Annotated in this window: 53 protein-coding genes (2 of these 53 only partly in view); 30 read left to right on the top strand and 23 right to left on the bottom strand. The window is 71.5% G+C overall.

Translation table 11 applies throughout. The annotated features are described in order from the left end of the window. Together AB0I03_RS04965 and AB0I03_RS04960 are read left to right on the top strand one after the other, a co-directional pair. Positions 1-1545, top strand: the 3' portion of a protein-coding gene (locus AB0I03_RS04965; protein ID WP_360406554.1) for a sodium:proton antiporter. The gene continues 42 nt to the left of window position 1, outside the view; 1545 of the gene's 1587 nt are visible here — the last part of the coding sequence; the start codon falls outside the window, past its left edge; the stop codon is at positions 1543-1545. A 137-nt stretch (positions 1546-1682) separates the two neighbouring features. Further along, complete coding sequence (locus AB0I03_RS04960) at positions 1683-2426, top strand: hypothetical protein (protein WP_360406551.1); 744 nt, start codon at positions 1683-1685, stop codon at positions 2424-2426. A 118-nt stretch (positions 2427-2544) separates the two neighbouring features. Here the strand turns inward: AB0I03_RS04960 and AB0I03_RS04955 are convergent, their stop codons facing one another. From AB0I03_RS04955 to AB0I03_RS04945, 3 genes are all read right to left on the bottom strand, one after another. Further along, positions 2545-3495, bottom strand: coding sequence for a DUF4232 domain-containing protein (locus tag AB0I03_RS04955; protein WP_360406548.1), 951 nt, complete (start codon positions 3493-3495; stop codon positions 2545-2547). Positions 3496-3546: 51 nt separating this feature from the next. Then, complete coding sequence (locus tag AB0I03_RS04950) at positions 3547-4719, bottom strand: PP2C family protein-serine/threonine phosphatase (RefSeq protein ID WP_360406545.1); 1173 nt, start codon at positions 4717-4719, stop codon at positions 3547-3549. A 114-nt stretch (positions 4720-4833) separates the two neighbouring features. Next, complete coding sequence (locus tag AB0I03_RS04945; RefSeq protein ID WP_360406542.1) at positions 4834-5334, bottom strand: DUF1269 domain-containing protein; 501 nt, start codon at positions 5332-5334, stop codon at positions 4834-4836. Positions 5335-5560: 226 nt separating this feature from the next. Here AB0I03_RS04945 and AB0I03_RS04940 point away from each other — a divergent pair, with 226 nt between their 5' ends. The 6 genes from AB0I03_RS04940 (at position 5561) to AB0I03_RS04915 (ending at position 11595) form a co-directional block, all read left to right on the top strand. Next, positions 5561-6529 (top strand): sulfite exporter TauE/SafE family protein, encoded by a 969-nt coding sequence (locus AB0I03_RS04940; protein WP_360406539.1) that lies wholly within the window; start codon positions 5561-5563, stop codon positions 6527-6529. Between the two features lie 171 nt (positions 6530-6700). Beyond that, entirely contained in the window at positions 6701-8572 is a 1872-nt protein-coding gene (locus AB0I03_RS04935; protein ID WP_360406536.1) for a hypothetical protein, read from the top strand. 62 nt (positions 8573-8634) lie between these two features. After that, positions 8635-8823 (top strand): hypothetical protein, encoded by a 189-nt coding sequence (locus AB0I03_RS04930; RefSeq protein ID WP_360406533.1) that lies wholly within the window; start codon positions 8635-8637, stop codon positions 8821-8823. Between the two features lie 104 nt (positions 8824-8927). Continuing rightward, positions 8928-9566 carry a class I SAM-dependent methyltransferase gene (locus AB0I03_RS04925; RefSeq protein WP_360406530.1) on the top strand — a complete coding sequence of 213 codons (639 nt, stop codon included), beginning with the start codon at positions 8928-8930 and terminating at the stop codon, positions 9564-9566. 284 nt (positions 9567-9850) lie between these two features. Continuing rightward, positions 9851-10999 carry a class I SAM-dependent methyltransferase gene (locus AB0I03_RS04920; protein WP_360406527.1) on the top strand — a complete coding sequence of 383 codons (1149 nt, stop codon included), beginning with the start codon at positions 9851-9853 and terminating at the stop codon, positions 10997-10999. A gap of 32 nt (positions 11000-11031) precedes the next feature. Then, a complete protein-coding gene (locus tag AB0I03_RS04915) occupies positions 11032-11595 on the top strand; it encodes a 3'-5' exonuclease (RefSeq protein ID WP_360406524.1) in 564 nt (187 codons plus the stop codon). Between the two features lie 6 nt (positions 11596-11601). Here the strand turns inward: AB0I03_RS04915 and AB0I03_RS04910 are convergent, their stop codons facing one another. Both AB0I03_RS04910 and AB0I03_RS04905 read right to left on the bottom strand, forming a co-directional pair. Continuing rightward, entirely contained in the window at positions 11602-12477 is an 876-nt protein-coding gene (locus tag AB0I03_RS04910) for a hypothetical protein (RefSeq protein WP_360406521.1), read from the bottom strand. A 67-nt stretch (positions 12478-12544) separates the two neighbouring features. Continuing rightward, complete coding sequence (locus AB0I03_RS04905) at positions 12545-13051, bottom strand: O-acetyl-ADP-ribose deacetylase (protein WP_360406518.1); 507 nt, start codon at positions 13049-13051, stop codon at positions 12545-12547. A 196-nt stretch (positions 13052-13247) separates the two neighbouring features. On the opposite strand from AB0I03_RS04905, the gene AB0I03_RS04900 reads away from it, so the two are divergent. From AB0I03_RS04900 to AB0I03_RS04845, 12 genes are all read left to right on the top strand, one after another. Beyond that, positions 13248-14009 (top strand): DeoR/GlpR family DNA-binding transcription regulator, encoded by a 762-nt coding sequence (locus tag AB0I03_RS04900; protein ID WP_360406516.1) that lies wholly within the window; start codon positions 13248-13250, stop codon positions 14007-14009. Next, positions 14006-14992, top strand: coding sequence for a 1-phosphofructokinase family hexose kinase (locus AB0I03_RS04895; RefSeq protein ID WP_360406514.1), 987 nt, complete (start codon positions 14006-14008; stop codon positions 14990-14992). Before AB0I03_RS04900 ends, AB0I03_RS04895 begins: the two co-directional genes overlap by 4 nt. Before the next feature lie 22 nt (positions 14993-15014). Further along, complete coding sequence (locus tag AB0I03_RS04890; protein WP_360406511.1) at positions 15015-15464, top strand: PTS sugar transporter subunit IIA; 450 nt, start codon at positions 15015-15017, stop codon at positions 15462-15464. Between the two features lie 43 nt (positions 15465-15507). Then, positions 15508-16983: a fructose-specific PTS transporter subunit EIIC gene (locus AB0I03_RS04885; protein WP_360406508.1), complete on the top strand. Its 1476-nt coding sequence runs from the start codon at positions 15508-15510 to the stop codon at positions 16981-16983. Positions 16984-17000: 17 nt separating this feature from the next. Then, positions 17001-17270, top strand: a complete 270-nt coding sequence (locus tag AB0I03_RS04880) for an HPr family phosphocarrier protein (protein WP_360406505.1) — start codon at positions 17001-17003, stop codon at positions 17268-17270. 9 nt (positions 17271-17279) lie between these two features. Continuing rightward, on the top strand, positions 17280-18935 hold the full coding sequence (ptsP, locus tag AB0I03_RS04875; RefSeq protein WP_360406502.1) for a phosphoenolpyruvate--protein phosphotransferase: 1656 nt from the start codon (positions 17280-17282) through the stop codon (positions 18933-18935). 287 nt (positions 18936-19222) lie between these two features. Next, positions 19223-20428, top strand: coding sequence for an ROK family transcriptional regulator (locus AB0I03_RS04870; RefSeq protein WP_360406499.1), 1206 nt, complete (start codon positions 19223-19225; stop codon positions 20426-20428). A 319-nt stretch (positions 20429-20747) separates the two neighbouring features. Then, positions 20748-22043, top strand: a complete 1296-nt coding sequence (locus AB0I03_RS04865) for an extracellular solute-binding protein (RefSeq protein ID WP_360406496.1) — start codon at positions 20748-20750, stop codon at positions 22041-22043. A 9-nt stretch (positions 22044-22052) separates the two neighbouring features. Beyond that, positions 22053-23030: a sugar ABC transporter permease gene (locus tag AB0I03_RS04860; RefSeq protein WP_360406493.1), complete on the top strand. Its 978-nt coding sequence runs from the start codon at positions 22053-22055 to the stop codon at positions 23028-23030. 5 nt (positions 23031-23035) lie between these two features. Then, positions 23036-23911, top strand: a complete 876-nt coding sequence (locus AB0I03_RS04855; protein WP_360406490.1) for a carbohydrate ABC transporter permease — start codon at positions 23036-23038, stop codon at positions 23909-23911. Positions 23912-24063: 152 nt separating this feature from the next. Beyond that, positions 24064-24450 (top strand): DUF4234 domain-containing protein, encoded by a 387-nt coding sequence (locus tag AB0I03_RS04850; RefSeq protein ID WP_360406487.1) that lies wholly within the window; start codon positions 24064-24066, stop codon positions 24448-24450. A 143-nt stretch (positions 24451-24593) separates the two neighbouring features. After that, positions 24594-25109, top strand: coding sequence for an adenine phosphoribosyltransferase (locus AB0I03_RS04845; RefSeq protein WP_360406484.1), 516 nt, complete (start codon positions 24594-24596; stop codon positions 25107-25109). 294 nt (positions 25110-25403) lie between these two features. On the opposite strand, the gene AB0I03_RS04840 is transcribed toward AB0I03_RS04845, so the two are convergent. Further along, entirely contained in the window at positions 25404-26003 is a 600-nt protein-coding gene (locus tag AB0I03_RS04840) for a bifunctional 4-hydroxy-2-oxoglutarate aldolase/2-dehydro-3-deoxy-phosphogluconate aldolase (RefSeq protein ID WP_360406481.1), read from the bottom strand. Next, on the bottom strand, positions 26000-26914 hold the full coding sequence (locus AB0I03_RS04835) for a sugar kinase (RefSeq protein ID WP_360406479.1): 915 nt from the start codon (positions 26912-26914) through the stop codon (positions 26000-26002). Before AB0I03_RS04835 ends, AB0I03_RS04840 begins: the two co-directional genes overlap by 4 nt. Before the next feature lie 203 nt (positions 26915-27117). Between AB0I03_RS04835 and AB0I03_RS04830 the strand changes: the two genes are divergently transcribed. The 3 genes from AB0I03_RS04830 (at position 27118) to AB0I03_RS04820 (ending at position 30472) form a co-directional block, all read left to right on the top strand. Continuing rightward, positions 27118-27528: a hypothetical protein gene (locus AB0I03_RS04830; RefSeq protein WP_360406476.1), complete on the top strand. Its 411-nt coding sequence runs from the start codon at positions 27118-27120 to the stop codon at positions 27526-27528. 470 nt (positions 27529-27998) lie between these two features. Beyond that, positions 27999-29903 (top strand): DEAD/DEAH box helicase, encoded by a 1905-nt coding sequence (locus tag AB0I03_RS04825; protein ID WP_360406473.1) that lies wholly within the window; start codon positions 27999-28001, stop codon positions 29901-29903. Next, positions 29900-30472, top strand: coding sequence for a hypothetical protein (locus AB0I03_RS04820; RefSeq protein ID WP_360406470.1), 573 nt, complete (start codon positions 29900-29902; stop codon positions 30470-30472). Before AB0I03_RS04825 ends, AB0I03_RS04820 begins: the two co-directional genes overlap by 4 nt. A 70-nt stretch (positions 30473-30542) precedes the next feature. Here AB0I03_RS04820 and AB0I03_RS04815 read toward each other — a convergent pair whose 3' ends face one another. Beyond that, the gene (locus AB0I03_RS04815; protein ID WP_360406467.1) at positions 30543-31394 is read right to left on the bottom strand and encodes a hypothetical protein; all 852 of its coding nucleotides are present in this window, start codon (positions 31392-31394) and stop codon (positions 30543-30545) included. A gap of 131 nt (positions 31395-31525) precedes the next feature. Further along, on the bottom strand, positions 31526-32176 hold the full coding sequence (locus tag AB0I03_RS04810) for an HAD-IA family hydrolase (RefSeq protein ID WP_360406464.1): 651 nt from the start codon (positions 32174-32176) through the stop codon (positions 31526-31528). 155 nt (positions 32177-32331) lie between these two features. Here AB0I03_RS04810 and AB0I03_RS04805 point away from each other — a divergent pair, with 155 nt between their 5' ends. Both AB0I03_RS04805 and AB0I03_RS04800 read left to right on the top strand, forming a co-directional pair. After that, positions 32332-32865: a GNAT family N-acetyltransferase gene (locus AB0I03_RS04805; protein WP_360406461.1), complete on the top strand. Its 534-nt coding sequence runs from the start codon at positions 32332-32334 to the stop codon at positions 32863-32865. Positions 32866-32896: 31 nt separating this feature from the next. Continuing rightward, complete coding sequence (locus tag AB0I03_RS04800) at positions 32897-33664, top strand: class I SAM-dependent methyltransferase (RefSeq protein WP_360406458.1); 768 nt, start codon at positions 32897-32899, stop codon at positions 33662-33664. A gap of 195 nt (positions 33665-33859) precedes the next feature. On the opposite strand, the gene AB0I03_RS04795 is transcribed toward AB0I03_RS04800, so the two are convergent. From AB0I03_RS04795 to AB0I03_RS04775, 5 genes are all read right to left on the bottom strand, one after another. Then, on the bottom strand, positions 33860-34534 hold the full coding sequence (locus AB0I03_RS04795; protein WP_360406456.1) for a response regulator transcription factor: 675 nt from the start codon (positions 34532-34534) through the stop codon (positions 33860-33862). After that, the gene (locus tag AB0I03_RS04790) at positions 34531-35742 is read right to left on the bottom strand and encodes a sensor histidine kinase (RefSeq protein ID WP_360406453.1); all 1212 of its coding nucleotides are present in this window, start codon (positions 35740-35742) and stop codon (positions 34531-34533) included. Before AB0I03_RS04790 ends, AB0I03_RS04795 begins: the two co-directional genes overlap by 4 nt. A 10-nt stretch (positions 35743-35752) precedes the next feature. Beyond that, the gene (locus AB0I03_RS04785) at positions 35753-36574 is read right to left on the bottom strand and encodes an ABC transporter permease subunit (RefSeq protein WP_360406450.1); all 822 of its coding nucleotides are present in this window, start codon (positions 36572-36574) and stop codon (positions 35753-35755) included. Beyond that, positions 36571-37491 carry an ABC transporter ATP-binding protein gene (locus tag AB0I03_RS04780; protein WP_360406447.1) on the bottom strand — a complete coding sequence of 307 codons (921 nt, stop codon included), beginning with the start codon at positions 37489-37491 and terminating at the stop codon, positions 36571-36573. Before AB0I03_RS04780 ends, AB0I03_RS04785 begins: the two co-directional genes overlap by 4 nt. A gap of 243 nt (positions 37492-37734) precedes the next feature. After that, complete coding sequence (locus AB0I03_RS04775; RefSeq protein ID WP_360406444.1) at positions 37735-39522, bottom strand: bifunctional 3'-5' exonuclease/DNA polymerase; 1788 nt, start codon at positions 39520-39522, stop codon at positions 37735-37737. Between the two features lie 278 nt (positions 39523-39800). Between AB0I03_RS04775 and AB0I03_RS04770 the strand changes: the two genes are divergently transcribed. Then, entirely contained in the window at positions 39801-39944 is a 144-nt protein-coding gene (locus AB0I03_RS04770; protein ID WP_270110005.1) for a GPGG-motif small membrane protein, read from the top strand. Between the two features lie 120 nt (positions 39945-40064). Here the strand turns inward: AB0I03_RS04770 and AB0I03_RS04765 are convergent, their stop codons facing one another. The 6 genes from AB0I03_RS04765 to AB0I03_RS04740 form a co-directional block, all read right to left on the bottom strand. Further along, complete coding sequence (locus tag AB0I03_RS04765) at positions 40065-41108, bottom strand: LacI family DNA-binding transcriptional regulator (RefSeq protein WP_360406441.1); 1044 nt, start codon at positions 41106-41108, stop codon at positions 40065-40067. Positions 41109-41127: 19 nt separating this feature from the next. Beyond that, positions 41128-41958, bottom strand: a complete 831-nt coding sequence (locus tag AB0I03_RS04760) for a carbohydrate ABC transporter permease (RefSeq protein ID WP_360408086.1) — start codon at positions 41956-41958, stop codon at positions 41128-41130. Positions 41959-42059: 101 nt separating this feature from the next. Further along, positions 42060-43055, bottom strand: a complete 996-nt coding sequence (locus AB0I03_RS04755; RefSeq protein WP_360406438.1) for a sugar ABC transporter permease — start codon at positions 43053-43055, stop codon at positions 42060-42062. Positions 43056-43124: 69 nt separating this feature from the next. Continuing rightward, positions 43125-44390 (bottom strand): extracellular solute-binding protein, encoded by a 1266-nt coding sequence (locus AB0I03_RS04750; RefSeq protein ID WP_360406435.1) that lies wholly within the window; start codon positions 44388-44390, stop codon positions 43125-43127. Between the two features lie 299 nt (positions 44391-44689). Beyond that, complete coding sequence (locus AB0I03_RS04745) at positions 44690-46117, bottom strand: glycoside hydrolase family 16 protein (RefSeq protein ID WP_360406432.1); 1428 nt, start codon at positions 46115-46117, stop codon at positions 44690-44692. A 224-nt stretch (positions 46118-46341) separates the two neighbouring features. Beyond that, a complete protein-coding gene (locus tag AB0I03_RS04740) occupies positions 46342-46791 on the bottom strand; it encodes a hypothetical protein (RefSeq protein ID WP_360406429.1) in 450 nt (149 codons plus the stop codon). 105 nt (positions 46792-46896) lie between these two features. On the opposite strand from AB0I03_RS04740, the gene AB0I03_RS04735 reads away from it, so the two are divergent. Further along, positions 46897-47631 carry a M50 family metallopeptidase gene (locus AB0I03_RS04735; protein WP_360406426.1) on the top strand — a complete coding sequence of 245 codons (735 nt, stop codon included), beginning with the start codon at positions 46897-46899 and terminating at the stop codon, positions 47629-47631. 30 nt (positions 47632-47661) lie between these two features. Here AB0I03_RS04735 and hrpB read toward each other — a convergent pair whose 3' ends face one another. From hrpB to msrB, 3 genes are all read right to left on the bottom strand, one after another. Next, complete coding sequence (hrpB, locus tag AB0I03_RS04730) at positions 47662-50328, bottom strand: ATP-dependent helicase HrpB (RefSeq protein WP_360406423.1); 2667 nt, start codon at positions 50326-50328, stop codon at positions 47662-47664. Between the two features lie 248 nt (positions 50329-50576). Beyond that, positions 50577-52193, bottom strand: coding sequence for a serine/threonine protein kinase (locus tag AB0I03_RS04725; protein WP_360406420.1), 1617 nt, complete (start codon positions 52191-52193; stop codon positions 50577-50579). A gap of 177 nt (positions 52194-52370) precedes the next feature. Beyond that, the gene (gene msrB, locus AB0I03_RS04720) at positions 52371-52781 is read right to left on the bottom strand and encodes a peptide-methionine (R)-S-oxide reductase MsrB (RefSeq protein WP_360406417.1); all 411 of its coding nucleotides are present in this window, start codon (positions 52779-52781) and stop codon (positions 52371-52373) included. 123 nt (positions 52782-52904) lie between these two features. Here msrB and AB0I03_RS04715 point away from each other — a divergent pair, with 123 nt between their 5' ends. The 3 genes from AB0I03_RS04715 to AB0I03_RS04705 all read left to right on the top strand — a co-directional run. Then, positions 52905-53933, top strand: coding sequence for a beta-propeller fold lactonase family protein (locus AB0I03_RS04715; protein WP_360406414.1), 1029 nt, complete (start codon positions 52905-52907; stop codon positions 53931-53933). 89 nt (positions 53934-54022) lie between these two features. Next, positions 54023-54664, top strand: coding sequence for a TetR family transcriptional regulator (locus AB0I03_RS04710; RefSeq protein WP_360406411.1), 642 nt, complete (start codon positions 54023-54025; stop codon positions 54662-54664). A 218-nt stretch (positions 54665-54882) separates the two neighbouring features. Then, positions 54883-56895 carry the 5' portion of an MMPL family transporter gene (locus tag AB0I03_RS04705; RefSeq protein ID WP_360406408.1) on the top strand. The gene runs 231 nt beyond the window's last position, so 2013 of the gene's 2244 nt are visible here — the first part of the coding sequence; it begins with the start codon at positions 54883-54885; the stop codon falls past the right edge of the window.

Below are 56895 nucleotides of genomic sequence, written 5' to 3'. Positions count from 1 at the left end.
CTCCTCCTGACGGCCGCCGCCGAATGGATGCGCGTCCCCGCCCCGGTCCTCATCTGCCTCTACGGGCTCGCCCTCGGCCTCGTCCCCGGCGTGCCCGCGCTCGACCTCGACCCCGAGCACCTGCTGCCGGTCCTGCTGCCGCCGATCCTGTGGGCCGCCGCCCGCAAATCCTCATGGCGGCACTTCGCCGCGAACTGGCGGCCCATCCTCTTCCTCGCGGTCCTCCTCGTGTTCATCACGACCGCGGCGGTCGCGGCACTGGCCGCCGCCATCAGTCCGGTCCTGCCGGTCGGCGCGGCCGTCGTCCTCGGCGCGATCTGCGCCCCGCCGGACGCCGCGGCCGTCACCGCCGTCGCCGACCGGCTCGGCCTGCCCCGCCGCCTCGTCGTCATCCTTGAAGGCGAAGGCCTGTTCAACGACGTCACCGCCCTCACCCTCTACAACGTCGCCGTCATCGGCGTCGTCACCGGCTCAGTGTCGGCACTGTGGACGGCCGGCCTGTTCGCCTACTCGGCGGTCGCCGCCGCCGTGATCGGCCTCGGCGTCGGCTGGTGCCTCGTCAAGCTCGGCTCCCTCGTGGACGACAGCCGGGTCCGCACCGCCCTCGGCCTCACCGCCCCCTACATCGCCTACCTGCTCGCCGACGCCGTGAAGGCCTCCGGCGTCCTGGCCGTCATCTGCGCCGCGTTCTACCTGGTCGCCCGGTCCAACGACCCGGAGGACTTCGAAGGCCGGCTCGTCCAGGGCTCGGTGTGGGAGGTCCTGGAGACCGGCCTCATCGCCCTCACCTTCGGCCTGGTCGGCATGGAGCTCATCGACATCATCGATGCCATCGGCCCCGGCGTGGCCGACCTGCTGTGGAAGGCCCTGGCCGTGGCGGGAGCGGTGATCGCCGTCCGCGCCCTCTGGCTCGCGATGGCGATCATCCTGGGCCGCAAGGGGATCGGCTGGACGAGCCTGGGGAACCAGCCGCGCTTGGCGGTGGTCACCGCCTGGGCCGGGATGCGCGGGGTCGTGACGGTGGTGACCGCGCTGGCGATCCCGCAGTACACCGCGGACGGTTCGCCGTTCCCCGGCCGCGAGCAGATCCAGTTCCTGTCCGTGGTGGTCGTGCTCGCCACGCTGGTCGCGCAGGGACTGACCCTGCCGGGCCTGATCGCGTTCCTCGGCGTGCGCGCCGACGAGGAGAAGGAGAGCGCCGCGCTGCGGTCGCTCATGCGGGAGGCGGGCGAGGCGGCCTCGGAGCGGCTGCGGGAGCTGCGCCGCGAGACCGATGTGGACGACGAGGTCGCGGCGGCGATGGAGCGGCGCTTCGACCACCGGGCCGCGCAGGTCACCGCGATGGTCGAGGATCGCGAGGACCCCGAGACCGAGCGGCTCGCCGAGCGCTTCGACACGTTGCAGCGCATCGAAGGCGAAATGCTGTCCGCCGCCACCGCGCGGGTCCTGCAACTGCGGTCCTCGCCCGGGCACGACCCGGCCCTGGTCGACCGCGTCCTCGCCGCGCTCGACCACCGGGCGGTGAGCCGCCGCCGGCCGGAATGAGCGCCGCGATCGTCGCGGTGGTGCCATGTGGCATGTGATATGTCACGTGGCACCTGGGGTGCGGTGGGGAAGTGCGAGTGGGCTGCCCGGTATGTCGCGGCCGGGTGCGGCGCTCTCGCGCCCTTAAGGTGGCGCTTGTGGAGAGACGAGAAGCGAGCGCGGGGGCGGCCGGGGTCCGCTGGGCCGCGGCCCTGGCGGTAGTGGCACTGGCAGTGACCGGTTGCGGGGCGAACCGGACCGCCCAGACCAGCGAGATGGCGCCGGCGATTTCGGGGGTCGACGTGAACGCCGGGACCGTGGCCATGCGCGACATGCAGGTCGAATTCGGCGAGCGGGGCTTCTACCCGGCCGGCGGGCAGGCCCCGCTGCGGATCTGGATCGACAACCAGGGCGACGAGCCGGTGGTCCTGGAGGCGGTGACGAGCCCGGACGCCGAGGCCGTCGTCCTGGCGGTCGACGTCGCCGAGGCGCCTGCCGAAGACGAGCCGACGCCCGGCCCGGACGAGTCGGCGACGCCCGATGCCGATGCGTCCGCGACGCCTTCAGCCGATGCCACTGCGACGCCGGAGGGCGAGGACGCCTCGCCGACCGCCGACGGCTCCGCGTCTCCCGAGGGCGAGGCGGCCGCTCCGGCACTGGAGGGCGAGCGCGACTTCACGATCGAGATCGCCCCCGACTCGTTCGTGCGCCTGGCTCCCACCAGGGGATCCTTCCTGCTCCTGGACGGGCTGAAGGAGAAGCTGACCATGGGGCAGACCGTCGAGGTCACGTTCGTCTTCTCGAACGGCGAGGCGGTCACCGTGGACCTGCCGGTCGGCGTCCCGGAGACGGCCCCGTCCCGCTCGTACTTCGAACCGCACCCTGAAGAAGGCGGCCACTAGCGCTCCTCGAAGCGAATGAACGGCGGCGGCGCTGATGCGCCGCCGCCGTTGTCGTGCAAGCGAACCGGAGGCGAGTCGCCGGAATCCCCGCCGGGTCAGGGAGCTCTCTGCGCGGCCGCTAGTCCGACAGGCGCCAGGCGGTGACCTCGATCTCCCGCGTGGTCCCCAGGTCGATCGAGGCCTCGGGGGTGACGGTCTCCAGCGGTGAGCCTGCCGCGTAGCCGACGTTGATCTCGGTCGCGTTCACCACGTCGCCGGCCTCGACCAGGTTGCGCCACAGCATGCCCGCGCTCACCGACTCGCCGGGGGCGAGGGTGATGGCCGTGGGCCCGGGGTCCTGGAGCGTGTCCGAGCCCTGCCGGACCGCGACCTCGACGCCGGGGATCTCGATGACCGGGTAGCCGTTGATCGCGATGTCCTCGGTGCCGCAGTTGACGAGTTCGATGCCGCTGGTGCGCAAGCCCATCGCGGCGCTGCCCTGCGTGACGGTGACGTGGAAGCCGCCTTCGGGGCACTGGGGCTCCTCGGGCCGGTCGGTGGCCGGCTCCACCGGTTCGACCTCGGCCGCCGGCACGCCGGTGAGCTGCCAGGCGCCGAGGTCGAGCACGTGCTCGGCGTCGAGCTCGATCGGTTCGGCGAGGTCCAACTCGTACCCGGCGTACACCGGCAGGGCGTTGATGAGGAAGCGGTCCACCTCGAGCACTTCGCCGGTGTGCGTCGGCGCCTCCCAGGAGAGCGGCGCGATCGCGCCCTGCCCCGGGTCGACGGTGACGGATTCGGGGGCATTGTGGTCGCGCGGCGCGACGACGTTCCCGCCGAAGACGCCGACCTGCGGCATGCTGTCGAGCAGCAGCGGGGCCTCGCCGCAGTTGACGAGGCCGATCGCCATGAACGTGCGGTCGCCGACCTCGCCGGTCGGGGTGAGCGACATCTGGATGCCGTGGTCGTCGCACGCGGTGGAGGTCGCCGCAGCGGCCTCGTCACCGCTGTCGCCGCCGGCGCCGCACCCGGACGCCGCCAGTGCGAGGACGGCGGCGATGAGCGCGAGAGGCCGGGAGGTGCGTGGCATGCGGTGTCCTTCGGTCGTTGCGGGGTTCCCTCCCTGCCTAACGCGAAGGACCTACCGCGAGGTTGCACCGGGGGACTGGATGATGAGGACCGTGAGGTCGTCCGTGCGCTCGTAGCCGCCGCCCTGGAAGTCGGCCTTGAGTTTGCGGTGGAGGCGGTCGGGGTCGCGGATGCCGGAGGCGACGTGCGCGTTGATCCGCTCGATCACCGGGAAGGTCTCCCCGGCGGCGTTGCGGCCCTCGATGAGCCCGTCGGAGTACATCACGACCAGGTCGCCGGGCATGAGCGTGGCCTCGCGGATCTGGGTGCGCTGCAGGGCGAAGTCGGCCAGGCCGAGCGGCGGCATGGGCCGCGCCGACAGCGGCTGGGCCGAGCCGCGCACCAGGAGCGGGGCGGGGTGGCCGCACAGGACGACCCTGATGGTGTCGAACCGGGGCGTGATCTCCACGAGCGCCGCGGTGGCGAAGGACTGCTCCCACTCGCCGCGTCCGCGGTTGTGCATGCGGACGCGGCGCTCCATGCGCGCGGCGAGGGTGTGGAGGTCGGGGTCGTCGAGCGAGCGCTCCCGGAAGGTGCCCAGGAGCGCTTCGGTGAGGTGGACTGTGGTGAGGCCGTGGCCCTGGACGTCGCCCACGACCGCGCGGATGCCGAGGTCGGTCGCCTGCACCTCGTAGAAGTCGCCGCCGACGAGTCCCGGGCTGCCCTTGTGGGTCCGGTAGGCGACGGCGACGCGTGCGCCGCCCACATGCGAGGGCAGTTCCGGGAGGATCGCGGTCTGCACGGCCTCGGCCACGAGGGTCATCTCGAGCAGGCGCACTGCCATGCGGTTGCGGACCCAGGCGAGCGCGGTGCACAGGATGCCGACCAGGGCGACCGGCGGCACGTCCGACCAGCTCGACTCGGGGTAGGGGAGCAGTCCCAGGGCGTCCTGCCCGGCGCTGACGACGGCGACGACGAGGAGCGTCGAGCCCATGGTCGCAATGGGGCCGTTGACCAGGGCGGTGAACGCGGGCAGGAGCACCACGGTGAAGTCGGCGTAGTCGGCGGCGGTGTCGTCGAGGAACGCGATCGGGAAGGTCACCGCGATGAGGAGGTAGGGCATGAGGCGCAGGATCAGGACCGAGCCGGGCTGCCCGGCGGCCAGGCGGCTCCAGATGTTCTGGGGAGGCACATAGGACCTGAAGTAGCCCTGCATCTCCGCGCCGGCGCGACTGGTCCTGCTCACGGGGAGAGCGTAAGCGGCCCATCGTGAATGCGCGTCGTGAACAGCGAAAACGGCCCCGGAAACGGCGAAAGCGGACGGGGGCCGCTCCCGTCCGCTCCGTGCTCGCCGGTTCGATCAGGCGCGCGCCTGGGCGGCGTCGATGAGGTCGCGCAGGCGGCCCTCCTCCTCGGACGAGAGGTTCGTCTGGAGGAGCTTGCCCTGGTACTGGCCGTGGAGTTCCTCGATGACCTTGTCCTCGGTCATGGAGCGAACGAGGAGCACCAGCGCGGCCGAGCCCGGGTTGAGCTCCTTGCCGAGGTCCTTCATGAACGAGTCGTCCACGCCGATGTCGGACATGGCCCCGCCCGCGGCCCCCGCGGCCGCGCCCACGGCCATGCCGAGCAGCGGCGCGAGGAACAGCAGGCCGATGAGCCCGCCCCACAGCGCACCGCCGGTGGCGCTGACGCCGACCAGCGAGGTCGACTGGTGGAGTTTGACCTTCCCGTCGTCGCGCCGCTCGACCACGACCGCGTCGTCGAGCTTGATGAGCTCGCGCTTCTGCATGTCGGCGAGTTTGCCGAGGACCGTCTGCGCAGTGGACACGTCCGGATAGGCCACGGCGATGAGTTTGCTCATGCGTCTTCCTCTCTGCGGGCCGCCGTCGGCGGCGTCTCGCCCGATTGTGTCCGCCTTCGTGCGCGTTCGCCGGGAAACGCCCGCAAACCCTGGTCCAGGCGGGTGCGCGGGGTGTCCTGACGCGGCGTTCCCGCCTGGCGGGAACGGCGGTTGACGCTCGCCCGCCATGCAATCTATATTTCCCATAGATTTAGTAGAGAATCGGTTCCATCGGAAGGCTCCTCCAGTGCGCACCCTCGTCCTGCTCGGCCTCGTCGGCCTCGCCGCCCAGCTCGTGGACGGCAGCCTCGGCATGGCCTACGGCGTCACCTCGACGACGCTGCTCCTCGCCATCGGCGCCAACCCCGCCGCCGCCTCGGCCACCGTCCACCTCGCCGAGATCGGCACGACCCTCGCCTCCGGCGCCTCGCACTGGCGCTTCGGCAACGTCGACTGGAAGGTCGTCCTCAAGATCGGCATCCCCGGCGCCGTCGGCGCCTTCGCGGGCGCCACCGTCCTGTCGCGGCTCTCCACCGAGGTCGCCGCCCCGGTCATGTCGCTCATCCTGCTCTCCCTCGGCCTGTACCTGCTCATCCGCTTCACCGTGCGCGGCCTCGACCGCAAGAACCTCGGCAAGCCCCTGCGCAAGCGGTTCCTGACCCCACTCGGCCTCGTCGGCGGCTTCCTCGACGCCACCGGCGGCGGCGGCTGGGGCCCGGTCGGCACGCCCGCCCTGCTCGCCAGCGGCCGCATCGAGCCCCGCAAGGTCATCGGCTCCATCGACACCTCCGAGTTCCTGGTCGCGCTCGCCGCCTCGGCCGGCTTCATCATCGGCATCGGCAGCTCGGGGATCGACTTCGCGTGGGTCGGCGTGCTCCTGGTCGGCGGCCTCATCGCCGCGCCGATCGCGGCCTGGCTGGTCCGCCACATCCCGCCGCGCGTGCTCGGCTCGGCCGTCGGCGGCGTCATCGTCCTGACCAACACCCGCACGCTGCTGCGCAGCGACTGGATCGCCGCTCCCGCCGGGATCGCGCTCGCCGTCTACATCGCCATCGCCGTCGTCTGGATCGCGGCCGTCGCCTACTCGGTGCGCCGCCACCTCGCCGAGCGCGACGTCGGCGCGCCCGTCCTCGACAAGGCCGGCAGCCCCGAGCCCGTGGACGCCGGGGCCGAGGCGCCCGCACGCGTGGAAGCGCCGGCCCCCGAGACCGCCTGAGCCGCAACGCCTCCGGCCCGCACCGGCACCGGTGCGGGCCGGAGGCGTTCGCGCCCGCATTCCCGCCGTGCGAACGCAACCGTCCCTATTGGATTTGGAGGACGACGCCAAGGTGAACTTCAAGTAGCATGTTGCCTCAACGTGGCCGTGAGCTGGACCGTTGGAGGCGCCGTGACGCAGTTCTACCAAGCTTTGCTCCGGGACGGAGGGCCCCGGCTGGGGCCCCGGCTGCGGCGGTGCTTCGCCGCCTGGGCCGGTGTCGAGGACGACGGCGGCCCGGCGTTCGAGCATGCCAAGGGCCGCACCCGCACCGCCCTCGCCGACAACGACCGCTGCGGCCGGTACACCCACGACGGCCCCACCGGCGACGGGCGGCTCCGCACCACCGCCACCTGGGCCGCCGGGCACAAGGGCGCGCCGGGCTGGGTCCGCGTCACCGTCGACGGCGACCTCGACGAGGCCGCGGTGACCGCCCCCGGCTTCATGCCCGCGTTCCTGGCCACCGGCCGGGCCACCGACGGGGCCGTGCCCGTCGAGGCCGGGCCGCTCCTCATCGGCCCCGAAGAGGTCAAGGAGCTCACCGGCTGGCTCGCCCGCCCCGACCGGGGCGTCCCCGTCATCGTCCTCACGGTCGACCGCAGCGACCCGAACCTCGTCGCCGCCTGCGCCGACCACCTCGCCGAGGCCCTCGCGGGCGTCGCCGTCGTCGCCCGCCTCTACGACGCCCGCACCCAGGACGACCTCAACGCCTGGCTCGGGGGCGACCTCAGCGTCTTCGGCGGCGGCCTGCGCACCTACCTGCCCGGCGTGCGCCCGGGGGAGGAGACGTACGCGATGCGCCACCAGCCGCGCGGCGGCGGCGCGATACGCGACCAGGGCGTGCGCTCACTCGAAGTGGTCGTCAAAGGCGTCATCGAGCTCTCCGTCCACCGGCAGGTGCCCACCGAGATACGCCAGACCGAACCGCGGATCGCGCGCATCCTCGCCGGAGCCCTGCCGCCGGACGAACTCCACGCCGCCCCGCCCAGCCCCGCCGCGATAGCCGTCCCCCGCGGACCCCGCATCCCCAGACCCGCCGCACCCACCGAACCGAAGACACTCCCACCGCAACCCGAGGCACCGGATCCGCAGCCCGAACTGACGACCCCGCCCGCACCCGAACCAGAACCCGCGCCCGGACTCGCCGACGACATCGCCGCGAAGCTCGCCGACCGCCTCGACGAGAGCGTCCTCGAAGCGCTCCTCGACACCGCCCGCGGCGGCGACGCCGAGACCACCGCCCTCATCAAGACCATGGCCGCCCACCTCGACGCCCTCACCCGCGCCGTCGAGTCCGCCGGCCTCCTCGCCGCCCGCACGCCCGGCCAAGAGCTCGAACGGCTCCGCCGCCAGTACGACCAGCTCGAACTCGACTACACCGAACTCCAGGAATGCGAACGCAAAGCCCAGGACCGCATCCGCTGGCTCGAGAGCCGCCTCGCCGAGCACGCCGACCCCGTCTACGGCGTCCAGACCGACGCCGACCGGGACGACTGCTGGGAGGCCGAGAGCCTCATGGAGGTCGTCCAGCGCGCCCGGAAGCAGCTGCGCCACCTCGACCTCCCCGACGCCCTCGACACCGAAGTGTCCAAACTCGACGTCATGTACCCGCGCCAGCGCCGCCGCTGGACCGGCCGCACCTGGGACGCCCTGCGCGCCCTCGACGCCTACGCCGCCGCCCGCGCCGACGCCCGCTTCACCGGCGGCTTCTACGACTGGTGCGCCCGACCGCTCCCGGGCGCGCCCGCCATCACCCCGACCATGGTGTCCATGAAGGAGTCCGACTCGGTCTCGGGCAACCCCAAGTTCCATCGCGCCCGGGTCTTCCGCGTCCCCGCCGAGATCGACCCGTCGGGCCGCGTCTACATGCCCTCCCACATCAAACTCCAGCAGGTCGGCTCGCCCGCGCCCCGCATGCACTTCCTCGACGACGCCGGCGGCGCCACCGGCAAGGTCTGGATCGGCTACCTCGGCGACCACCTGCCCAACACGCGGACCAACTGACGCGCCCGGACCCGGCCCCGCCCCTCCCGTAGGCTCGGGGCAACCCCCCGGGAGGAGCCTCGATGGACTTCATGCGCCGCAACGCGAGATGGATCGCACTGGCGGCCCTGCTCGCCATGCTCGCCCCCGTCCTCGCCCAGCTGTTCAACGCCCTGTTCGCGGTCGACACCCTGCTGGTCGCCGTGATCCTGCTGGCCGCCATCGTCATCGGCTTCGCCGTCATGGCCCGCTCCTCCCGCGACGAGGAATGAGCAGCGCCGCCGCAGCCGCTTGGCCCCACCGCCGGGCACGCCTTGACTAGTCTCAGAACCGGGGAGCGCCCGCGACGGCACACCCCGGGATGAGAGGACACTCCATGGCACGCCGCAAGCGCCCCCTGTTCGCCCGCTGGTACCCCGGCGCCGCCGCCCGCCTCGAGGAGCGCGGCCTCGCCGCGCAGCGCGCCCGCCTCCTCGCCCCGCTCGCAGGCCGCGTCCTCGAGATCGGCTGCGGCTTCGGCGCCAACTTCCCCCACTACCCGGACACCGTGACCGAACTGGTCGCCGTCGAACCCGAGGAGCACTTCCGCGACCTCGCCCGCGCCCGCGCCGACGACCTCGGCCTCAAAGCCGCGGTCGTCGAAGGCACCGCCGAAGCACTCCCCGTCGAGTCCGGCTCGTTCGACGCCGTCGTCGCCACCGCCGTGCTCTGCTCGGTCGCGAATCAGGCCGACGCGCTGGCCGAGATCGCCCGCGTGCTCAAACCCGGCGGGACGCTGGTGGGTTTCGAACACGTCGGCTCGCCCGGCCGCGCCCGGTACGCGGCCGAGAAGGTCCTCGACGCCGTGCTCTGGACGCACCTCAACGGCGGCTGCCACCTCTCCCGCGACACGCTCGGCGCGATCCGCGCGGCCGGGTTCGACACCGCCGGCATGAGCGAGGAGCGGTTCGCGTTCCTGCCGTTCCCGGTCTCGCAGAGCCCGCACATCGTCGGCACGGCCCGCAAACCTGCGTAGCCGTCCGACTGGCCGCTTTCCGGCCCGTTCTCACCTGCCGTTCCCGCTCTCGGTGAGCCCGCACCTGATCGGCGCGGCCCGCAGACCCGGTGCGCCGGGTCCTGTGGAAGACTCTGGCGGCAATCGGTGAAAGCGGTGGCAACGACGGTGCAGGTCGACGGGCCCTTTCGCATGTCCGCTGCGGGAGCGGTAGCCGGCCCGCGAGGCCTCGGCCGCTGCGGGGGACCGTCCCGCGCCTCGATCGGAATGCCGCCGCCCGCGCACCTTCGATCACCGGGAGACCCATGGCCGCCATCAGCTGGACCGAAGCCGACGAACCCCGCGCCGCCGCCTGGCACTCCGAGAACGCCACCCCGCCGCCGGCCGAGATCGTCGTCGCCGACGACCGCATGAAGGCCGACACCGCGTACCGGCTCGCCGCCAAGGGCACGGCCCTGCTGTGGCGCGGCGACTTCCACAACGCCCGGCAGCTCCTTCGCGCCATGGACCGCCGCATCCGCGAACCGCGCGGACCCCAGCGGACCGCCGCCGAGACGTTCCACCGCCACCGCCAGTACCGCGGCCACCGCGCCAGGGTCCTGGGCCGGCTCATCGTCGTGCTCGGCGACGACTACGCGCTCGACCTGCACCGCGCGCCCGACGTGCGGCAGGCCTGCACCGAGGCGTACGGCCCGCCCGCCCGGCCGGTCGCCGTCGCCTTCACCGAGCTGCAGGGCGTGCTCAGCGCGCACCAGTGGCGTGAGAAAGGCGTCCACGTGCCCGCGCTCGACGCGCGCATCCACCCCCACTACGGCGTGTTCTCACCGATCCGGGGCGAGTACATCGACCTCGTGGCGCGCGCACCGCTGCCCGACCGGACCGGCACCGCCGCCGACCGCATCGCCTTCGACTGCACCGCCTTCGACCTCGGCACCGGCACGGGCGTGCTCGCCGCGGTCCTGGCCCGCCGCGGCTTCGACCGGGTCGTGGCCACCGACATCAACCCGCGCGCGCTCGCCTGCGCCCGCGACAACGCCGAACGGCTCGGCCTCGCCGACCGCATCGAAGCGACCGGCACCGGCCTCTACCCGGACGGTCGCGCCGACCTCGTCGTCTGCAACCCGCCCTGGCTGCCCGGCCGTCCCGTCTCCGCCGTCGAAGGCGGCGTCTACGACCCCGACGCCGCCATGCTCAACGGCTTCCTCACCGGCCTCGCCGAGCACCTGCGACCGGGCGGCGAAGGCTGGCTCGTCCTCTCCGACCTCGCCGAGCACCTCGGCCTGCGCACCCGCACCGACCTCCTGGACGCCGTCGCCGGCGCGGGACTCACCGTCGCAGGGCGACTGGAGACGCTCCCGACCCACCCCGGGACCGAGCGCAGCCCCGACCTCCTCGCCGACTCCCGCCGCAGGGAAGTGACCTCGCTCTGGCGCCTGCGGCCCCAAACCGGTTGAGCCCCATGGCCGCGCCCGCCTACGCTGCACGCATGGAAGCACCCCGGAACCTGCTCAACGTGGTCGACGTCGAGGCGACCTGCTGGCAGGGCCCGCCGCCGCCCGGCGCGGTCAACGAGATCATCGAGATCGGCCTCACCGTCGTCGACCTCGACGCGCGAGTGCGCCTCGCCAAGCACCGCATCCTGGTGCGGCCCGAGCGGTCCCAGGTCAGCGCCTTCTGCACCGAACTCACCGGCCTCACCCAAGCAGAGGTCGACACCGGCGTCGCGTTCGCCGAAGCCTGCCGCCTCCTGGTCGACGAGCACCGCGCGGACTCGCGGTCGTGGGCGAGCTGGGGCGACTACGACCGCAAGCAGTTCGAGCGCCAATGCCAGGCGACCGGCGCCCGCTACCCGTTCGGGGCGCGGCACGTCAACGCGAAACTGCGCTTCACCGAGGCCAGGGGACTGCGCCGCAGGCCCGGCATGGCCCAGGCACTCCAGATCGCGGGCCTGCCGCTGGAGGGCCGCCACCACAGCGGCGCCGACGACGCCTGGAACATCGCCGCCGTCGTCCTCGACCTCGCCGGCAAAGGCGAGTGGCCCCAGGCCTGAGCGCGCCTACGCGATCCGGCCGTACGCCGCGAGCGTGGCGAGCGTGGACCGGGTCAGGAAGCCGCCCCACTCGTGGGCGACCAGCGGCGTCCACATCGGGAAGTTGGGCACCCAGCCGCCGTCGGCGCCCTGGGTCTCGACGAGACGGTCGAGGTGGCGGCCGATCTCCTCGTCGCTGAACAGGCCGCGCGCCAGGGATTCGGGCGTCGGGGCCAGATCGAGCGGCGAGTGGGTGTGCCCGGGCTCGTCGGGGTCCAGGGCCGCGCTGGCGCGCAGCGAGGGCCCGAGTCGGTCGAACTCGCTCCTGGCCCGGTCGCTGTCGGGGACGCGTTCGAGGAAGGCCAGCACGCACATCGCGTCGTAGGCGCCGACCTCGTCCAGGTCGGCGATCGCCCGCCAGCAGAACTCGGTGGCCGACTCCAGCCAGGGGTGCTTCACGTGGTGGGAGTGGAGGAGCCCGGCGATCGGCGCGGTCGGGTTCAGCGCCGCCGGGGGCGGCTCGCCCTGCGGCTGCCACCAGGGGCCGCGTTCGTCGCCGAGGACGCTCGGCAGCACCCACGGCACGCCGCCCTCCGCCGTGCTGTTCGCTTCGAGCCAGGCGCACGCCGCCAGCACGATGGCCTCGTCGAACGCGCCGACGTCGTCGAGCGCCCACAGTGCGACCTCGGCGCCCTGCGGCTGGCTGCCGGTGCCGCGCAGGTCCGGTTCGATGGCGTGGCCGAAGCCGCCGTCAGGGTTCTGGTAGGCGCGCACGGCGTGCGTCACGGCGCCGGCCGGGCCGCCGTGGAAGCGGTTCGCGAAGCGGGCCCGGTCGATGAGGCGGGCGTTGAGGATCAAGTACCGTTCGGCGGCGGCGAACGCGTCCTGGCTGAGCGTCTTCATGTGCGGGCCCCTTCTGGCGAGTGATGCGCGCCCGACCGTACCGGCCGGGTGCGACAGTCAGGCGGTTTCAGCCCAGCGCGTCCCGGAAGGCCGCGAGCAGCTCCTCCGTGAACAGGACGAACCTGACGTCTGCGACGCTCGCCGCGGCGTCGCGCACGGCGGCGACGGCGATCGCGGCGGCCGACTCGGCGGGCCACCCGTATACCCCGGCCGAGACCGCGGGAAACGCGATCGAGTCGGCCCCGAGCCGGTCGGCGAGGGCGAGGGATTCGCGGTAGCAGGAGGCGAGGAGCGCACTGCGGTCCTCGGTCGGGGAGTAGACGGGGCCGACGGTGTGGATCACCCATTGGGCCGGGAGCCGCCCGGCGGTGGTCGCGACGGCCTGCCCGGTCGCCAGCCCTTTCCCGTAGTGCCCGCGGCGCAGCTCCTGGCACTCCTGGAGGATCGCGGGTCCGCCGGCGCGGTGGATCGCGCCGTCCACGCCGCCGCCGCCGAGGAGCGACGAGTTCGCGGCGTTGACGATCGCGTCCACATGCTGCTTCGTGATGTCGCCGCTGAGGATCTGGATGCCCATGCCCCATGCAAACACGCCGGGGCCGCGTGCAGTGCGGGGCCCGCCGTTTCGACGCCCGGAGGCGGGCGCGGCAGTAACGTTCGAGGTCAGAGGCTTTATGCAGTCGTGATGCGCTGAGGCCGCCGCAACGCGTTGACAATGCCACAAGCAACCATGTATAACCAAGTAAATCCAAATGAAACGGGGGTGAAACCACATGTTCGCGGAAGAGCGACAGCAGCGGATCGCCGAACGTGCGCGCACCGCGGGCCGCGTGGACGTCGCCGCGCTGGCGGCCGAGTACGAGGTCACCACCGAGACGATCCGGCGCGACCTCACCGCCCTCGAGCGCCAGGGCGTCGTCAAGAAGGTCCACGGCGGCGCGATCCCGTTGGAGCGCATGGGTTTCGAGCCCACCGTGGCGGCCCGCGACGCCGTGCAGACCGCGGCCAAGGAGCGCATCGCCGAGGCCGCGCTCGCCGAGGTCCCCGATGAAGGCGCGATCCTCCTCGACGCCGGCACCACCACCGCCCGGATCGCCCAGGCCCTCCCGCACGACCGTGAACTCACCGTCGTCACCAACGACGTCCTCATCGCCTCCCTCCTCGCGGCGAAGCCCCGCCTCACCGTCCTCATCGTCGGCGGGAAAGTGCGCCGCCGCACCATGGCCGCCGTCGACGACTGGGCGCTGCGCGCCCTCGCCGAGACCTACGTCGACGTCGCCTTCATGGGCGCCAACGGCATCAGCGTGGAGCGCGGTCTGACCACACCGGACACCGGCGAGGCCGCCGTCAAGCGCGCCATGATCGGCGCCGCCCGCAAGACCGTCGTCGTCGCCGACCACACGAAGGCCGGCAACGACTGCCTCGCCCGCTTCGGCACCCTCGACCAGGTCGACGTGCTCGTCACCGACACCGGACTCGACGACGGCCTCGCCGCCGACTTCGAGGCCGCGGACCTGAAAGTGGTGCGCGCATGATCGTCACCGTCACCGCCAACCCGAGCCTGGACCGGACGATCGAGGTCGACCGGCTCCGGCGCGGCGAAGTGCAGCGCGCCAAAGGCGACCGGGTCGACCCGGGCGGCAAGGGCGTCAACGTCTCCCGCGCGCTCGTCGCGAACGGCCACGCCACCCGGGCCGTCCTCATCAGCGGCGGCCACGCCGGCACCGAACTGCTCGACCTCCTGGCCGAGGCCGGCGTCCCGATCATCGAAGTGCCCGTCTCCCTGGGGATCCGCTCGAACCTCACCCTCGCCGAGGCCGACGGCACCGTCACCAAGCTCAACGAGTCCGGGCCGGTCCTGCGGGCCGAGGAGATCGAAGAGCTGCTCGACGCCGCCATCGGGGCGCCGCCGAACTACGCCCTGCTGACGCCTTCGAGCAGCATCGACCGGCCGACCGCCTGGATCGCCGGGTGCGGGAGCCTGCCGCCGGGCGTCGGCGCCGACTTCTACGCCGAACTGGTCGAACGCGCCCGCGCCGCCGGTGCGGCCACGGTCATCGACTCCTCCGGCGCGGCACTGGAAGCGTGCCTGCCCTCCCGGCCCGACCTCGTCAAACCCAATCTCGAAGAACTCGCCGAGGCCGCCCGCACGCCGATCACGACCATGGGCGACGCCGTCGCCGCCGCCGAGGCGCTGCGCGCCGCCGGTGCCGGAGCGGTCCTCGCCTCGCTCGGCGCGGACGGCGCGATCCTCGTCGCCGACGAAGGCGTCTGGCACGCGAAGGCCCCGCTCGCCGGGCCGCTCGCGAGCACCGTCGGCGCCGGCGACGCCGCCCTCGCGGGCTTCCTCGCCGCGGGAGGCCGCGGCCCCGACGCGCTCGCGGCCGCCGTCGCCTGGGGCACCGCCGCCGTGTCGCTGCCCGGCAGCATCATGCCCGGCCCGCAGGACATCGACCTCGACGCCGTCCAAGTCACCCGCAGCCCGGACGCCAGTCTCGTCCTGAGCGCACACCGCTGAGCCGAACCGAAGGAGCACCGCCATGTCCGATCTCATCACCGCCGATCTGATCGACCTCGACCTCACCGGGGCCGACCGCCACGAGGCCACCGCGAAACTCGCGCGCCTCCTCGCCGCCGCCGGGCGCGTCACCGACACCGAGGGATTCCTCGCCGACGTGCGCGCCCGCGAAGAGCAGATGCCCACCGGCATCGAAGGCGGCATCGGCATCCCGCACGCCCGCAGCGCCCACGTCACCACCCCGAGCCTGGCCTTCGGCCGCGCCGCCGCAGGCATCGACTTCGGCTCCGAGGACGGCCCCGCCGACCTCGTGTTCCTCATCGCCGCACCGGAAGGCGGCGGCTCGGAGCACATGACCATCCTCGCGTCCCTGGCGCGCAAACTCGTCCACGCCGATTTCAAGACCGCCCTGCGCGACGCCCCCGACGCCGAAGCGGTCGCCGCGCTCATCAAGCAGCACCTGCCCGGCTAGACCGCCATCGAGAAACCTGCCCAATGAAGAAGGTGCACGAACAATGAAGCTCGTAGCCGTAACCTCATGCCCCACGGGCATCGCCCACACGTACATGGCCGCCGAAGCGATCGAGCAGGCCGCCGTCGCCGCCGGGCACGAGATCCACGTCGAGACGCAGGGCGCCGCAGGCGCCGAAGCCCTCGACCCGGCCGTGATCGCCGCAGCCGACGCCGTCATCTTCGCCGCCGACGTGGACGTCCGCGACAAGGACCGCTTCGCCGGGAAGCCCCTGGTCTCCGGCCCGGTCAAGCGCGGCATCAACCACGCCGCCGAGATGGTCGCCGAAGCCGTCGAGAAGGCCGAGACCGCACCGGCGACCGGCACGCCCGCAGCCGCCGTGCCCGCCGCACCGGCCGGACCGAAGCTCGGCCCCGGCGCGAAACTCCGCCTCTGGCTCATGACCGGCGTGTCCTACATGCTGCCGTTCGTCGCCGCCGGCGGCATCCTCATCGCCCTCGCGTTCGTCATCGGCGGGGCCGAGATCGCCAACAAGGTCAACGGCGGCGAGTTCGAAGGCGTCACCTACGAGGCCATCGCCGACCCGACCCAGATCCTCAACCAGGCCGGGATCGCCGGCCTCATGTTCTACATCGGCGGACTCGCGTTCTCCATGCTCGTGCCGATCCTGGCCGGATTCATCGCCTTCGGCATGGCCGACCGCATGGGCATCGCGCCCGGCGTCGTCGGCGGCCTCATCGCCGTCGCCGTGGGCGCGGGCTTCCTCGGCGGCCTCGTCGCGGGCCTCCTCGCCGGCGCGATCGTCATGGCGCTCAAGCTCATCAAGGCCAACCAGGCGTTCCAGGGCATCCTGCGGATCGTCGTGATCCCGCTCGTGTCCGTGTTCACGGTCGGCTTCGTCATGCTCGTGGTCGTCGGCAAGCCCATCGCCGAAGCCCAGTCCTGGCTCACCGACTGGCTCGCCGGGCTCTCCGGCGTCAACGCGGTCCTGCTCGGCCTCCTGCTCGGCGCCATGATGGGCTTCGACCTCGGCGGCCCGGTCAACAAGGTCGCCTACCTGTTCGGCGTCGGCGCACTCGCCAGCGGCGACTACACGGTCATGGCCGCCGTCATGGCCGCGGGCATGGTCCCGCCGCTCGGCCTCGCGCTCGCGACGGTCATTCGCGGCAAGCTCTTCACGCAGGCCGAACGCCAGTCCGGCAAGGCCGCATGGCTGCTGGGCGCCTCCTTCATCACCGAAGGCGCGATCCCATTCGCCGCCGCCGACCCGCTGCGCGTCATCCCGTCCACCGTGATCGGCGGCGCCGTCGCCGGAGCCGTCTCGATGGCCGTCGACGCCAGTCTGCGCGCCCCGCACGGCGGCATCTGGGTCATCGGCCTCATCGGCAACCCGCTCGGCTTCATCGTCGCCCTGCTCGCCGGGACCGCAGCCACCTGCCTGTGCGTCATCGCGCTCAAGACCGCCTGGCGGTCCGCGGCGGCCACGGCCGCCGACGAAGCCGCCATGCCCGTCATCTGATCGAGGAAGGAACCGAGATGCCAGAACGCCGCGTCACCATCGCCTCCGCCGTGGGCCTCCACGCCCGCCCGGCCAAGCTGTTCGCGAAACTCGCCGCAGCCCAGCCCGCGAAGGTCCACATCGCCAAAGAGGGCCAGGAGCCGGTAGACGCCCGCTCGCTGCTCATGCTCCTCACCTTGGACGCCAAAGGCGGCGACGAAGTCGTGCTCACCGCCGAGGGCGACGGCGCCGAAGACGCCCTCGACGCCCTCGCCGCCGAACTGCAGACCGACCGCGACGCCGAGTGAGGAACAGCCGTGACCGCTGAGATGACCGGCATCGGCGTGAGCCCGGGCGCCGTGTACGCACCCGTCGCCCGGCTCGCACCCGTGCCGGCGCCGCCCGCCGACACCGGGCCCGAGCCCGACCCCGCCGCCGCACTCGAGAAGGCACGGGCCGCACTCGAAGCGGTCGCGTCCGACCTCGACGAACGCGCCGAGGCCGCCACCGGGACCACCGCCGACATCCTCGACGCCCTGTCGATGATGCCGCGCGACCCCGCGCTCGCCGACCAGGTCGAGCAGGCGCTGGCAAAGGGACGGTCGACGCCCCACGCCGTCATCGACGCGTACGGCTTCTTCCGGTCCGCGCTCGAGACCGCCGGCGGATACCTGGGTGAACGCGCCGCCGACCTCGACGACCTGCGCGACCGCACCATCGCCGTGCTGCTCGGCAGGCCCATGCCGGGCCTGCCCGACCCCGGGCACCCGTTCGTACTGGTGGCCAAGGACCTCGCCCCCGCCGACACCGCCGCGCTCGACCCGGCCAAAGTGGCCGCGATCATCACCGAGCAGGGCGGACCGACGAGCCACACCGCGATCCTCGCCAAATCCATGGGCCTGCCCGCCGTCGTCGCCTGCCCGGCCGCCGCCGCACTGGCGGACGGCACCGAGGTCCTGGTCGACGGCGGCACGGGCCTCATCGTCTCCGACCCCGAACCGGGCCGGGTCCGCCGCGTCCTCGACGCCGAAGCCCGGCGCGCCGCGGCCCTCGCGTCCAGCCGCGGACCGGGACGCACCGCCGACGGCCACGCCGTGCAGCTCCTGGTCAACCTCGGCTCGCCGGCCGACCTCGCGGCCGCCGCCGCGACCGACAGCGAAGGCGTGGGCCTCTTCCGCACCGAGTTCCTGTTCCTCGACCGCGAGACCGCACCCGCAGTGGACGATCAGATCGAGGTCTACGGGCAGGTGTTCGCCGCGTTCTCCGGCCGCAAGGTCGTCGTCCGCACCCTCGACGCCGGCGCGGACAAGCCGCTCGCGTTCGTCGACCACGGGGACGAGCCCAACCCGGCGCTCGGCGTGCGCGGCATCCGCCTCGCCCGCACCGAAGCCGGCGCGGTCCTCCTGGACGACCAGCTCACCGCGATCGCCGCCGCCGCGGCGAAGCACGCCGCCGACGTGTGGGTGATGGCCCCGATGGTCGCGACCCCCGCCGAGGCCGCCGCGTTCGCCGACCAGTGCCGCGCCCACGGTCTCCCCACGGCCGGCACCATGATCGAAGTCCCGGCCGCGGCACTGCGCGCCTCCCGGATCCTCGAAGGCTGCGACTTCGCCAGCCTGGGCACCAACGACCTCGGCCAGTACACGCTCGCCGCCGACCGCATGAACGGCGCGCTCGCCGAACTGCTCGACCCGTGGCAGCCCGCACTGCTCGACCTTGTGAGCCTCGCCGCCGAAGCCGGGCGCGAGGCCGAGAAACCGGTCGGGGTGTGCGGCGAGGCCGCGAGCGACCCGCTGCTCGCGTGCGTCCTCGTCGGACTCGGCGTCACGAGCCTGTCCATGGCACCGGGCGCGGTCGCGGCCGTCCGCGCCGAACTCTCCGCACGCACCCTCGCGGACTGCGCCGGCATGGCCGCCGAAGCCCTGCACGCCAACGACGGCGCCGAAGCCCGCCGCGCGGTCGCCGCCTACTGACCCCCGCGCGCCGGCGGGGGAGACGCCGACGAGTCGGCGCGCCGCGCCGTCGGCGTCAGCCGGGCCGTGCTCGTTGCGTTCCATTGCGCGTTTTCATGTAGTACGTGACATGCCACCCTGCTGCCGCGGTGGCCGACCGATCCGGCCACGCGCCGGTACATGACATGTGACGTATTACCAATGACCGGTTGGCAAGCGCACTGCCTGCGGAATTATCGCCCCTGGAGCAACCGCACCCTTCATCTAACCCATTTACAAAGGCGGCATTCGGGCCGTACCATGCATCCATGAAGTCCACCTCGCGCGACATCCGCCTCCGCAACTGCTTCGCAGTGCTCCGGCACCTGATCGCGGACGCCCCCACCTCCCGCCAGATCCTCGCCCGCGAGACCGACCTCAGCGTCGCCACCGTCTCCAACCTGGTGACCGACCTGATCGAACTCGGCGTGGTCGTAGAGGTGGGCCGCGAGGACTCCGGCGGCGGCAGGCCCCGCGCCCTGCTCGCACCCAACGCCGGCGGCGGCGTCATGATCGGCGTCGACGTCGCCGAGACCTACGTGTACCTCGAGGTCTACGACCTCACCCTCGCCGTCGTCGACCGCGTCGAAGAGCGCATGGAACCCAGCGAGAACGCCCCCGAGCAGGTCATCGGCCACATCGCCTCGGCCATGGACCAGATCCGCGAACGCCTCGGCGACCGCGCCGTCCTCGGCCTCGGCGTCAGCCTCCCCGGCCAGGTCGACGTCACCTGGGGCGTCTCCGGCTTCGCCCCCAACTGGAACTGGCACGACGTCCCCTTCCGCAAGCTCCTCGCCGACCGCCTCCAACTCGGCGTCCCCATCTACCTCGACAACCCCCTCAAGACCATCACCGTCGGCGAACTCTGGTTCGGCGACGGCCGCGGCGTCGACCGCCTCGCCGTCCTCATCCTCGGCACCGGCGTCGGCGCCGGCCTCGCCTTCGGCGGCCAGCTCTACCGCGGCGCCACCAACTCCGCAGGGGAGTGGGGCCACACCACCATCAACCCCGCCGGCCCCCAATGCCGCTGCGGCGCAAAAGGATGCATCGAAGCCTACGTCGGCGCACCCGCGATCCTCTGGCACTGGGGCCAGCTCGACGGCCGCGCCGCCGTCGGCTCCCAGACCGAGGCCATGGCCGCCCTCGCCGCCGCCTGGGAAGCCGGTGAGACCACCGCCGTCCGCACCGTCGAGACCGTCGCCGAATACCTGGCCGCCGGCGTCGCCAACCTCCTCAACCTCTTCAACCCCGACCTGGTGGTCTTCGACGGCTGGGTCACCAGCGTCCTCGGCGACGCCCTCGTCCCCGAATTCGAACGCCGCCTCGCCGACCACGCCATGGAGGCGCCCCTCAAGGCCGCCCGCCTCAAGCGCAACGGCCAGGACCGCAACATGGTCGCCCTCGGCGCCGCCGCGCTGGCGCTCGAAGGCCACCTGAACCGCCTGAACACGGTCGGCTCCCGCAGCCGCCGCTGATCACGGCGCCGTCAAGTGACGGCGGCGATTTCGCGACGGCGAACGCTCGCCACTGTGAGTCCAGCGCCCCGGCACGGCAATGCCGCCGGGCGCTGTTCGCGCTGCTCAGCAACGTGTTCGCGCGGCGCCCGCGCCGCCTGCAACCGCTGTCACTGAGCGCAAATCGTTATCCGAACACTTACTCCAACCCATTGACAAAGTGGGTGGCGCTCGTAACACTGGGAGGCGAATCGGCGGAAGTCGATTCTCCGCTGCGGCATCGATCCGGAAGCCGCGCGGGAGCCCTTCCGACCTCTCAATGTAGCGAGGAGCTAAAGCGATGGTTGCCTCACGCAACAACAACCCTTCAAAGAAAGCGTTCGCCGAGTTCATGATGAACCGCCGGCGCATGCTCGCGCTCGGCGGCATGACCGCCGGCGCCGGCGCCCTGGCCGCCTGCGGCGGCAACACCGGCCGCGAGGACGGGGGCGACGGCGTCTCCCTGCTGCAGTGGTACCACGAGTACGGCGAGGCCGGCACCCAGGAAGCGGCCAAGGGGTACGCCGCGGACTACAAGGACGCCAACGTCACGGTCGAGTGGATCCCCGGCGACTACGACGCGGCACTGGCCTCGGGGCTGCTGACCGACGACGCACCCGACGTGTTCGAGAGCCACCTCAACCGCGGCATGGTCGAGGCCGGCCAGGTGGTGCCGCTCGACGACATCATCGCGGACGTCATCGACGACATTCCCGAGGGCGACCTGCTGCGGAACACGATCGACGGCACCGTCTACGGCATCAACATGATCGACGACCCGCAGTACATCGTGTACCGCCCCAGCCTCTTCGCGGACGCGGGCATCACCGCACCGCCCACGACCTTCGAAGAGCTGATCGCGATCGCCGCGGAGCTGACCACCAGCGACGTCAAGGGCATCGACTTCGGCGCGGCCGGCGGCACCGACCGCCTCGGCCAGCACATGATCAACAGCCTCGGCCTGTCGTTCATCGGCGCCGACATGCAGGCCGGGTTCAACGACCCGCGAATGGCCGAAGGCGCCCTGCTGGTCAAGCAGCTCAACGACTCCGGCTCGCTCCTGCTCGGCGCGCCCACCGACTGGTGGGACCCCTCGTCGATGATCCAGGGCCTCACGGCGATGTCGTGGACGGGACTGTGGACCATGCCGGCGCTCCTGGAGAACCTCGGCGACGACATCGGCATCTTCCCGTGCCCGGGCTTCGTCGGCGGGACCCCGACCGTCTTCAACGGCGGCTGGGCGACCTTCGTCAACGCGAACAGCAAGAACGTCGACGCGGCCAAGGCGTTCACGAAGTGGCTCTGGGTCGACAACACCGAGGCGATCCTCGACTGGTGCCTGAGCTACGGCTTCCACATCCCCTCGCGGCTCTCGCTGCGGGAGCAGGCCGACCAGTTGAGCTCCGGCCCGGCCGCCGAGGCCGTGGCCATCTCCGAGGAGTACGGCTGGGCCGAGAACCCGGACTGGACCCCGGCGATGAACACCGCCGTCAACGACATGCTCAGCAACATCGCCATCGAGGGCAACGACCCCGAGGCCGAACTGGCCAAGGCCGTCGAGACGGTCAACACCGAACTCGACGGCATCTTCGGGTAGGGGAACACGATGGCCGTCACCGACAAGACGGCCGATCCGGCTCCGGCGGCAGCGGGGACGTCACGACGCCCTCGCCGCCGCCGCACGTTCGGCGGCCGCACCCTCGCCTTCTGGTACTTCGTCGGGCCGTTCCTGCTCGGCCTGCTCATCTTCACGTACATCCCGGTGGGCTGGTCCGCCTACCTGTCGCTCTTCGACGCGCGCAACACCGTCACGCCCACGTCCGACGACTTCGTCGGCTTCGACAACTACGTCACCATGCTCGGCAACGAGGACTTCCGGCGGAGCCTCATCACCTTCACCGTCTTCGCGGCGATCATCGTGCCGATCACGTTCGCCTCGTCGCTCGGACTCGCGCTGGCGGTCAACAAGGTCCGCATCATGCGGGCGTTCTTCCGCTCGGTGTTCTTCCTGCCGTTCGCCTGCTCGTACGTGGTGGCGTCGCTGGTGTGGAAGATGTCGATCTTCGCCGGGGTGCGCTACGGCATGGCCAACACCGTGCTGGGCTGGTTCGGGATCGAGAACATCCCCTGGCTGTTCGGGAACGACCCGCCGTGGTTCTGGCTGGTCATCGCCACGCTCCGCCTCTGGATCCAGTGCGGCTTCTACATGATCCTGTTCATCGCCGCGCTCCAGCAGATTCCCGAGCACCTCTACGAGGCCGCCTACATGGACGGTGCGAAGCCCGGCTGGCAGACCTTCTGGCACATCACGCTGCCGCACCTGCGGGCCTCCTCGGTGGCGGTGCTGATGCTGGTGCTCATCGCGGCCTACCAGGCCTTCGACGAGTTCTGGAACCTGCTGCCCAACTCCGGGAACGTCCCGTATGCCCGGACCCCGCTGATCTACCTGTTCCACACCTCGCTGGGGACGAGCCAGGACCTGGGCCGCGGCTCGGCAGGAGCGCTCATCCTGGCGCTCCTGATCGCGATCGTGACCCTCTTCCAGGGCAAGCTCCTGGGCTTCGGCAAACCGGAAGGACGGTGACCGGCATGGTGTCCACGCAGAACCGGCCGAAACCGGTCGGGTACCGGCCGGGCGTCGGCTCGCGGGCCTCGCGGGTCGTCAACTTCATCGGGCTGTGCCTGATCGCAGCGCTCTTCCTGATCCCGTTCTACCTGATCGTGCGCAACGCCTTGTCCACCACAGAGGACATCACGGCGCCGGGATGGATGTGGTTCCCCACGGACATCCAGTGGGGCAACTTCACCGAGCTGTTCAACGACGAGAAGGTGCCGATGGCGCGGAGCCTCCTCAACTCCGCCATGGTCTCCGTGCTCACGACCGTCGGCACGCTGTTCCTGTGCACGACGGCCGGCTACGGCCTCGCCCGCATTCCGTACCGCCACGCCGACAAGGTGTTCTACGCGATCCTGGCGACGCTCATGGTGCCCAGCGCGATCACGTTCCTGCCGAGCTTCGTGATGGTCTCCAGCCTCGGCTGGGTCTCGGACCTGCGGGGCCTGATCATCCCGACGCTGTTCAACGGGTTCGTCGCGTTCCTGTGCCGGCAGTACTTCCTGAGCTTCCCCAAGGAGCTCGAGGAGGCCGCCAGAGTGGACGGACTGGGGTACTGGGGTTCGTTCTGGCGCATCGTCATTCCCAACTCGAAGGGCTTCCTCGCCGCGATCGCGGTGATCACTTTTGTGACGTCCTGGAACTCGTTCCTGTGGCCGCTGGTCATCGGGCGCTCGTCCGACTCTTGGACCGTGCAGGTCGCATTGTCGACATTCCTGACCTCGCAGACGGTGAACCTGCCGCAGTTGTTCATGGCCGCGGCCGTGGCGATCCTGCCGCTGGTGTTCGTGTTCCTGTTCCTGCAGCGCTTCCTGGTGCAGGGCGTGGCGCAGACGGGGCTCAAGGGGTGAGGTGAAGCGTCGCCTCGCTCCACAGGCGACGCTCGAAGGTGTTAATGTGATCCGCACTCAGGTCACAGCGTGCCCAACCGGCCGCGGGTCCCCACCCGCGGCCGTGCGCTTTGGCCGCGCCCGAAAATCCCTTTTGCAAGGAGTCATCCCCAGTGGAAGAACTGAAGATCCGGTCCCCGTTCGGCGTGTGGGGCCTCACCCTCATCAGCTTCGGCATCTACGGCCTGTTCTGGTACGCCAAGACCGCCACCCAGATCAAGGCCGTCAACCCGAACAACCCCAAGAACGTCAGCGGCTCCAGCCTCGTGGTGTGGATGCTGTTCGGCTTCATCACCCTGTACATCGTGCCGATCATCAACTGGTTCAAGCTCTGCGCCTCCATCAAGGCCGAGCAGCAGGCCGCCGGCCTGACCCCCACGTTCAACACCGGCGTGGCCACCCTCCTGTGCTTCCTCGCGGGCACCAACCTCTGCTACATCCAGGCCCAGCAGAACCTGGTCGTCACCGCCGTCCAGGCCCGCCAGAGCGTCCCCGTCTAGGACGCCGCTCGACGTAACTGCACGCGGAGGCGAAGCCCCCGGCCGATGCTTCGGCCGGGGGCTTCGCGGTACGTGACGCGTGATATGCCACTGGGCCGGCGCAGCGGCACCCGGACGGCGCGCGACCGGTTAACCTTGCCGCTGTGGATCTGACCGAATACGTGCCCGTCGTCCCCGACTTCCCCGAACCGGGGGTCGGCTTCCGCGACATCACGCCGCTGCTCGCCGCCCCCGACGCCTTCCGCAACTCGGTCGACCGGCTCCTGGAGGCCTGCGCGGCCCACCCGTACGACGCGATCGCCGCGTTCGACGCCCGCGGCTTCCTCTGGGCCGCCCCGCTCGCCGACCGCACCGGCACGCCGCTCATCCCGATCCGCAAGGCCGGGAAGCTCCCGCGCGCCGCCGCGGTCGAGACCTACCGCGGCGAGTACGCCGAGGTCCGCGTCGAGATGCACAAGGACGCCGTCCGCAAGGGCGACCGGGTGCTCCTGGTCGACGACGTCATCGCCACCGGCGAGTCCATGGCCGCCGGCGTGCGCCTCGTCGAGAGCCTCGGCGGCACCGTCGCCGCATGCGCGGCCCTCCTGGAGATCGCCGCCCTCTCCGGCCGCGACCGCCTCGACGGCTACCCGGTGATCTCGCTCCTGGGCAAACTCTAAGCCCCCAAGCGAATCCGAGCCGCATTCGCCCACGCCCGGACTGTCATACCCGCCTGTCAGGGTGGAACCGGGGGGCCCGCGATACCGGTAGTACGTGACATGTCACATGGCGCCACCGGATGCGTGCTCTCGCGAACCCGCTCGCCGCGGCCGCGGCAACCGGAACGCGCAGCGAGCCGGCGCCATGCCGCATGGCATAGCCCCGATTACAGCAGCCTGCCTCTCGCCCCGGAGCAGGCCGATGGCGCGTGACCGGTGATATGTCACGCGCCATTAGCGTTGCGCAGGTGCCGCTCAGCCGACGAGCTTCGCCAGGTTCGCGGGGTCGGCCAGGGCCGAGCCCATGCCGATGACCGAGGCGCCGGCCTTGAGGTAGGTGTCGATCTCGTCAGGGCCGACACCGCCCGTCGCCACGAACTGCATCTCCGGGAACGGCCCGTGCATCGCCTTGAACCACTCCGGACCGAGCGTCGAGGCCGGGAAGACCTTCACCCACGTGCATCCCAGGTCCCGCGCGAGCCCGACCTCGCTGGCCGTCGCCACGCCCGGCAGGTGCGGCAGCCCGGCCGCGTGCGAGGCCTCCAGCACCGCCGGGTTCAGGCCCGGCGCGATCGTATAGGCCGCGCCTGCCGCGGCGGCACGCTCGACGTGCCCGGCCGAGACCACGGTGCCCGCGCCCACGGCGCGCCCGCTCGAGCCCGCGGCCTTCACTGCGGCGGCCAGCGCCTCCTCCTGTCCGGGCTTGCCGATCGGGACCTCGACCAGGTCGAACCCGGCGTCCCACACGCGCTCGGACAGCTCCACGGTCTCCTCGGCGGGCAGGCCCCGCCAGATCGCCATGACGCGCTGCCCGGCGAAGAGGCGGTCGAAGAATTCGCCTTGATCAAAGGTCACTGGTCCTCCAGGATGGCTCGGACGGTCTCGGGTGGCGGCGGGGGCGCGAGGTCCCCGACGGTCTGGAGGGCGCCGGCGGCGAGCCGGTGGCCCAGCCGCATCGACGCCTCGAGCGAGGCGTTCTGCAAGCGGCCGTAGAGGAATCCGGCGGCGAACGCGTCGCCGGCGCCGACCGGTTCGATCACCTCGACCGGCTCGGCGGGGGAGTAGGCGCTCTTGCCGCCCTCGTACGCGGTGACGCCGTTGCCGCCGTCCTTGACGACGAGCACGCCGGCGCCGGGCAGGAGCTCGCGGACGTCGTCGGCGGTCGCCGTGCCCCACAGGGTCTGGGCCTCGTCGAGTCCGACGAACGCGATGTCGGCCGCGTCGGCGAGGCGCCGCAGGGCCGGCCCGGCGTCGCTCACGGGCCACAGTGCGGGCCGGTAGTTGACGTCGAAGCTCACCAGCGCGGGGTCCAGTGCCCGGTCGATGAGGAGTTCGTCGACGAGTGCGGCGCACGTGTCCGAGAGGACGGGCGTGATGCCGGAGAGGTGCAGGAGGCGCGGCGGTTCGATCTCGGCGAGGTGCCCGGGCCGCATGGTGGAGGCGGCCGAGCCGCGCCGGTAGTAGTGGACGCGGGTGCCGTCGGGGCCGGGGTCCTTGAAGTAGACGCCGGTGGGCCGGTCGGGGTCGGTCTGCACCAGCCCGCAGTCGACGCCGGCCTCGTCGAGGACGTCGCGGATGCGCTGCCCGAGCGGGTCGTCGCCGACCTTGCCGCACCATGCGGCGCGGGCGCCCAGTCGCGCGAGCGCGACGGCGACGTTGGACTCGGCGCCGGCGACGCCCATGTGGAGGTCGACGGCGCCGCGGAGGGGTTCGGCGGCCGCGGGGGCGAGGACGATCATCGACTCGCCCAGGCACAGGACGTCCATGTGGCTCCGTTCGTGTCCGCGCTCGCGTGCGGGGGTCGGCAAGCGGTCGCTTCAGCCTACCGAGTGGAAAACGCATACACACAGGGTGGGCGAGACAGGGCGGCCGCACAGGGCACTGATGGCCCGCGCCGCGTGCCGGTCCCGTGCCCTACGTCCCCGCCCGCGTAGACTTGTGACACAGGCCTCTCACCTTGGAGCCGGAGATGACCGACCTTCGTCTGGTGAAGCTCTTCGCGTGGACGATCGGCGTGCTGATCCTGCTGTGGATGCTCGCCGAGTGCCTCGGCGGCGTGGACGAGACCGACCCCGGCTACCAGGACCTCGACCGCGACACCGAGCAGTTCGCCGCCGACTGCGAGCACGCGTGGCGGGCCTTCGACCTGGCCGCCGAAGCCGACAGCGACAACCTGGACGGCGTGCTCGACCAGATCGACACGATCGGCACCGAGATCGCCGACCCGAATCTCAAGGCGCTCACTTCGGGCTTCGCCCTGCAGGCGCAGCAGATGGTCGCGAACGCGCCGGAGGGCGACGAGGACGCGCTCCAGGAGGCCCAGGCGGCGTTCCGCGACGACGCCTCGCTCGATCTGGCGATGCGCTGCCCGGTGCGGTGAACCTGTCCGAAACCTGGACACCGGTATTGACAGTGTTCGAAATTGCCGTTAGCTTCGACACGTTCGAACATCCTTCTGCGCGAAGGAAGTTCATCCACCTCAATGCGGAGGAACGCGGCACGGCGCGCGAGCGCTGGTCCGCCTGCGCCTCCGCGCGGACTTTGCTCTGGGGTTGACGGGGCGGGACCGCCCGAAAGCGCCCGGGCCGCGTGAGCGCGGCTCCGTGCGGCGACGGCGGTCCCGCCCCGTTCCTGCCGGCGCCGAGCGCCTTACCGTTCCGGGGCGCAGCCCGATAGGCCGGTCCGCACCAGTGCAAGCGTTCGTCTGCATGCGCACACCCGCGACTTGGCATATCACCGGCTAGCTGCGGTTTCACAAGTTCCCAAGCGTCGCGCGCGCACCGCGCGTTTGGGTTCGGGGCCGCGCTTGTGGCAAAATGGCACGTCTGCCGTTGACCCGTAGGAGCCTCGTTGCCACCCAGCGAATTGCACGCCACCTTCCTGCCCGACCACGCCTCCCCGGCCGACGGGCGGCTGCTCTTCTTCGGCGGCGCGCACCCCTGGGCCGCGGTGGCCGAGCTCGGGCTCCCCCCTGGGGACCCGGTGGACGCCGAGCTGTACCTGGACGGCGACCTCGTCGAGGTCGAGGGCGTGGCCATGCCGGTGCGCCCGGTCCTGCCCGCGCTCACCCGGATCGCCTCGCGCCCGGACATCACCGAGTCGGTCGCGATCTGGGCGCGCATCGCGAACGCCGTGGACGACGACAAGTTCGACGACCTCGACCGCATCGCGGGCGAACTGCCCGCCGAAGGGCACTGCGTGCCCCACTCCGAGGGCCACGTCTGGACCGCGAAGGCCCTCGTGGGCGCATTCGTGGAGTCCTTCACCGAGCTGCTGCGCTCCGACTCCGGACTCAACCTGCGGCTCATCACCGCCCAGCACTCCGACCCCGGCGAAGTCCGCGTCAACGCCGACCTGCGCAAATACCAGGCCCACGGCATCGCCTGGCTGGAGGCCGCGGCCGAAGGCGGCGCGGGCGTCATCCTCGCCGACGACATGGGCCTGGGCAAGACCCTCCAGTCGATCGGGCTGCTCGTGCGCCGCGCCGGGAACGCCCCGCACCTCGTCGTCTGCCCGACCTCGCTGGTCGGCAACTGGCAGAGGGAGATCGCCCGCTTCGCGTCCCAGCTGTCCGTGCACCTGCACCACGGCCCGGCCCGCACCAGGGAGCGCCGGCCGCTGACCGAGGCCGACGTAGTCGTCACCTCCTACTCGATCGCGCTGCGCGACATCAAGCTGCTGCGGCAGATCGCGTTCGACACGATCGTCATCGACGAGGCCCAGGCCATCAAGAACCACCGCTCGCGCACCGCCGGCGCCGTCCGCGACCTCACCGGCCGCGTCCGGGTCGCCCTCACCGGTACGCCCGTCGAGAACCACCTCTCGGAACTGTGGTCGATCTCCGAGTTCGTCAACCCCGGGCTCCTCGGCGGCCAGACCGACTTCAAACGCCGCTTCGCCGACCCCATCGAGATCGGCCGCGACCCCGTCTCGGCCGCCACCCTCCGCGCCCGCATCGACCCGGTCGTGCTGCGCCGCATGAAAGAAGACGTGGCCGCCGACCTGCCCCCGAAGATCGAGGCGGTCGTCGCCTGCACCATGACCGACGAGCAGGCCGGCCTGTACAAGGAGGCCATCCGCGAGGCCTTCGACGAGGGCCTGGGCGACGGCATCACCCGCCGCGGCCGCGTCCTCAAACTCCTCACCCGCCTCAAGCAGATCTGCAACCACCCCGCCCAGTACGTGGGCGAGGGCGACGGCGGGCTCGCCGAACGCTCCGGGAAGCTCGACCGGGTCACCGAAATGCTCACCGAAGTCGTCGACGAAGGCGACAAGACCCTGATCTTCACCCAGTACCGGCAGATGGGGGAGCTGCTCTCGCGCCACCTCCACGCCGAACTCGGCGTCGCCGCGCCCTTCCTGCACGGCGGGCTCGACCAGCCCGCCCGCGACCGGCTCGTCGACGAGTTCCAGACCGGCGAGGGACCCGCGATCCTGCTCGTGTCCCTCCGCGCCGGCGGCACCGGCCTCAACCTCACCGGCGCCTCGCACGTCGTCCACTACGACCGCTGGTGGAACCCGGCAGTCGAGGACCAGGCCACCGACCGGGCGCACCGCATCGGCCAGACCCGGACCGTGCACGTCCACAAGCTCGTCACCGCCGGCTCGCTCGAAGAGCGCGTCGACGAACTCCTCCAGCGCAAGCGCGCCATCGCCGACGCCGTGGTCGGCAACGGCGAGGACTGGCTGGGCGACCTCGACGACTCCCAGCTGCGCAAGCTCATCGAACTCGACGACGCCGGAGGCCACCTGTGAGCGACCCGTACGGCCGGACCTGGTGGGGCCGCAAATGGTGGCGCGCCCTGGAGACCATCGGCCTGAACTACCCCGACCAGCGCATCGTCAAGGGCCGCGCCCTCGCCGGGCACGGCGCCGTCACCGGCATGTCCATCGACGCCGGCAGTGTCACCGGCCGCGTCACCGACAACGGCCGGACGTTCGACACCGAGATCCGCATCCCCGTCTACAACGCGTCCGCGTGGGCTGCGGGCATGACCGCGCTGTCCCTCTCGCCCTCATGCGTGGCCGGGCTGCTCGCCGGGCGCCTGCCCAAGCGGATCGACGACGTGCTCGCCGAGACCGGAATGCGCCTGCTGCCCAAGAAGTTCGTCACCGAGGACCACAACCGCATCACCGCGACCTGCCCCTGCGCCGACGCCCGCGAGGTGTGCGCCCACATCATGGCGCTCGCCCTCGTCAGCGCCGCGAAAATGGACGACGACCCGTGGCTGGTCCTCCTCCTGCGCGGCGGTCCCACCCGCGACCTCGCCGGACGCCTGCGCGCGGCCCGCCTCGCGAGCATGGACGCCGCCCAGCCCGTCTGAGCGCGCACCTCGACCGCTCAAAACGCCGAAGCCGGGCCGCGAACGCGGCCCGGCTTCGGCATGGCGCGGATCAGCCCTTGGCGGGCGGGAGGTGCTCGGTGATCCAGGCATCGAGCTGGGCGAGATCGGAAGACGTCTCGATCTCAGTGCGCCGTTCAGCGCTCACCTGGCCTTCGGCTTCGAGCATGCGCAGCAGGATCGCCCTCGCATGACGGACGGCGCCTTCGTCGCGGCCCTTGGTGAGCAACTCCTCGGTGTACTCCGAGTGGTAGAGACGGGCTTCGGTCTTCATCAGTGCCTCCAGCAAGGTCGCAGGCTCCTTGGCCAAAGTAGTGAGCAGGAATTTCGCGTAACCGGCCGCTCGTCCTGGCTCGATGGCACCGAGCCAGCGGTCGAGCGTCGAGACGAACAGTTCGGTCGGGATGGTCTTCGGCTGCCGGCGCATGACCGCCGCGGCTACGGCCGCAGCCGCATTCGGCGGGACCTCGTCGGAACCCAGGTCCGGCATGTTCCCGGGGCCCACGGTCGCCACGGCGACCGTACTGCCCGGGCCCATCGCGATCCCGCGGCGGAACCGCCGCGCGAGCGCATCGGTGCGACACAGCATGAGCAGCACGACCGGGACGCGGTGGTCCTCGAATGCACGGGACAGGTAACCGGGCAACCGGTGGTACTTGTCCTCGCTCCACTCGTTCTGGACCTCGCAGACGACGATCAGCTCCGACCCGTCCGCGAAACCGAGACGAACGACGCCGTCCGCCCGGCGCTCGGTCGGACCCGACGACCCGACCGCACCAGAACGCGTCTCCGCCTTGACGCATCTCGCGCCGCGCGGTCCGCCGGCCAGCGCCAGCATCCACGGCACCGACGCCGGCTCGTCCTGGATCAGCTTCACGAGGATCTCGTGGAACTCTCCTGGCATTGATTCCTCTTTCCAAATCGGGGAATGCACCCGGAAGAACGAGGAACGAACCGGACGGACACGGTCCTGTCGGAAACCTGACAGTCTGGGAGGCAAGGAGACTGCGCGAAGCAACGGCAGCGACCCGCAGGTCAGGCCAACGTCACCGACAGGCCGGACCCGTTGGAGGACACCGCGACCGACAGCATGTCCGGCACCCTCGGCAGGCCCTCGGCCGCCTCGCCCTTGTAGTCGCCCACGACCACCGTCGACGCACCCGCGGCCACCGCCGAGACCAGACCCGCCGGCGCGTCCTCGAACACCACCGCCTCCGACGCATCGAACCCCAGCGCCTTCGCCGCCAGCATGTACGGCTGCGGATGCGGCTTGCCCCTGGTCACATCGTCAGCGGCCACCAGGATCTTCGGCAGCGGAATCCCCACCGCCGCAAGCCGACGCACCGTCAGCGCCCGCGTCGCCGACGTCACCACCGCCCACCGGTCGCGGTCCAGGCCCCGCAGCAGCGCCGCCGCCCCCGGGACCTCACTGATCCCGTCCGTCCGGTCGATCTCCTCCGCCTCGATCCGGTCCGTCTCCGCCACCACGTCCACCCCGTGCGGCGCGAACTCCGCCACCACCTCGATCGTCGGCCGCCCGTGCGCCACCGCCAGGATCGCCGAAGCCTCCAGGCCGTGCCGCGCGGCGAACCGCCCCCACGCCCGCTCCACCGACGCCGTCGAATCGACCAGCGTCCCGTCCATGTCGAACAGCAGCACCGAAGCCGCCAGCACCGAATCGCCCATGCCTACCCCTCCTCGAATCACTGGACCTGGACGCTACCAACGGAACATGACGGCCACGCTAACTCTCACGAAGGATTCGCGCCCGCCCGCCGTGAGCCCCCGCCGCCCGCAGATAACGGTTGCGCGAAACCGGACCACCACTTACCGTCGACACCGTGCCAGCACTCATCCTCCCCACTGCGCGCGTCGGACCCTCCTACACCGCGGGCGTCCGCGAATTCCTCGCCGAAGGCCGCGGCGGACCCGACGACCGCTCCCTCCTCGGCGACCTCCTCCGCGAGGCCGGGCACCCCGACGGCACCCCGACATGGATCGAACGCGCCCTCGCCTTCGAGCACCGCCTCAGCACCCACCCGCCCGCCCACTTCGTCCCCTCCACCACCTACTGGTGGACCGACGGCGACACCTACCTCGGCCGCATCAACCTCCGGCACCGCCTCAACGAGCAGCTCAGCGAGATCGGCGGCCACATCGGCTACGACGTGCGCCCCACCGCCCGCAGGCAGGGCCACGCCACCGCCATGCTCGCCGCCGTCCTGCCCATCGCCGCCGCCCTCGGCATCGACAAGGCACTCATCACCTGCGACACCGAGAACACCGCCTCCCGCAAGGTCATCGAAGCCAACGGCGGGGTACTCGAAGACGAACGCGGCGGCAAACTCCGGTACCGGGTGCCGACCGCGCCATAGCACCGCAAGCGCACACAGGTTGGGGGACAAGGTGGGACTCAAACGCGTCGACTACGACCGCACGCAGCACGCCGGATACGCGAAGGGACGCAGGCTCCTGCCCGCGAGCCGCCGCACCTGGCTCCGCGCCTTCCGCGAACACGCCGGCGACCGGCGCATCGGCACCGTCATCGACGTCGGCTCCGGCACCGGGCGGTTCACGCCCGCGCTGGCCGACGAGTTCGGGGCCGACGTGATCGGCGTCGAGCCCTCCGCGCGGATGCGCGAGGTCGCGCATGTCGAGTCATCGCACCCGCTCGTGTCGTACGTGCCGGGTCACGCCGCCGACCTGCCGCTCGAGGACGCGAGCGCCGACCTGGCGTTGATGTTCCTCGTCTGGCACCACGTGCCCGACCGTCCCGCGGCGGCGCGGGAGCTGGCGCGGGTCCTCGCGCCGGGCGCGCGGCTGCTCATGGCGACCACGCTTTCGGACCGACTCAAGGACCTGCTGCTGTACCGGTACTTCCCGCGCACGCGCGAGATCGACGCGGAGGTGTTCCCGACGCTGGAGGAGACGGTGCGCGTGTTCGCCGACGCGGGGTTCGCGTACGCCGGGCTCACCGAGGTGCATCACCGCTCGGCGGACAGCCTCGCCGAATACGCCGGGCGGCAGCGGATGCGTGCACTCTCGGTCTACGAGCACCTCCATGAAGACGAGTACCGGGACGGCCTCGCTGCGCTCGAAGCCGACGCGGTCGCCGAGACCGCGCCGCGCGCGGTCGAATCCGAATGCGACCTGCTCGCGTTCACACGCCAGTGAAGGGCCGGAGCGACTTCCATGTCCGCAATGGTGCGTGCCATGTGACACACCACTGAGGATTCACGTCCGACCGTCGAAGGCGACGAGCCCTCGGGTCCTGCGGTGGCATATGCCATGTGACATTCCACAGGGCCGTGCGAAGTCGTGGTTCCGGCAGCGCCGCATGACATGTGACATGCCACCGGCCGGTGCGCTTCAGTTGCCGTCAGGGCTGACGAGACCGGTGTTGTAGGCGAAGATGACCGCCTGCACCCGGTCCCGGGCGCCGATCTTGGCGAGGATGCGGCCCACGTGCGTCTTCACCGTCGACTCTGCCAGATGGAACCGCTCAGCGATCTCGGAGTTGTTCCAGCCCCGCCCGATCGCCGTCAGGACCTCCTTCTCCCGCTCGGTCAGCACACCGAGCCGTTCGGCCGTCTTCGATGTGTCCTCCTCGCCCTCGACCGGGAACTGGTCGGCGAACCGGTCGAGCAGCCGCCGCGTCAGCTTCGGAGCGACCACCGCATCCCCTGCGGCCACCACGCGGATACCCGCTAGCAGCTCCTCCGGCTGCGCGTCCTTGACCAGGAACCCGCTCGCGCCCGCCCGCAGCGCCGCATACGCGTACTCGTCCAGATCGAACGTGGTCAGCACCAGCACCCGGCTGCGCCCGCCCGCCGCGATGATCCGCCGCGTCGCCTCGATCCCGTCCACCCCCGGCATGCGCACGTCCATGAGCACCACGTCCGGCCCCAGCTCGGTCGCGCGACGCACCGCATCGGCCCCGTTGTCGGCCTCCCCGAGCACCACCAGATCCGGCTGGCTCTCCACCAGCATCCGAAATCCCATGCGCTGCAAAGGATGATCATCAACGATCAGCAACGTCGTCACCGACGCTCCTCTCCATCCCGGGGCAGCCACAACGCGACCCGCCAACCGCCGAGCGCCTCAGGTCCGGCGACCATCGTGCCGCCGAACGCCGCCGCCCGCTCCGACAAGCCTGCCAGACCACGCGCCGTGCCGGCCTCGTCCACCCGGTTCCCGGTGTTGCGCACCGTCACCGACAGGCCCGAATCCCGGTACTCCATCGACACTTCGGCCCGCCGCACACCCGTCGCATGCTTGAACACGTTCGTCAGCGACTCCTGCACCGTCCGGTACACCGCCAGCTGCTGGTTCTCCGACAACGCCAGCGGCTCGCCCGCCACCGACACCGTCACCGGCAGCCCCGCCTCCCGGACCCGCTCGATGAGCGCGTCCAACTCGGCCAGGCCCGGCTGCGGAGCCAACTCCAGGTCCTCGCCCTCCTCGGCCTTGAGCACCGACAGCACGCGCCGCAGCTCCGAGAGCGCCTCCCGGCTCGTGCGCCCGATCGCCTCCAGCGCCTCCTTCGCCTTCTCCGGAGCCGCCGTCGCGGCGTACGCGCCGCCGTCGGCCAGCGCATTGATCACCGCCAGGTTGTGCCCGATGATGTCGTGCATCTCCCGCGCGATCCGGTTGCGCTCCTCCGTCACCGCCTGATGCGCCGCCTGGTCCCGCTCCGCGTGCTGGAACTCCCGGCGCGTGCGCATCAGCATGCCGATCGTCACGACGAACCCGAAGTAGACCGCCCCCGGTGCGAAGTACCCGAGGAATCCGAGCACCGACAGGTCCTGGTTCACCAGCCAGTCGATGAGCGTCGGCACGAGTGAGACCAGCCCCGCCCACCACAGCAGCTTCAGCGGGCGCCGCAGCACCAGGTTGTACAGCACGACCGTGAACGCCAGCGCCCCAGCGGAGTTCACGAACCCGGCGCTCTCCTCGCTGGTGTACCCCATCGGGATCGTGACCGCCAGCGGCACGCACTGGCTCAGGAGCACCGCGAACGGGTACCGGCGCCGCCAGATCGTCGGCACCATGAACATCGCCGCCAGCAGCACCTGCAACAGCGGATCGACCAGGTCGAGATCGCTGGATGCGGCGAGCAGGAGCGCCAGGCCCGCGGGGAACGCGAACAGGAAGAGGGGGAACAGATTCCAAAGCAGCGGATGCCGGGAGTCGAACTCCAGCATCCGCTGCCACATCCCGCGCTTGCGGGGAACGGTCACGGCCTCGGCCACGAGCACATGCTCACACGTCGCGACGCTTGAGCAGCACGCCCGCCAGCCCGTAGGTGACGACCAGCCAGATGCCCATCCACAGCCAGGACTGGCCCAGCGACAGGTCCGCCCCGGCCGGGTCGACCATCGCGAGCGTGTTGGGCACGTTGCCCGGCGTGTACGGCGTCACGTCGCTGACCCAGTTCCACGGCAGCAGGGTCGCCAGCTGCGGCAGGATCATGATGACGCCGATGTAGAACCCGATCGAACCGGCGGAGTTGCGCAGGATCGAACCGATCCCGAGCGCCAGCAGCGCCAGGTACACGATCAACGCCACATACCCGAACAGCGACCTGAGCACCCCGTCGTCCGAAAGGGACACCCCGCCCAGGGCGGAGTCCCCGAACAGCGCCTGCGTCAGGAAGAACGTCAGGAACACCATGACGATGAACATGACCGCGACCACGGCCCCGAACACGGCGGCCTTCGCCCACAGCACCGACAGGCGCTTCGGCGCGGCCGACATCGTGGAACGGATCGAGCCGGTCGTGTACTCGCCGGTCACCGTGAGGATGCCGAGCACCGCCACGAACACCGAGGCGAGCGCGACACCGGACATGGAGGCGCCGATCGCCGTCTCCGCACCGCCGACCATCTCCTCGGTCGGTATGCTCGCCGCGATCAGCGCACCCAGGCCGGCGCTGAACACGGCCGCGCTCAGCAGCACGATCCAGGTCGAGCGCAGCGACCACAGCTTCGTCCACTCCGAACGCAGCAGGCCCACAGCGGAGAGCTTGTAGTTCGCCGGCGGCGTGTAGGCCGCGGGGCGGTCGGTCATCACAGCGGCGGTCATCGGTTCGCCCCTTCATTGGTCTGGCGGTACTCGACCGCGTCGGCGGTCAACTGCATGAACGCGTCCTCAAGGGACCCGCGGTCGGTGCGCAGCTCGTGCAGCACCAGGCCGTGCGCGGCCGCGGTCTGGCCGACAACGGCGGCCTCCGTCCCGGTCACCTCCAGTACCCCGCGCTCGGGGCTCGACACAGTGATCCCGGGCCCTGCCAGGTGCTCGGCCAGCCGCGCCGCATCCGGGGAGACCACCCGCACCTGCGCCTTGCCGTTGCCGGACACGAACGCGTCCACCGTCGTGTCGGCCAGAAGCCGGCCCTGCCCGATCACGATCAGGTGCTCGGCGGTCTGCGCGAGCTCGCTCATCAGGTGCGAGGACAGGAACACCGTCCGGCCCTCGGCCGCGAGGCCCTTGAGCAGCAGGCGGATCCACTTCACGCCGTCCGGGTCGAGGCCGTTCACCGGCTCGTCCAGGATCAGCACGGCCGGGTCCCCGAGCAGCGCCACGGCGATGCCCAGGCGCTGTCCCATGCCGAGGCTGAAGCCGCCGACGCGCTTGCCGGCGACCTCGTGGAGGCCGACGAGGTCCATGACCTCGTTGACGCGGCGCTTCGGGATGCCGTGGGTGCGGGCGAGGGCCAGCATGTGCTTGTAGGCGCTGCGCCCGGCGTGGACGGACTTGGCCTCCAGGAGCGCGCCGACCTCGGTGAGCGGTGAGCGGAACTCGGAGTAGTGCTTCCCGTTGACCCGGGCGAGACCGCTGGTGGGGGCGTCCAGGCCCACGATGGCGCGCATCGTGGTGGACTTCCCGGCGCCGTTGGGGCCGAGGAAGCCGGTGACGACGCCGGGTTTGACGGTGAACGTCAAGTCGTCCACGGCCGTCTTCTTGCCGTAGCGCTTCGTCAAGTGCTCGATCTCGATCATGACCCGAACGCTACGGCCCGCCGCGCGGCGGTTCATCCGTTTCAAGAGCGAACTTCAGGGACGCGAGTGGTACCCAAGTACTACGACTTCGGGTTGGGCACCGAGCCGAAAACCGCCGAACCAGGCGAATAGCACGTCACGCGTCACATATTACCGGTACGGAGCACCCCCGGGAAAACCCTGACACAGGGGTCTGACATGGAGGTTCGCCGAAAGCCTGAGCGGGCCGACCGGGCCGGTCGTTCACTTCGCCTCGGAGTAGCTGTCGACCACCTTGGGCCGCAGCGGGATGCGCACCGGCATGTCGCCGAAGAGCGTTTGCGTGGCGGTGTCGGCGGCCTGTTCGATGACCGCGCCGACCGTGCCGGCGTGCTCGGCCGGGCAGTGGACCACGACCTCGTCGTGCAGGAAGAACACGAGCTCACCGAGGTCGCGCTCGTGCAGCTCGCGCCGCAGCAGCGCCAGCAGGACCAGGGCCCACTCGGCGGCGGTGCCCTGCACGATGAAGTTCCGCGTGAACCGCCCGCGGCCGGTCGCGGCGCGCGTCCCGTCCTCCGAGTTCAGGGTCTGCCACCAGCGCTCGCCCGGGGCGGGCACCGTCCGGCCCAGCCACGTGCGGACCAGCCCGCCCTTCTCGCCGGTGCGCGCGGCGGACTCGACCCGGTGGAACGCCGCCGGGAAGCGGTCCTTCATGAGCTGCACCAGCTGCGCCGCGTCCCCGGCGGTCCCGCCGTACATCGCGGAGATGAGCGCGATCTTCGCCTTCGACCGCTCACCGCCCAGGCGCGGCGCCAGCTCGGTGTACAGGTCGTCGGCGGCCGTGGCCGCGATCATCGCCCGGTCCCCGCTGATGGCCGCGAGAAGCCGCGGCTCGAGCTGCGCCGCGTCGGCCGCGACGAGCTTCCAGCCCGGCTCGGCCCGGATGGCCTCCCTGACCGCGTGGGGCAGCTGCAGTGCCCCGCCGCCATCGGTGCCCCACCGGCCGGTGTCGGCCCCGCCCACCATGTACACGGGCCGGAACCGCCCCCGGTCGGCGAGAGCCGGATCGGCGTCGGCGCCGGGCGTTCCCGCCGCGGAGACCCACGAGTCGGCCCAGTTCCAGCCGAACGCCGACCACACCCGCGCGTGCTCGCGGTACACCTTCAACGCCTCGACCGCCGGATGGTCGACCGAGGCGAGCTCCCAGGAGTGCGTGTTCTTCACGTCGAGCCCGGCCGCGTGGAAGGCCGCGAGGACCTGCTTCGTCGAATCAGGGTTGAGCTGGTGCCCGAACGCGTCGACCACCTTGTCCGCCAGCGCCTGGAGCTTCCTGGGCCGCATGCCCTTGGAAGGGCGCGGCCCGAGCAGGTCGCGCAGGAGGCGGTCGTGCACGCCCCGGTCGAAGGGGACGCCCGTGCGGCTCATCTCGGCCGCGACCAGAGCGCCGGCGGACTCGGCCGCGAGCAGCGTGCCCAGGCCCGCGATATCGGCCGCGGCGGTGCGTCGGCGCTGGTCGAGCCAGGTCGCCTGGAGTCGGACGAGGATCGCGGGTCCGTCGACCGGTTCGGGTTCGCGCTCGAAGAGCGTTCCGGCGTCGGGGTCGGACTCGATGGTCACGGCGGGCGGCTCGCGGCCCTCCACGCGGCAGAGGATGCGCTCGGCGAGCCGCAGGTCGCGGCAGCGGTCGAGGCGGGCGCCGGCCTGCAGCAGCGGTGGATAGTCGCGCGCGGCGTCGGCCAGGACCCAGCGGGGCGATCCCGGATGGCCGTGCCCGAAGTCGGCGCGGCCGGGCTCGTCCGAGCCGGGCCCGGACGGGGATGCCTCGGTGTGTTCCTGCTCGGCGGCACCGGTACTGGCGCGTTGGGAACCGACCGCGGCTTCGGCCCGCCGGCCGCCTTCGCGTTCACGGACTCCCGAGCCGTATTCGCGCTTCGCGTCGGCCTCGATCGCGGTCACCGCTGCGGCCAGGTCCGCGTGGTACGCGACCGCACCGCCGGGAAGGGGCATCGTCCACCCCTCCCCGCCGCGACCGTGCACGAGTGCGACCTCCATGGTGCAAGTGGATCACGCGCCACCGACATCGCGCCCGATCTCGATCCCGTCCGGCGCGGGCGGCGCTGCTCAGGCCCGAGGCACTGTCGCAATCAGGCGAATCCGACTCATGTCGCAAATGCGCCGAGTCCTGTCACACCCGCATGTCAGGGTAGGACCGGGGGCCCATCGGACGGGTACTACGTGACATGTCACATGGCATCGCAGGTAGTGGGCCCGGACCAATGCGGGTAAGGACAGTAGACATACTTTCGTGTCGTCCCGGGTAACCGCTTCGCATGGCATTGATTCTGTGGATCCTCGCGGTCCTTCTCGTCATCTACGGCATCTTCATGATCTTCCGGGGGCAGGTGCTCCTGGGGATCGTGGTGATCATCGTCGGCCTTCTGGTCGGCCCCGGCGGCGTGAGCGTCTTCACCTAGCTCCACTGCCGCGCCGCGCGGTGGCCGCACCCGGCATGCGGCCGCCTCGCGCGACAATGTCCGAACTTCTACAACCGACGGTGCCGGCATCCGCTGCGCGGTGATGGTCCGCCATCACCGCTACGCGGAGTCGCGCACCACCAGCGCAGTCGGAAGGATCTGGAGCGGTTCGACTTCACGGCCTTCCAAGAGCCGCAGCATGGTCCGGGCCATGCTGCGGCCGATCTCTGCGATCGGCTGCCGCACCGTCGTCAGCGGCGGGTCGCAGTACGTCGCCAGCGCGATGTCGTCGAACCCCACCACCGCCACGTCCCCGGGCACGCTTCGCCCCGCCTCTCGCAGGGCCTGGAGCGCGCCGTGCGCCATGAGGTCCGAGGCCACGAACACCGCGTCCAGATCGGGTTCGTCCGCGAGGAGCTGCCGCATCGCCGCGTGCCCCGACTCCGCCGTGAAGTCCCCGACCGCGACGATCGCACGCCGGTCCGCGGCCGCGAGCGCCTGCCGGTAGCCATCGAGGCGCGCCCGCCCCGCCACCATGTCCTGGGGCCCTGCCACCGTCGCGATTCGCCTGCGGCCCTTGGCGAGCAGGAACTCCACCGCCGCTTTCACACCGCCGATGTGGTCGACGTCGATGCACGGCGCGGCCAGGTGCGGCAGCCCGTTGCACACCACCGGAACGCCGCGCCGCAGCATCAGCTCGGGCAGCAGGTCGGCGTCGTGCAGCGAGGCGAACATGACCCCGTCGACGTGCCCGCCGACCGCGTACCGCTCGGCGCGCGACCGCGCCTCCGCCGAACCGGTCGTCAAGAGCACCAGCAGTTTCCCGGCCGCGTCGAGCTCGCCGGCGACGCCGCGGATGACGCTGGGGAAGAACTGGTCGTCCGAGAAGACCCGGTTCGGCGACTCGGGGAGGATGAGCGCCACCGAATCGGTCCGGTGGGTCACCAGCGACCGCGCGGCGGCGTGCGGCACGTACCCGAGTTCGGCCGCCGCCGCCTCCACGGCCTGACGCAGGTCTTCGGCGACCGTGGTCTGCCCGTTGACGACGCGCGAGACCGTCGCGCGCGAAACCCCCGCCCGCTCGGCGACCTCCTCCAGCGTGGGTCGCCCGGTGCGGGGCCCCCGCACCGGCCCGCCGCCGGTCACCGCCTCCGCTCGCCGCATGCCTCCGCCTCCGTACGTCTCAGCCCTTGACCGCGCCCTGCATGATCCCGCTGATCATGTACTTGCCCAAGAGCGCGAACACCGCCAGCAGAGGAAGCGTAGCCAGCATGGTCCCGGTCAGCACCAACGCCTGGTCGGTGACGTACCCGCCGCTGAGCGTCGACAGCGCGACCTGCACGGTCTGCCGCTCGGGACTGGAGAGCACGATGAGCGGCCAGAAGTAGTCGTTCCAGGAGGTCAGGAAGGTGAGCACGCCGAGCACCACGGCCGCGGGCCGCGCGGCGGGCATGACGATCTGCCAGAAGATCCGGAACGTCGAGGCGCCGTCCATCCTGGCCGACTCGATGAGCGACCCCGGCAGGGCGCCGCGCAGGTACTGGGTCATGAAGAAGACCCCGAAGGCGCTCACCAGGCCCGGCGCGATGACCGCCCACAGCGTGTCCGTCCACTCCAGCTCGATCATGAGCATGAACAGCGGGATCACGCCCAGCTGCACCGGCACCATCATCGTCGCGACCACTGCCAGCAGCAGCACCTTGGCGCCCTTGAATTCGAGCTTCGCGAACGCGAACCCGGCGAGCGTCGAGAAGAACACGACCGACGCGGTCACCGAGACGCTCACGACCGCCGAGTTCCACAGCGCGGTGCCGAACGGCACCGTCGCGAAGACCCGCTCGACGTTCGCCACGAGGTTCGCCCCCGGCAGCACCGGCGGGGGGACCTGCGCGAGCGCCGAGTTGTCGCGGGAGGCGACGACCAAGCTGTAGTACAGCGGGAAGCCCGAGAAGAACAGCACCGCCACCAGCGTGAGGTAGGCGAGGCGGCCCGGCTGCTCGCGCAGGGCCCGCATCCGGGCCCGGGCCCGGTGGGCCGGCCGGCCCGGCAAGGCTGTGCGGCCGGCCCATCGGGAGTCGGAGGCCGGCGCGGGTGCGTCGGCGAGGTCGGGGCGGGTCATGAAGCGCTCCTGATGCGGCGGATGAACAGGTAGTTGAGGAGGGCGACGACGATGATGACGAGGAACATCGTCCACGCGACCGCGGAGGCGTAGCCGAACGCGAAGCCGCGGTTGAAGCCGTGCTCGTAGAGGTAGAGCGTGAGGGTCTGGAACTGCCGGGAGGCGCCGCCGGTGACGCCGTTCGGCCCGCCGCCGCCGAACAGCTGCGGCTCGGCGAAGATCTGCAGCCCGTAGATGGTCGAGACGATCACCGTGAACACGATGGTGGGCCGGATCATCGGCACGGTGACGTGGAACAGCTGCTGCATCCGCGACGCGCCGTCGAGGTGCGCGGCCTCGTAGACCTCGCGCGGGACGGCCTGCATCGCGGCGAGGTAGATGAGGGCGTTGTAGCCGGTCCACTTCCACGCCACCATGACCGCGATGGCGATATGTGACGTGGCACTGCCGGTCTGCCAGTCGACGCGCCCGGCCCCGAGGGATTCGAGGACCCAGTTGACCAGCCCGAAGTCGCGGCCGAACAGCTGGCTGAAGATGACGGCGACGGCCACCACTGAGGCGACGTTCGGCAGCAGCATCCCCATGCGCCAGAACGTCTGCCCGCGCAGCCGCAGCGTCAGCAGATGCGCCAGGAGCAGTGCCGCCAGCAGCTGCGGGACCGTGGCGAGCAGCAGGATGGACAGCGTGTTGCCCAGGGCGTTCCAGAAGTACGGGTCGCTCAGGAGGGCCTGGTAGTTGCCCAGGCCCAAGAAGGTGTGCTCGTCCGACAGGAGGCTCCAGTCGTGTGCGGACACCCAGGCGGTGTAGCCGAGCGGGAAGAGCCCGAACACGGCGAAGAGCGCGAAGAACGGGGCGATGTACAGGTACGGCGAGGCCTTGAGGTCGAGGCGGTAGCGCAGGTGCTGGAAGCGCCGGCGCTCGGGGCGCGGGCGGCCTGCGGTGGGGGAGGAGCGGCCGGTCGGGTCGGCGGCCGGCTTGGCGGCGATGGTCATCGGGTCGCTTTCGGGTTCGCAGGGAGCGGGACCGGGCCACTCGGTGCCCGGTCCCGCTCCCTTTGGGGGCTAGAACGATTCGAGGTCGCTGAGGACCTGGCTCCAGGCCTCCTCGGGTGTCTGGCTGCCGTCCTCGATGCGGCCGAGGCCCTGGCCGATCGTCGCGAGCACGTCGCCCTGGAGCGGGCCCTGGTACTGCGGCTCGACCGCCTGGGCGGCGGCGGTGAAGATCTGGCCGACCGGTGCGTCGTTGAAGTACGCCTTCGTCATGCCGGTGAGCGCCTCGTCCTCGTACAGCTCCGGTGTGGACGGGAAGTTCCCGGTCGATTCGAAGACCTTGAGCTGCTGCTCGGGAGCGGTGAGCCACTCGATGAACGCGTAGGCCTCCTCGGGGTGGTCGCCCTGCGCGGGCAGCACGAGGTGCGACCCGCCCATGTTCCCGGCGCCGCCGGGCACCGTGGCGATGTCCCACAGCCCGACCGAGTCGGGCGCGTTCGTCTCGATGTAGGAGGTCATCCAGGCCGGGCAGATGATGGTCGCGAAGGTGCCCTCGTTGAACCCGGCGTTCCATTCGGGCGTCCACGCCTGCAGGCGGTTGGACATGCCCGCCTCGATGGCCTCGACGGTGAGGTCCCAGGCCTGGCCGATGGCGGGGTTGGACTCGACGACGAGGTTGTCCTCGCGGTCGTACACGCCCTCGTCGGCCTGTTCGACCATGGCGCGGAACATGTTCCCGGAGGACTCGAAGAAGTAGTCGCCGCCGGTCGCCGCCGAGTACTGGCGGCCCACGTCGACGTAGTCCTCCCAGGACTCCGCCCACAGTGCCGAGACCTCGTCGCGTTCGACCGGGAGGCCGGCCTGCTCGAAGAGGTCGCGGCGGTAGCACATGGCCATGCCGCCGACGTCGGTGCCGAGCCCGATGAGGGACTCGCCGTCCTTGGCGAGCGCCTGCTGCCACTTCCAGTCGAGCCATTGGCCTTCGAGGTCGGCCGCGCCGAGGTCGAGGAGGTTGTGGAAGCGGTCGGGCTGGGCCGTGTACTGGGAGATGTAGCCGACCTCGACGGCTTCGATGTCGGCGGTGCCCGAGCCGGTGGCGAGGTGGGTGGTCAGGTTGGTGTGGTGGTCGGCGAACTCGGCGATGCGCTCCTCGAACTCGATCTCGGGGTGCAGCTTCGAGTACTCCTCGTAGAGGGGCCCGAATCCGAAGTCGCCGAACAGGCCGACGCTGAGGGTGATCTTGCCGTCGTCGTCCCCGGCGTCGGCGCATGCGGCGGTCAGCGCGAGTGCCGCGGCGGCGGCTCCCGCCATGGCGGCTCGGATCGGTCTGGTGTTCATCGCTGTGGTTCTCCACTGTGTTCGCTGGATGGGTGAGGGGTCCGCGCCCCGCGTCGGTCGCGGGGTGCGGGTGGCGGCTCGGGCGCTGCCGTGGCGGCCGGGCCGGGCTTGTTCCGGGTCGAGAGAGCGCTCTCTGGCCCGGATCGCGGGCCCCGAAGTCATCTGCTGCGCCTCGGGGCCTTGCGAAGTGGTGGTGGTGTACTGGCGCGTCACGCGTGACATGTCATATGCCACTGCCGCGGGGGAGTTGGCGGGAGGGCGCGGCCGTGCGGAAGGAGGACACGGCCGCGCCGTTCGGATCAATGTCTGAAATGGAACTCCTGCACGGACACGAAGTCCTGCGGCTGGCCGGAGGTGAAGGTGAGGAACACGTCGTGGGTGCCGGTCACCGATGCCACGTTCCCGGGCACGTCGCGCCAGGAGGTCCAGCCGCCGGTGTTCGCGATCGCGAACGATCCGATCGGATTCGCGGTGGCTGAGTCGATGCGGACCTCGACGAGCCCGCTCACCCCGCCTCCGGCCCCGGAGGCGACCCGGGCCGTGAAGTCCAGCGGGCTCGTCGCCCCGAAGTCCACGTCGTCGAAGCGGACCCAGTCGCCGTTGCCGAGCGGGCCGATCGACGAGCCGCCGGCCGTCGCGCCCGAGCCAGCGTCGAACGACGCCGCCTCGATCGCCGTGTACGCGTCGCGCGCACCGCCGGGTCCGCCGGTCGTCGGCGGGTCGGTCGGTTCGCCGGTGCCGCCGCCAGCGGCCGTGAACACCCGCACGTAGTCGACGAGCATCGAATGCCCCGGCACCGTCGCCGCGGTGGGCGTGGCGCGCCCGGACACGCCGTCGGGGAAGGCCCCGCCGATCGCCAGGTTCAGCAGCAGGAAGTACCCGGCGTGGTCGGTCATCTGCGCCCACGTGTCCGCCGGCAGGTCGCCCTCGTCGATGGTGTGGAACAGCGTCCCGTCCACGTACCAGCGCAGCTGGCCCGCCGGTCCCGACTCGTCCCACTCCATCCCGTAGGTGTGGAAGCCGGTGTGGCACGAACCGCCGCAGTAGGTCTGCCCGGCGAGCCCGTTGAACTCGTTGCACGGCCCGCCCGGGGCCACGCCGCAGTGGAGCGTCCCGAACGTCCAGTCCAGACCGTTGACGTTCTCCATGAGGTCGATCTCGCCGATGCCCGGCCAGTTCCAGTGGTTGCCGCGGAACGGCGCCCCCATGGACCAGAACGCGGGCCAGTAGCCGAGGGCCGCCTCACCGGTCACCTGCGGCAGCTGGAGCCGCCCCTCGACCTTGAGCGTCCCGCCCGACGGCGGTTTGAAGTCGGCCCGGACGGTCTCGATCCGCGCTGAGGTCCACTGCCCGGCCGCGTCGCGCAGGGCGGTGATCTCGAGGTTCCCGTTGCCGTCCATGGAGACGTTCGCCGGGTTGTCGGTGTGGGCGGCGATCTCGCCGGTGCCCCAGTTCGCGGGCCCGCCGGGGTAGCCGTGCCCGATGTCGTAGATCCAGTTCGCGGTCGAAGGCTGCGATCCGTTCGCGCCGTTGAACTCGTCGGACCAGACCAGGTCCCAGGCCTGGGCGGCCCCGGGGGCCTCTTGGGCGCCGGCGTTCACGACGGTGAGGCCCGCCGCCGCGATCACCGCCGCGCCCGCGGAGAGGGCGGCGAGTACTCGGGCGAGCCTGCGCCGTGACGATCGTCTGGAGGGATGCTGTCGTTCGGAGGTCTGCACTCGTGCCATGACGGCTCCTTTGCCGAGGGTCAGAGAGATCGCTCTCTCACGTCTGATCTGGCTCCAGATCGACCATGAGAGAGCGCTCTCTCATTCGGTTCAGGATTCATTACTACCGAACGAATCGGTACATGTCAATGGGTCGTGGCCGAACCGTTATCGGCCGGGGCGCTCATCGCCGCAGGTAAGCCCTTGCAGCCCAGGGTGAACGGTCACTTCGTGCCGAGGCGGCTTCAACCCGTTTCGTCGCCCTCGCCCTGCGGCGGCTGCCGCGCGCGCGAGCGCCGCTGCAGATCGCCCATCCGGGCCTGCCGCTCCCGCCGCAACCGCTCCAGGCGCCGCTGCCGCTCCCGCAGCTCCTCGGGCGACTCCGTGCCGCCCAGCATCCGCTTCTCGAGCCACTCCACGTGCTCGGCGTGCGCCGCCGCGTTGATCGCCCGCACGTCCTGGTAGGTGCCCCGAAGCGACTCCATCCGCTGCAACGCGTCATGGCACTGCGCCAGCAGGATCTCGATGTCGGCGTTCTCGGACGGGTCCGCGTCCGCACGACGCGCCTCGAGCCACGCGATGCCCTCCCGCAGCTTCTCGCGGGCCTTGAGATTGTGCATCGCCAGGTCCTCCACGAGCCGGTCGGTCGTCTCGAGGAAGTTCAGGTGAGGATCGGGGCGGTCGTCGGAGCCCATGGGGCCGTCCTTCCACGAGGAGGTGCCTCTACCCCCTCTACCATACGGGCGCGGCTACGATCATCCTTCACCGCGCGACCGATTCACCCCGAAGTCTGAGGCCCAGTGGAACCCATCGAGACCGTCATCGACACGCTCGCCCAGACCCAGGACGCCCCGCCCGTCTGGGTCATGTTCGCCTGCCTGGCGGCCGCGGCCGCCGCCGTCCTCTACACGCCCGTGTGGCGCTGGACCCGCGGCCTGGTCACCATCGCGCACGAAGGCGGCCACGCGCTCATGGCGGTCCTCATGCGCCGCCGCCTCACCGGCATCCGCCTCCACGCCGACACCTCGGGCCTCACGTTCTCGCGCGGCCGGCCCACCGGATTCGGCGCGGCCATGACCCTCTTCGCCGGCTACATCGCCCCCGCCGCCCTCGGCCTCCTCGCCGCCGCCCTCACCGGCGCCGGGCGCATCGTCCTGCTCCTGTGGATCACGTTGGGGCTGCTGGCGGTCATGCTCGTCTTCATCCGCAACTGGTACGGCGCGCTGGCGCTGATCGTGGTCGGCGCGGGCGTCTTCGCCGCCACCTGGTACGGCAACGCGATCGTGCAGACCGTCGCGGCCTACGTGGGGGCCTGGCTGCTGCTGCTCGGGTCGGTGAAGCCGGTGCTGGAGCTGGGCTCGCGCCGCCGGCGCCGCAGGCACGGCGCGGGCCAGTCCGACGCCGACCAGCTCGCCGGGATCACCGCGATGCCCGCCGGCGGCTGGATCTTCCTGTTCGCCCTCGCGACGATCGCGTCGGCGCTGTGGGGCACCTACATGCTCCTGCCCGTCGACACGTGGGTCAGCGCCGCGTAGCGTCCTCCGGCGCGGACGCCCGGGTCCGGTTCAGCGCAGGTGCCGCTTGGTCCGCGCCGTCGGCGCCACCGAATACGGGTCCTCGGGCCAGGGGTGCTTCGGGTAGCGGCCGCGCATCTCCTTGCGCACGTCCTGGTAGGGCCCTTCCCAGAACGAGCGGAGGTCGGCGGTGACCGCGAGCGGCCGCCCGGCCGGGCTCAGCAGGTGCAGCAGCACCGGCACGCCCGCGATGCGCGGGGTGTCGACGGCTCCGAACATCTCCTGGAGCTTGACGGCGAGCACCGGGGTCTCGCCGGAGTAGTCGACGCGGGCCTCGCGGCCGGTGGGCACCGCGAGCGCTTCGGGCGCGGTGTCGTCGATGCCCGCCTGCCACGGCAGGAGGTTCCGCAGCGCCTGGCCGACCGGGATGCGCTCCACATCGGATCTGCTGCGGGCCCGGGACCACCACGGCTCGAGCCAGTCGGTGCCGGCCGTGAGCGCCGCGTCCGACACGTCGGCCCACGGTTCGCCGATCGCCCTGTGGCAGAACGCCATGCGTTCGCGCAGCCGCTTGGCATCCTCCGACCAGCGGAGCAGGCCGAGGCCTTCGCGCCGCAGCCCTTCGGCGAGGGCCGCGGCGACGAGGGCGGGGTCGGCTCGGCGCAGCGGCTCCGCGGACACCTCGATCGCGCCGAGCGAGCGCACACGGCGCGCGGCCACGTCCCGGCGCTCGGGGTCCCACTCGACGCGTTCGGTCATGGTGTCGCCCACCAGCTCGCAGGCGAGCTCCCCGTCGATCGGGACGGCCGCGCGGATGATCGCGGCGGCGCGGCCGGGGGAGCGGTCGGCGTCGGCGATGGCGAGCCACGCGCTCCCGGCGAGCGGTGAGCTTTCGGCGGCGACCGCGCCGGTACCGGCGACAGTGCGCCACTGGCCTGCACTGGCCGTCCCGCCGGGCCGGTTCGCCTCGTTGGCCCGGCCGCGGATCGGTGTGAACGCCGCGCCCGCTTGGCGTTTGGCGACTCGCTCGGGGAAGGCGAGCGCGATGACGGTGGCGGCGGCTTCATCGTCGCCGACCGCAGAGCGCTGCGTTGACGGACGCGACGCGGACCCGGCAGCGCGGGCGGACGTGCGGCCCTGCGGCGCTGTGTCCGCGCCGTCGGCGATCCGGGCGCTCGACAGGGCCCGTTTCAGGCGCTTGACCTCGGACTCCCACTGGCGGTCGCGGCTGGTGCGGAGTTGGCGCCACTGTGCGAGGAGGTCGTCGCCTCGTGTGCGGCGATCGAGGTTGAGGAGTGCGGCGACTTCGGTCGCCTTCTCGGCGCCGATCCGCGCGGCACCGTCCACGAGTGCGCGGGCGAGCCGCGGGTGGACCCCCATGCGGGCGAGGGCCCGGCCCCGGGCGGTGGCCGCGCCGTCGTCGATGGCGCCCAACGAGCGCAGGGTCGCCTCGGCCGCTTCGATGGCGCCGGCGGGCGGCCGGCCCGGCAGGGTCAGGTCCGCCACCGGGGTGCCCCAGCAGGCGGCTTGGAGGCGGAACGCGGTGAGGTCGGAGCAGGCGATGTCCGGGGCGGGCTGGGCCTGGCGGCGGAGGTGCTCGGCTTCGCTCCAGCAGCGCCAGACCGCGCCGGGGCCTTCGCGGCCGGCCCGGCCCGCGCGCTGGTCGGCCGCGGCGCGGGAGGCGTAGGCGGTGGTCAGGCCCGGTAGGCCGCGGGCGTGGTCGATGAGGGGGCGGCGGGCGAGACCGGCGTCGACCACAATGCGCACTCCGGGCACGGTGAGGCTGGACTCGGCGATGTCGGTGGAGAGGACGATCCGGCGGCGCTGCACGCTCGCCGTGAGCGCGCGGTCCTGGTCGGCCGCCGACACCGAGCCGTGCAATTGATATATATCGACACCGAGGTTTTCGGTTGTCAAGTGGGACAACCGCTCGGCGACGCGACGAATCTCGGCGGCGCCGGGAAGGAAGACGAGGACGTCGCCGTCGTCGGCGTCGAGGGCGCGTTCGACCGTGTGGGCCACGTGCGCGAGGAACCTCGGGTCGACCCGCATGCCGTCAGGGGCGTTGACGCGCTCTCGCGGTGGGGCCCAATGCATTTGGACCGGGTGGCGCATGGGCTCGGAGCTCACGGCGGGCGCCGGCTCGTCCCCGGTGCCGAGCAGGGTGGTCCAGAGGCCGATGTCGGCGGTCGCGGAGGCGGCGACCAGGCCGAGTTCGGGGCGCAGGATCTGGCGGGTCTCGGCGAGGAACGCGCAGGCGGTGTCGGTCTCGAGGTGGCGCTCGTGGCATTCGTCGAGCACCACGAGGTCGACGCCGGGGAGTTCGGGGTCGGCGATGAGCCGGTTGAGGAGGACGCCGGTGGTCACGACCTCGACGCGCGTGGCGGCGGACCGGCGGGCCTCGCCGCGGATCTGGTAGCCGACGCGTTCGCCGACCTGCTCGCCGAGGATCGCGGCCATGCGCGCGGCGGCGGCCCTGGTGGCGAGCCGCCGCGGTTCGGCCACGAGGACGCGGCGCTGTGGCATATCACGTGTCACGCGTGACGCGGCATCCCCTGATGCGGGGATGAGGCCGGCCAGGGCGAGCGGTGCGAGCGTGGTCTTGCCGGTGCCGGGCGGCGCGGCGAGCACCGCGGTCCCGGTGCGCGCCACGGCCTCCAGGAGCGCGGGCAGGGCATCGCGGATCGGCAGGTCGGGCAGCGCGGGCGGTTGCGGCATGCCGACCATTCTCGCCGAGGCCCCTCGCGCCCGGCGGCCGGACGAGGTGAGCGCGCGCACGCCGGGCGGCCTCGCGGGCGCAAGCTGCGGTGCTGCGCAACGTGAGCGGCGGTTCGCGACAAATCGGGCGTCGCGAGCGCCCCCGAATCAACAGTGCCCGAAGGGTACGACATGGTGCGCGGGTCGGCGCCGGGAAACGGCGAGGGCGGCGACCGCATCGCGGTCGCCGCCCTCGTTCGCGACTCGGGTCAGCCGGCCAGCTGGTTGCCGTCCGGGCAGGACGCGTCATTGGCCACGTAGCTCAACTCGATCGGCGTTTCGGGGCCGACCTCGGTGCCGGCTTCAGGGCTCTGGTGAAGGACTTCGCAGGTGTCGAACTCGCCGGTCTCGGTGGCGGTGGGGACCGCCGTCACGGAGGTGAAGCCCTCGCCTTCGAGATCGTCGATGGCGTCGTTGACGTCCTGACCGGTGTAGTCGTCCATCTCGACGAGCTGGGGGGCCTCCTCGGCGTGTTCCTCCTCGGAGGTCTGCTCCTCTTCGTCGTTGTTGTTGTTCTCCTCCGAGTCGTCCTCTTCGGAGTCGCCGCCGGAGTCGTCGCCGCCCTCGTCTGCGGCCTGGGTGTTCTCCTCGGTCGCTTCGGCCTGCGAGGTGGCGTCGGTGTTCTCGCCGGCGGTCGGGTCGTTGTCGTCGTCGCTCTTGTCCCAAGGCTGCAGCAGGAACAGGGCGATGACGAGCACGGCGATGCCGGCCACGACGACCAGGATGGGGCCGGTCGGGTTGCGCTTGGGCTCCTCGGCCTCGCGTGGCGGCGGCAGCGGGCGCTCGGGCGGCCCGCCGGCGCCGTACTGGCCGGTCGTGGGGCTGCCGTACTCGTCGTGGTGCACCGGCTGCACCGAGGTGTGGGCGGGCGCGACGCCGGCGGCCATCGCCGCGGCGCCGCCGGGCGTCATGACCTGGGTGGCCGGTGATGGCTGGAACGACTGGGGCGACTGGCCGGACTGGTACGGGCTCGGCGCGGAGGCGAGGATCGCCGTCGTGCCGCCGCCCATGCCGCCGGACTTGCAGACCTGCGCGAGCTCGGCGGCCGAGGCGAAGCGCTGGCGGGGGTCCTTCGCCAGGCAGCGCATGATGATCTGCGCGACCGGCGCGGGGACGTCGGGAGGGAGGGGCGCGGGCTGGCCGGTGAGGTGCCCGGCGATCGCGGCGGTCGGTTCGTTGCCGGCGAACGGGGGCCGCCCGGCGAGGCACTCGTAGCCGACGATGCCCAGGGAGTACAGGTCGGTGGCGCCGGTGAGCTGCGAGCCCTGGAGCTGTTCGGGCGAGGCGTAGGCGAGGGTGCCCATGACGGTGCCGGTCTCGGTCAGGCCGGCGCCGCCCTTGGCGGCGGCGATGCCGAAGTCGACGATCTTGACGCTGCCGTCGGAGCCGACGAGCAGGTTCCCCGGCTTGATGTCGCGGTGGATGATGTGGGCCTGGTGGGCGATGTGGAGGGCCTCGGCGGCGGACGCCATGATCTTCAGCGTCTCGTTGGGGGACAGGCGGCCCCGCTCGCGGAGCACGGTGTCGAGCGCCTGGCCGCGCACGAGCTCCATGATGAGGTAGGAGACGAGCCCTTCGGGGGCGTTCTCCTCGCCGTAGTCGTAGAGGCTGACGATCCCCGGCGACTGCAGCTGGGCGACGGCCTGCGCCTCCTGGTGGAAGCGGGCCCGGAACCGGTCGTTGCCGGACAGCCCCGAATGGAGGAGTTTGACGGCGACGACGCGGTTGAGCCGGGTGTCGGTGCCGCGCCACACCGCGCCCATGCCGCCCGCGGCGAGGCGCTGCTCTAGGCGGTAACGGCCAGCGATCAGGTTCCCGGGTTCCACCCTCGGCCTCGCTTCTGATTCGGGGAGCAGGGGACGTGGGAGAGCTTAGTCGGGAGGCGCGAGCGCGCCCGAGGGCGGCCGGGCGCAGCACGGCTCGCCGGGCACCGATCGAACGTGTGACATGTGACATGGCACTGCGCTGAGCGGTTGGGGCCCAAGGCGACCGGCCCGCCGCGATCACTCCGTGTCGGCGACCGGCTCCAGCGTCAAGCTGATCGAGTTGATGCAGAACCGGGCGTCGTCGGGGTTGTCCCAGCCCTCGCCGTAGAACACATGGCCCAGGTGCGAATCGCAGGTGCCGCAGCGCACCTCGGTGCGGCGCATGCCGAGGCTGTCGTCCTCGAGCAGCCGCACCCGGTCGCCGGCCATGGGCGTCCAGAACGAGGGCCATCCGCACCGGGAGTCGAACTTCGTGTCGGAGGCGAACAGCTCGGCGCCGCACGCGCGGCAGCGGTAGACGCCCCGGCGCTTCTCGTCGACGTACTCGCCCGTCCACGGCGCCTCGGTGCCGCCTTCGCGCAGCACCCGGTACTCGTCGCGGCTGAGCTGCTCGCGCCACTGCGCGTCGGTCTTGCGGTCCTCGACCATGCCCCCAAGTGTAGGAGCGCGAGCGCGCACCGTCTCCCCACCGCCCCTCCGGCGCACCGGTTCCTGAGCGACGGGGAGCCCGAGCCCGCGCCGCCGTCCCGGCGGGCCGCTAGGATCGGGCCCATGCGGTACCTCCTTGGCGACTACACCACTGAAGGCGGCCCGGGCCTCGTCGTGGCCGGACCCGACGGCCTCGGCGCGGCTGCGGCGGTGGTCAACCCCTCGTGGGTCCACGTCGGCCCCGAAGCGGTCTACACCCTCACCGAGACCGAGCCGGGCTTCGCCGCGGCCTGGCGCCTCGGCGAGGACTTCACGCTCGACCGCGCCGGTCAGGGCCAGTCCACCGGCGGCAACAACCCCTGCCATGCGACGGTGGACCCGAGCGGGCGCTGGCTGCTGGTCGCCAACTACGGCAGTGGCGACGGGGGCGGCGCCTCGGTCGCGGTCCTGCCGATCGGGGAGGGCGGCACCCTCGGGGAGGCCGCGGACGTCTTCAAGCTCTCCGGGTCGGGCCCGGACGCGGACCGCCAGGCCGGGCCGCATGCGCACCAGGTGGTATGTCACATGGGACGCGTGCTGGCCGTGGATCTGGGCTCGGATCGCATCCACGCGTTCGACCTCGGCGACGACGGCAAGCTCATCCCCGCGGCGACCACGCAGCTCGAACCCGGTTTCGGCCCCCGCCACCTCGCGTTCCTCGGGGACCGCGCGGTGATCGTGGGGGAGCTGGCGAACGCGGTCGCGGTCGGCTCCTTCGACGAGCGCTCGGCCACGTTCTCGTTCGGCGCGCCGATCCCCCTGCCGGGCGGCGAGGTCGCCGACTTCGCGGCCCTGCCCGACATCGGGCTCGAGGAGGACGCGCCGCGGCCGCTCCCGGCGGCCGTGGTCGCCGACTCCGAGCGCGGGCTGGTGTACGTCACGGTGCGGGGGACCGATCAGGTCGCCGTCATCGATCCGGCCGACGGCGCGCTCGTGCGCACGGTGCCGGTGGGCGCGGCCTGGCCCCGCGACGCGGTGCTCACCGGCGACGGGACGCTGCTCGTGGCCTGCCAGCATTCCGGCGAGGTCGTCCGGGTGGATCCGTCGGGCGCGTCCGAGCCGGTGACCGAGTGGGCCGTCCCAGGCGTCACGTGCGTGGCTCCGCTCACATAAACACTTCCCGGCGGGAAAATTTGCGCCTGCTGCAAAATTTCTTCATTTGCACCTTGTGAACATGAGCAACCCCCACTAGGGTTGTGCTCATGGCCGACCAGTCAGGACTCCGCGAACGCAAGAAGGCCGCCACCAAGGCGGCCCTCAGCGGCGCCACGCTCCGCCTGGCCATGACGAAGGGCGGCCTGGACGCCGTCACCGCCGATGAGATCGCGGCCGAGGTCGGGGTGTCCACCCGCACCTTCCACAACTACTTCCCGAACAAGGAAGCGGCCTTCCTCCACGACTTCAACGAGATCACCGGGGAGTTCATCGCCGCGGTGCGCGAGTACGCCGCACAGCGGCCCATCTGGGACGCCCTGCGCGACGCCTGCGTCGGCCTGCGCATGGACGAGCGCTTCGACATCGGCCAGATGCAGTGCCGCGAAGAACTCATCCACGCCTCGCCCGAACTCATCAAGGTCCAGGCCGGCCAGTTCATGGAGCTGTTCGCCGAACTCCTCGGGATCGTCGCCGAGGCCACCGGGCGCAGCACCGACGACCCGTATCCGCGGCTCGTCCTCGGCAGCGCCCTGGTCACCATGAAGATCTCCAATGAGGACTGGGTCGCCAACCCCCGCGGCCGCACCCTCGGCGAGGCCATCACCCACGCGTTCGCGCAGCTGGAGGCCGGCATCGCCCGGCCGCTCGACGGCGCCCTTGCACCCGATGCCCCCGAACCAGACGCATAACCACACCCAATAGCCGCAACACACCAGGAAACCCGCCGCCGAAGACGCCGGCGAAACACCACCCGAGCCGACCGGCCCCGCCGCCGCACACCCACTGGCGCCGAGGGTCACGTCGTTCAAAGGCATTGCCGTGCAACGGCCCTGCCCGGTATCGACTGACCCCTCGAACGCCAGCGAGGCGGCGGGACCGGACGGTGCATACCTAAGGAGCACCCAGCGTGGCCACCTTCCTCTACCGCCTCGGCAGAGGGTCCTTCAGACTGCGATGGCTCGTCCTCGTCGTCTGGGTCCTCATCGTCGGCGGCGTCGGCGCCGCAGCGGCGACCATGCAGCAGGAGACGAACCCCGAGTTCGTCCTCCCCGGCACCGAATCCCAGGAGGCCTTCGACCTCCTCGAAGAGCGCTTCCCCGACGCGAACGCCGACGGCGGCTCCGCCCAGATCGTGTTCGAGTCCGAGAACGGCGAACCGCTCACCGCGGACGCCAACAAGGCCGTCATCGACGACCTCGCGGCCCACATGCAGGACTCGCCGCAGATCGCCTCGGTCACCAGCCCCTTCGCCGTTGACGAGGCCGGCAACCCGATCGGCATGATCGCCGCGGACGGCCAGAACATCGCCGTCATGCAGGTCGCGTACGCCGAGCCCGCCATGGAGCTCGACGAGGCCACCATCGAGTACCTCGAAGAGGCCATCGCCGACACCGAGGACGCGGGCGTCCGCGTCGAGGTCGGCGGCGACATCCTCCAGCCGATGCCCGAGACGGGCACGACCGAGCTCATCGGCATCGGCGTCGCCCTGGTCGTCCTCGTGATCACCTTCGGCGCCCTCCTCGCGGCGGGCCTGCCGATCATCACCGCGGTGCTCGGCGTCGCACTCACCACCGCGGGCATCCTCGCCGCGACCTCCTTCATGAACGTCAGCGAGTCCACCGGCACGCTGGCCTCCATGATCGGCCTGGCCGTCGGCATCGACTACGCGCTGTTCATCCTCTCCAGGTACCGCAACGAACTCGCCGCGGACGGCCGCGTCGAGGACAGGCGCGCCCGCGCCGAGGCCATGGGCCGCGCCGTGGGCACCGCCGGCTCGGCCGTGTTCTTCGCCGGCCTCACGGTCGTGATCGCGCTCCTGGGCCTGTCGGTCGTGAACATCCCGTTCCTGACCGAGATGGCCGTGGCCGCCGCCGTCACCGTCGTCATCGCCGTGCTCATCGCCGTCACCCTGCTCCCGGCGTTCGCCGGGTTCGCCGGGAAGCGGATCTTCACCAAGCGGCAGCGCCGCCGCATCGCCGCAGGGCTGCACGACTCCAAGCCCAACGGCGGCAAGCGCTGGGCCGGGTTCGTCACCCGCCACCCGATCCTGGTCGCCCTGGTCGGCATCCTGGGCCTCGGCGCGCTCGCCTACCCGGCGCTCGACCTCGAACTGGGCCTGCCCGACGCCGGCTCCTCCGGCGAGGAGACCACCCAGCGCCAGGCGTACGACCTCATCAGCGAGGGCTTCGGCGAGGGCTTCAACGGGCAGCTCATCATCGTGGGCGACCTCGACGACGGCGTCGACGCCATGGCCGCCGCCCAGAACATCACCGAAGAGCTGGGCGACATCGACGGCATCGCCGTCGTCGGCCAGGCGTTCCCGAACGCCGACCTGGACACCGTCATGGTCACCCTCATCCCGGAGACCGGACCGTCCGCGCACGCCACCAACGAGCTCGTGCACGAGATCCGCGACGTCCTCGCCGACGACACCGACGCGAACTGGTCGGTCACCGGCGCCACCGCGCTGAACATCGACATCTCCGACAACCTCAACGACGCGCTGCTGCCGTACATGCTCATCGTCGTGGGCCTCGCCGCACTCATCCTGCTGCTGGTGTTCCGCTCCATCCTCGTGCCGCTCATGGCAACGCTCGGGTTCATGCTCAGCGTGTTCGCCGCGCTCGGCGCCCTCGTCGCGGTCTTCCAGTGGGGTTGGATGGCCGAGCTGTTCAATGTGGACCAGCCGGGTCCGATCATGTCGATGATGCCGATCCTGATGATCGGGCTCGTGTTCGGTCTGGCGATGGACTACCAGATCTTCCTGGTGACGCGGGTGCGCGAGGCGTATGTGCACGGCGCGGACCCGAAGCGGGCGATCGTGGAGGGCTACGGCCACTCGTCGCGGGTGGTGGTCGCGGCTGCGCTCATCATGATCAGCGTCTTCGCGGCGTTCATCTTCAGCGGCGAGGCGATGATC

Origin of the sequence: Glycomyces sp. NPDC021274 (genome assembly GCF_040641195.1) — a bacterium.
GTDB lineage: Bacteria > Actinomycetota > Actinomycetes > Mycobacteriales > Micromonosporaceae > Glycomyces.
The sequence above is the reverse complement of the archived record's forward strand: the minus strand, read 5'-3'. Positions and strand labels throughout refer to the sequence as shown.

Excerpts from the sequence above, each read along its gene's own strand:
- AB0I03_RS04930 (WP_360406533.1), top strand. The coding sequence starts at position 8,635 with ATGGACTTCATGCGCCGCAACGCGAGATGGATCGCACTGGCGGCCCTG.
- AB0I03_RS04830 (WP_360406476.1), top strand. The coding sequence starts at position 27,118 with ATGACCGACCTTCGTCTGGTGAAGCTCTTCGCGTGGACGATCGGCGTG.
- AB0I03_RS04755 (WP_360406438.1), bottom strand. The coding sequence starts at position 43,055 with ATGACCATCGCCGCCAAGCCGGCCGCCGACCCGACCGGCCGCTCCTCC.
- AB0I03_RS04885 (WP_360406508.1), top strand. The coding sequence starts at position 15,508 with ATGAAGCTCGTAGCCGTAACCTCATGCCCCACGGGCATCGCCCACACG.
- AB0I03_RS04890 (WP_360406511.1), top strand. The coding sequence starts at position 15,015 with ATGTCCGATCTCATCACCGCCGATCTGATCGACCTCGACCTCACCGGG.
- hrpB (WP_360406423.1), bottom strand. The coding sequence starts at position 50,328 with ATGCCGCAACCGCCCGCGCTGCCCGACCTGCCGATCCGCGATGCCCTG.
- msrB (WP_360406417.1), bottom strand. The coding sequence starts at position 52,781 with ATGGTCGAGGACCGCAAGACCGACGCGCAGTGGCGCGAGCAGCTCAGC.
- AB0I03_RS04855 (WP_360406490.1), top strand. The coding sequence starts at position 23,036 with ATGGTGTCCACGCAGAACCGGCCGAAACCGGTCGGGTACCGGCCGGGC.
- AB0I03_RS04865 (WP_360406496.1), top strand. The coding sequence starts at position 20,748 with ATGGTTGCCTCACGCAACAACAACCCTTCAAAGAAAGCGTTCGCCGAG.
- AB0I03_RS04860 (WP_360406493.1), top strand. The coding sequence starts at position 22,053 with ATGGCCGTCACCGACAAGACGGCCGATCCGGCTCCGGCGGCAGCGGGG.
- AB0I03_RS04740 (WP_360406429.1), bottom strand. The coding sequence starts at position 46,791 with ATGGGCTCCGACGACCGCCCCGATCCTCACCTGAACTTCCTCGAGACG.
- AB0I03_RS04765 (WP_360406441.1), bottom strand. The coding sequence starts at position 41,108 with ATGCGGCGAGCGGAGGCGGTGACCGGCGGCGGGCCGGTGCGGGGGCCC.
- AB0I03_RS04920 (WP_360406527.1), top strand. The coding sequence starts at position 9,851 with ATGGCCGCCATCAGCTGGACCGAAGCCGACGAACCCCGCGCCGCCGCC.
- AB0I03_RS04905 (WP_360406518.1), bottom strand. The coding sequence starts at position 13,051 with ATGGGCATCCAGATCCTCAGCGGCGACATCACGAAGCAGCATGTGGAC.
- AB0I03_RS04910 (WP_360406521.1), bottom strand. The coding sequence starts at position 12,477 with ATGAAGACGCTCAGCCAGGACGCGTTCGCCGCCGCCGAACGGTACTTG.
- AB0I03_RS04915 (WP_360406524.1), top strand. The coding sequence starts at position 11,032 with ATGGAAGCACCCCGGAACCTGCTCAACGTGGTCGACGTCGAGGCGACC.
- AB0I03_RS04835 (WP_360406479.1), bottom strand. The coding sequence starts at position 26,914 with ATGGACGTCCTGTGCCTGGGCGAGTCGATGATCGTCCTCGCCCCCGCG.
- AB0I03_RS04775 (WP_360406444.1), bottom strand. The coding sequence starts at position 39,522 with ATGGAGGTCGCACTCGTGCACGGTCGCGGCGGGGAGGGGTGGACGATG.
- AB0I03_RS04870 (WP_360406499.1), top strand. The coding sequence starts at position 19,223 with ATGAAGTCCACCTCGCGCGACATCCGCCTCCGCAACTGCTTCGCAGTG.
- AB0I03_RS04745 (WP_360406432.1), bottom strand. The coding sequence starts at position 46,117 with ATGGCACGAGTGCAGACCTCCGAACGACAGCATCCCTCCAGACGATCG.
- AB0I03_RS04895 (WP_360406514.1), top strand. The coding sequence starts at position 14,006 with ATGATCGTCACCGTCACCGCCAACCCGAGCCTGGACCGGACGATCGAG.
- AB0I03_RS04710 (WP_360406411.1), top strand. The coding sequence starts at position 54,023 with ATGGCCGACCAGTCAGGACTCCGCGAACGCAAGAAGGCCGCCACCAAG.
- AB0I03_RS04955 (WP_360406548.1), bottom strand. The coding sequence starts at position 3,495 with ATGCCACGCACCTCCCGGCCTCTCGCGCTCATCGCCGCCGTCCTCGCA.
- AB0I03_RS04900 (WP_360406516.1), top strand. The coding sequence starts at position 13,248 with ATGTTCGCGGAAGAGCGACAGCAGCGGATCGCCGAACGTGCGCGCACC.
- AB0I03_RS04925 (WP_360406530.1), top strand. The coding sequence starts at position 8,928 with ATGGCACGCCGCAAGCGCCCCCTGTTCGCCCGCTGGTACCCCGGCGCC.
- AB0I03_RS04760 (WP_360408086.1), bottom strand. The coding sequence starts at position 41,958 with ATGCGGGCCCTGCGCGAGCAGCCGGGCCGCCTCGCCTACCTCACGCTG.
- AB0I03_RS04785 (WP_360406450.1), bottom strand. The coding sequence starts at position 36,574 with ATGACCGCCGCTGTGATGACCGACCGCCCCGCGGCCTACACGCCGCCG.
- AB0I03_RS04750 (WP_360406435.1), bottom strand. The coding sequence starts at position 44,390 with ATGAACACCAGACCGATCCGAGCCGCCATGGCGGGAGCCGCCGCCGCG.
- AB0I03_RS04810 (WP_360406464.1), bottom strand. The coding sequence starts at position 32,176 with ATGGGCGATTCGGTGCTGGCGGCTTCGGTGCTGCTGTTCGACATGGAC.
- AB0I03_RS04715 (WP_360406414.1), top strand. The coding sequence starts at position 52,905 with ATGCGGTACCTCCTTGGCGACTACACCACTGAAGGCGGCCCGGGCCTC.
- AB0I03_RS04945 (WP_360406542.1), bottom strand. The coding sequence starts at position 5,334 with ATGAGCAAACTCATCGCCGTGGCCTATCCGGACGTGTCCACTGCGCAG.
- AB0I03_RS04815 (WP_360406467.1), bottom strand. The coding sequence starts at position 31,394 with ATGCCAGGAGAGTTCCACGAGATCCTCGTGAAGCTGATCCAGGACGAG.
- AB0I03_RS04780 (WP_360406447.1), bottom strand. The coding sequence starts at position 37,491 with ATGATCGAGATCGAGCACTTGACGAAGCGCTACGGCAAGAAGACGGCC.
- AB0I03_RS04880 (WP_360406505.1), top strand. The coding sequence starts at position 17,001 with ATGCCAGAACGCCGCGTCACCATCGCCTCCGCCGTGGGCCTCCACGCC.
- AB0I03_RS04770 (WP_270110005.1), top strand. The coding sequence starts at position 39,801 with ATGGCATTGATTCTGTGGATCCTCGCGGTCCTTCTCGTCATCTACGGC.